Source organism: Hyphomonas sp. (genome assembly GCF_018402285.1).
Classification (GTDB): Bacteria; Pseudomonadota; Alphaproteobacteria; order Caulobacterales; family Hyphomonadaceae; genus Hyphomonas.
On the sequence record NZ_JAGYJH010000002.1, the window covers coordinates 228,341 to 283,546 of the forward strand.

The window sequence follows — 55,206 nt, forward strand, 5'->3', positions numbered from 1 at the left end:
TCAATTATGCCCCTTCTGCCATTGCGCGGCAGATGCGGCTCGGAGACAATCTGAGTATCGGCGTCCTGCTCGCGGACCCGAGCAGTGGCTATCAGTCCCAGCTCAATCATTCATTGCTGAAGGCGTGCTCCAAGGCCCATCGATACCTTGCCGTCGAGCTGTTTGACGAGGCCAATCCTGATTGGCGAGGGCAGGTCGCGCAGTTCCTGGATCGAACGAAGGTCGCCAACATGGTCCTCGTGCCGCCAATCTGCGACTCTCACGATATTCACGGGCTTCTGCGTGAGCGCCAGGTGCGCTTCGTGCTGGTTTCGCCCTCCGGTCCCGTAGCCGGCGCGAGCGCTGTCGCCATGGATGACAGGCAGGCGGCACGGGAGGTCACCGAGCACCTGATTTCTCTCGGGCACCAGAAGATCGCGCACATCGGAGGACGCGACGCGCATGTGGTGACCGTCTTGCGCCAGCTTGGCTACCAGGAGGCCATTCAGGCGGCCGGCCTTTCGTCTGAGGGGCTGGTCGTTAAGGGCAACTTCTCTTTCAGGGAGGCGCTCGATTGCGCCGAAGACCTGTTGCAACGGCCTGACCGCCCCACGGCGATATTTGCGGCCAACGATCACATGGCGGTCGCTGTCATGATGACGGCTCACAAGCTCGGCCTGTCTGTGCCCGAAGAGCTGTCGGTCGCGGGCTTTGACGATACACCCATGGGCCGGTCAATCTGGCCCCCGCTGACGACCGTCGCGCAGCCTTTCGACCAAATCAGCGACATGGCGGTTGCGCTGCTGTCGAGCAAGCCCGCCAACGCCTCGGCGGCCTCAGAAGCCCATATCCTCCCGCACGAATTGATCGCTCGCGGCTCCAGCGGGCCGGCTCCGAACTGACACCGAAGGCAGCCGACAGGCCGCTGCTGTTGTCGCATCAAGTCAGACATCGTTGACATCGATGGACAATCATGGATTATCCGTCTCTCGCCAGTCCGCCAAGAGACCGGCCAGAGGAAACGGGAGGAATACATGTTTCGCAAACAAGGCCTGAAAACGATTCTTTTGGGCGCATCGATCAGCGTGCTGGCAGCGCATGCGGGCGCCGCTTTCGCCCAGGAAGCCCCTCGGGCGGCCGAGGAAGATGATGTCAGCCGTCAGGATGTTGTTGTCATCACCGTAGACCGGCGCGAACAGTCGCTGCAGGACTATGCGGGCACCGCCGCGACGATCAGCGGCGAAGACCTCAAACTTCTCGGCCTGCAGGACTTCAATGACCTTGATGGGAAAATTCCAGGCCTTTCGGTCTCAAACAATCAGGGCAATATCGAAGTCTACATCCGCGGCGTTGGCTCATCCAACAATACAGAACTCGGTGACCCGGCCGCGGCGACGCACCTGAACGGCGTTTATGTTCCGCGCCCCTCCGGCTTCGGCGCCGCCTTCTTCGACATCCAGCGTGTCGAGGTCAATGTCGGACCGCAAGGCACGCTTCGCGGACGTAACGCAACTGCCGGCTCGGTCGACATCATACCCTGGAAGCCAGGCATCGGCGCCACGGACGGCATGATCGAAGGCTCGATCGGAAACTATGATGAGTGGCGGCTCGAAGGCGTTGCAAACATCGCTGTCACAGACAATTCCGCGCTTCGGATCGCCGGTTTCGTGATGGAACATGACAGCTATCTGGAAAACGTGACCCCTCGCAGTTCTGAGCTCGGACTTTCGGTTCCGACGTCAGAAGCTGAAGGCGTAGGTGTCGCAGAAGCAGCCGACGATCTGGGCTTCCGCATTGCCTATCTGATCGAGCCACGAGATGACCTGACCGTCACGCTCACCTATGATGAAGTGCAACAGAAAGGGTCAGGCTATACCGGTGTCAACTTTGCCAACCCGCTCGGCAATGGCGTGCGCGCGGAAGACATCGACAATCCCCGCAAAGTCGTCGGCCGAGCCTTCACGCCCCGCGAAGACACAGAGCATCGGGGCTTCAAGGGTCACGTCGAGTATGACGGTGACGGGATCAATGCAGAATACATCGGTTCGATGCGCGATCTGGTCTACGATTACGAGTTCGTCACGCCTGCAGGGCCCTTCTATGATGGCGTGTTCGATACGCTGGGCCCGCTCGATATCGATAATTTCTCGCGTGTGCGGTTTATCACCGATTCTGAGTCGACTGTACATGAAGCCCGTCTGTTCTCGGATGATGACGCACGGTTGATGTGGTCGGCGGGTGCGTTCTACTTCACCGAAGCCCAGCGCACGTTCCTGGGTACGACTGGCGACCGAAATCCCTTCTTCACTGGCGTCGAGTTCAACCAGACAACAGATACCGAGAGTCTCTCCTTTTACGGAGACGCCACTTTCAACGTCACCGACAAGTTTCGCGTAACAGCGGGTGTTCGACATACCGACGACTCCAAAGAGCGGTTCGGTGTCAATGCCCGGTACCAGTTCATTATCGGGGGCGGAAACTTCTCCTGCTGTTTCGGCACCGGACATGGCACGGAAGGCTTCCAGTTCGCAGGGCTGGACCGCACTATATTCAATCCGGATGCAGATGGAAACGGTGCGCTCAGTGACGCTGAAGTCCTGGCATTCTTCTTTAATGGAGTCCGCAGCTTTGGGGCCCGCGACGGACTGGATGACATCTACGGCAATGGTGTTGTCCTTGGTGATGCGCCGCCGGAGAACCATCCGGTCTGCCAGGGCTTTGCTTTCACCGGCGAGTGCTTCAACACATTCGTACCTCCGCTTGACGGGCGTATCTCATTTGCAGTGCTTGGCGGCAATGCGATCGCCCTCCAGAACGGCTCTCTGGACAACGACTTCGTCGACTGGCGTTTGCGTACGGAGTATGATCTGACCGAGAACAATCTCGTCTATGGTCTGATCGCGACCGGCAACAAGTCGGGTGGCTTCAACGACAACATTCCGGGAACTGAGGGGCTCGGTCTCGCCAGCCCGGCGGGCAGCGCTCCGGCTGCCTTCGATACGGATACGCTTGCACCGACTTATGATCCTGAAACCCTGACCCTGTTCGAGATCGGCTCGAAGAACAGCTTCGAGCTTGGCGGTATGCCGGCGATCCTCAATGCGTCGGCCTTCTATTACGACTATAAAGACCTTCAACTCTTCACGCTGCTGTCGACGGCGCAGGTTCTTCAGTTCGAAGGTGTTGAGCTTACGCCTGATCAGCTCGCCCAGCTCGGCGGCCAGGTCGTCGGCTTCAACTTCAATGCCTCCGATGCGGAAATCTTCGGCGCGCAATTTGAGGGCGAGCTCGACCTGCCCAACCAGTGGACCCTCAAGGGAACCCTCCTCCTGATGCCGACGGCCAAGGTCGTCAACTCAGTCCAGGTGCAGGATGCACGCTTCCAGGCAGACGTGGATCCCGTGAACTCGGTCAATCGCTCTATTGAAGGAAACCGCCTTCCGCGCACCCCTGAGGTTCAGCTGAATGGCTCTGTATCCAAGGTGATTGATACCGATTTTGGCAGTTTCGATGGAGTGGTTTCCTTCGGTTACCGCTCCTCGCAGCACCTGACGATCTTCAATGGCATCGACTATGCCAATCCGACAAATCCTGCCCTCAGGCTGGATGACGAAGTCGACGGCTATTGGACCTTTGATGCGGGCGCGGGGTACAGTCCGGAGAAAGGCAACTGGCGGTTTGAAGTCTATGCAGCAAACCTGACGGATGTTACCGAGCCGCAAGGTCTGATCATCACCCAGTTTGACAATACGCGTTTTTCAACCGTCCGCGCACGTTCGGCGCGCGCGTTCGGGTTCACTTCTAGTCACCCGGGTCTGCGGGAGGCAGCCTGGGCGCGCCTCCCGCAGACGCCGAATACAGCGCGACCTGTCCCTTAGCGGGCCGACCATATCGTTAGCTGATATAGCGAGGAGACTATTGCATGAACCGGTTCGTCTTTGTCAGTCGCATTGCCTGGCTTGTTTTCTTCATCGCCTTGATTGCTCCAGCTCAGGCTCAGGCTTCGCCCGCCGAAGAATGGGCGCTGGTATGGTCTGATGAATTTGACGGCGATGCCATAGACACGGAGAAATGGGGTTTCGATCTGGACTGCTGGGGTGGCGGCAATGAGGAACGTCAGTGCTATACGGCGCGTCCGGAGAACGCCTTTGTCGAGAACGGGCTGCTCAATATTGTGGCCCGGCGTGAGAACGCCGTTGGTCCGGCGCTGCCGTTACACCTCGATGACGCTTTGCCCGAGAGCGAGCGTGGAAAGCTGTCCGCCAAACCCTTCACTTCGGCGCGGCTGACCACAAAGAACAAAGCGGATTGGACCTATGGCAGGTTCGAGATTCGCGCGCGTGCGCCTCAGGGGCAGGGTGCCTGGGCCGCCGCCTGGATGCTGCCGACCGAGGAACGCTATGGCGCCTGGGCCGCGTCGGGCGAAATTGACATCCTTGAACTCGTCAACCAGGGCGCCGAATGCAAAGACTGCAAAGGCGGAAAAGAAAACCGCGTGTACGGTACCATTCACTATGGCGGCGAGTGGCCACGCAACAAGTACAAGGGCAAGAACGCTCCGCTGCCCGCGACGGATGACGGGTTCAACGTCTACGCCGTCGAATGGCAGGAAGGCGAGATCCGCTGGTACGTGGACGGACAGCTCTACTCAACCCTGACTGAGAAGGACTGGGGGACAAAGGCAATGTTTTCGAAACTTCCCAGGAGCGCGCCTTTTGACCAGCCATTCTATCTTATCCTGAACCTTGCGATCGGCGGCAACCTCGCCGAAGATACAAATGAGGGCGGTGTATCGCTCGAAGGTTTCCCCAAAGCCTTCCAGATTGACTGGGTGCGCGTCTATCAGAGGTCTGCGGACGGGGCAGGGCATTAGACAATGCAAGCCGTTTCGCCCACGCGCAGCCAGGACCGGGTGCCTTTCAGCCATATGCTGATCTATGGGACCGGCGCGTTCGTGAACAATCTTCTCGCGGGTGCGTTCGGGGCAATGTTGATCATCCTCAACCTCGGTCTCGGCATGGACCCGGCGCTCGTCGGGCTTGTCGCTTCTATCCCCCGCTTCTTCGACGCCCTGACTGATCCGGTCATGGGATACATATCGGATAACACGCGCAGCCGGTGGGGTCGGCGCAGGCCATATATTTTCGTGGGCGCAATCGCTGTCGGCCTCGTCTTCATGGCAATCTGGCAATTGCCTGACGGGCGGAGCGAGATGTTCTATTTCTGGTTCTTCCTGATTGGATCGCTCATCTTCTATACGGCCTATACTGTCTTTGCTGCGCCCTGGGTGGCGCTTGGGTATGAGATCACGCCGGACTATCATGAGCGGACGCGGCTCATGGGGACGCAGAACTTCATTGGCCAGCTCGCCTATTTCATCCCGCCATGGCTGCTGCCGCTGATGCAGGATACGCGCCACTTCGACAACATGGTCGACGGCGCAGGCGGCCTTGCGATCGCGCTTGGCGTGCTGATGATTGCCGGCGGCATTCTGCCCGCGATCTTCCTGCGCGAACGGGTGCGCATCATCGCGATGGCAGAAATGCCGATGTCATCCCGCCAACATGGCTGGTCGCTGATGCAGACCGCAACGCACCGAGTGCGAGACTTCCTGCAGGGCTTTGCCAAAGCCCTGAGCTTCAAGCCTTTCCTCAAGCTTTGCCTTGCGACATTCCTCGTCTTCAACGGCTTTATCCTGATCGCGTCTTTCTCGACCTATGTGATCATCTACTATGTGTGGGCCGGTGACACCGTCAAAGGCGCAGAGTATGCTGCCTATGCCGGCACGGTCGGAACGCTTTCAACTTTCGTTGTCATCGCGTTCGTGACCTGGCTCGCCACCCGGATTGGCAAACGACTGACCTTTGCCATCTCAACCGGCATCTCGATGTTGGGCTACGCTCTCAAATGGTTTTGCTACCAGCCAGACAATCCCTGGCTTGTGGTGCTGCCAGCCCCGCTCCTCGCGTTCGGACTTGGCGGCCTGTTCACGCTTATGCCGTCCATGATGGCCGACATTGTCGACCTTGATGAGCTGGAAACCCATAAGCGGCGTGAAGGCATGTATGGTTCGATCTACTGGTGGGTGGTCAAGCTGGGTATGACTGCTGCCCTGGCCGGCGGCGGCTTCTTGCTCAACGCGACCGGCTTCAAGGTCGAACTCGGTGGCGCCCAGTCAGAGTCGACAATAACTTTGCTGCGGCTGTGCGATGCCTTAATCCCGGTCATTGCGTCTGCAATTGCGATATGGGCCGTCGCAACACTGGGCATTGACCAGCAAGCCGCTGAGAATACGCGCAAGGCCCTCGACGCCCGGAGAGGCGCGCCTGATCCTCTCCCTGCCTGAAACCAACGTGCAAGTAAAAAGAACCATGAACTCACCTATCCTGACCCACTCTGCGACCCACACCGGCCGTGAAGTTCCCGAAGATACCGTCGACAGTCTCCTGTCGAAGATGACGCTTGAAGAAAAAATCGGGCAGCTTCAGCAGGTCGATGCCAGCGCAGACCCGTTCCCGGACGACCTGATCGACGGCGTCCGCACAGGCCGGATCGGGTCGGTGATCAATCTTGCACAGACCGATGCCTGCAACCGTATTCAGCGGGTGGCGGTTGAGGAATCCCGGCTCGGAATACCGCTGCTCATGGGGCGAGACGTCATTCACGGTTTTCGAACCATTTTTCCGATCCCGCTTGGACAGGCCGCGGCCTGGAATCCAGACCTTGTGCGAGAGGCGGCCAGGATCGCGGCTGTTGAGGCGCGTTCACAGGGCGTGCACTGGACCTTCGCGCCGATGATCGACATTTCTCGTGATCCGCGTTGGGGCAGGATCGCGGAGAGCTTTGGCGAGGATCCTTATCTTACCGGCCTGCTCGGCAGCGCAATGGTTGAAGGGTTCCAGACCGACGATCTGTCCGGTCACGGAGCGATCCTCGCTTGCGCCAAGCACTTTGTCGGTTACGGAGCGTCAGAGAGCGGTCGCGACTACAGCGCAACGAACATTCCGGCCAACGAGTTGCGCAACATCTATCTTGAACCTTTCCGCCGGGTCGTCGAGGCCGGCGCAGCAACGCTCATGACTTCGTTCAGCGACATTGACGGTGTCCCGGCAACGGCAAACGGCGCGCTTCTGAACGGCGTCCTTCGAAGTGACTGGGCGTTTGATGGCCTCGTCGTCAGCGACTGGAATGCCATCAACGAGCTGATCGTGCACGGACTGTGCGAAGATGGCCGAAGCGCTGCAGCAGAAGCCGCCCTTGCCGGCGTAGACATGGAGATGGCAGGCGATGCCTATGCCCGCCATCTCGCAGGGCTCATCGAGGATGGTGTCTTGTCCATCAGCCTGATCGATTCGATGGTCGCACGCGTACTTCGCCTCAAACAGCAACTGGGCCTGTTTGAGCGGCCCTATACGGACGCAGCTGGGTTTGACCCGCTCGTCTCAGACAGGGCGCTGAAAGTCGCCTACGAGTCCGCCGTCGAAAGCCTCGTGCTATTGAAGAATGCCGGCGCTGTCCTGCCGCTTCGTGAAGCCCAGCTCGGTTCTATTGCCGTGATCGGTCCGCTTGCGGACGCGCCGCACGAGCAGATGGGTACCTGGGTATTTGACGGCCAGAAGAGCGATTCAGTCACGCCGCTTCAGGCGCTGCGCCAGCAGTGCAGCGGCAAGATACAGGTAAATTACGCGCCAGGGCTCGAGACGTCTCGCTCGCGAACGCACGATTTGTTCGGGGCGGCCGAGACAGCCGTGCTCAAGAGTGATGTTGCACTGGTCTTCCTCGGTGAAGAGTCTATCCTGTCCGGAGAAGCCCATAGCCGCGCCGACATAAGGCTTCCCGGAGCCCAATCGGAATTGTTGGCTCGCATCAAGGCGCTTGGTAAACCCGTCGTGACAGTGGTGCTGGCCGGGCGTCCTCTGGTTATTTCGGAAAACCTTCCGAATACGGACGCGCTTCTTTACGCATGGCATCCTGGAACCATGGGCGGGCCCGCCATAACCGCCGTGTTGTTTGGCAAGGAGGCACCGCGAGGCAAGCTGCCCGTTACCTTTCCTAAATCCGTCGGACAGATCCCCATCTACTATAATCACAAGAATACCGGCCGCCCGCCGAACGCTTCTGAAATGATCCTCATCGACGACATCGAAGTCGGCGCACTTCAGACGTCACTTGGAATGTCGGCATTCTATCTCGACGACGGCTTTGAGCCTCTTTTCCCGTTTGGCTTCGGATTGTCCTATGGCCATTGCGAACTCGAAGACCTTGAGTTGAGCCAACCGGAAATTGGCCAGGGCGAACAGCTCAAGATCCGCGTGTCAGCAAGAAATACCGGCGGCAGAACGGGGTTTGAGACTGTGCAACTTTACATCAGGGATATCACTGGAAGTCTCACGCGCCCGGTCAAGGAACTTAAGGCGTTCAAGCGCCTCAGCCTAGAGCCCGGCCGCTGCGAAGTGGTTGAGTTTGAACTCGGCGCGGCCGATCTGTCCTTTTATCGGCGGGATGGTTCGTTCGGGCCCGAACCGGGCAGGTTCTGTCTCTGGGTGTCGACCAGCTCGGAGGGGCTCCAAGCCGAGTTTTCACTCGGCGCGTGACCGGTTCGGGCTGGTGTGCAAGGTGGCAAAGCAGTTCTGGTGGCTGCAAACGGTCTGCTGAAAACGACTTCTGGCCTTCCGCTCAGCCTTGGCTCACGAGATTTGTTCGCCTGGCAGTTTCTCTGCAGCGGCCCGGCTCGCATTGCCGCCTTTCCTGACCCAGGAAAAATGTTCCCGGTCTCCGGAAAGGAGTGAAGCATCAGCCAATCTGATGTCTCCAGCCAGGTAAAGAAATCCGCCCGGGATCTGTGCTTTGTCACGCCGCCGCTGAGCCTCAATGCCAGAAACCCAATCAGCCCAGAGGCCGCCTTGTCCGAGGCCGCTTGTTTGAGGGCCACACTGGGATTATGCGCGCTGGAATTTTGGCTGCCGAGGACAAAACCAGCATAGGCAGCTTTTTCCAGGGAGTGTTTGCTATTTGATTGCCAGAACCAGGCCAACCTCGGTGCCGGCTATCAGGACATCAAAAAATCATTATTTTTCACAGAGAAAGTGGTGCCACCTGACAGATTTGAACTGTCGACCTCGTCATTACCAATGACGCGCTCTACCCCTGAGCTAAGGCGGCATTGCCGGTTGGGTTCGGGGGCTTTAGCGTAAGCCTGCCCATATGAAAAGACCCATTTGCCGTTCAGTATGACAGACAATCCCAAGAAACCCGAACAGGAAGAGCGCCAGGCCCGCCGGGCTGAAGCGCTGCGGGCGAATCTGCGCCGCCGCAAGGCTGCCGCCCGCAAGGAACCCGCCGCGCCGCCTGGGAAAGAGCCCGGCTGATCCCCCCATGCCAGAGGCGCCCGCCCTCCGCCTCGGCATGCATCTGGCCAAAGCCGGAGGCGAGATTGCACTGCGTCAGATTCCGGAGCGCTGGCCGGGCGTGGAGATCGACGGCGACCCCGCCGCGCGCAAATGGAGCCAGCGCCCCGGCGTGCGCGGCCTCGCCCGGCTGCCCCTGCAGTTAAAATCCTGAAACCACACACATTCTGGCCCTTACAAAGCCGCGAAGCACGCTATACCTCACGGCCATGGATCGTCTTCATATCATTGGCGGCAGCCCTCTCAGCGGCCGCATTCCCGTCTCCGGCGCGAAAAACTCGGCGCTGAAACTCATGGTCGCCTGCCTCCTCACGGACCAGCCGATCGAATTCACCAACATGCCGAACCTGGCTGACACGCGCTTCCTTGCGCAGCTTTTGGAAACCCTGGGGGTGGAGGTCTACTGGCCCAGGGGCTCGTCCACCTGTCACCTCAATGCGGCAGAGCTGAAATCCACCATCGCGCCCTATGAACAGGTGCGGAAAATGCGGGCGAGTTTCAATGTGCTCGGACCGCTGGTGGCGCGCTCGGGCCACGCTACGGTGTCTCTTCCCGGCGGCTGCGCGATTGGCGCCCGCCCTGTGGATCTTCACCTCCAGGCGCTGGAAGCCATGGGCGCAGACCTGCGCGTGGAGCAGGGCTATGTGAAGGCCGCCGCCATCCATGGCCTGAAAGGCGCGCATATCAACTTCTCGACGGTTTCTGTCGGCGCGACCGAGCACACAATGCTCGCCGCGACACTGGCCAAGGGCGAAACGATCCTCGAAAACGCCGCGCGCGAGCCGGAGATCGAAGACCTCGCCCACTGCCTCAACCAGATGGGCGCCCAGATCACCGGCGCCGGCACATCCGTCATCCGCATCAGGGGCGTCGAAGCCCTCAAAGGCACGACCTATCCCGTGATGCCAGACCGTATCGAGGCTGGCACCTTCGCCATGGCGGCAGCGGCGGCGGGCGGGGACGTGACGCTCGACGGCGCCCCTGTGGCAGCGCTCGGCGCAATGATCGCCAAGCTGCGCGAAGCCGGCGTGGCCGTGGATGCAGACGAAGCCGCTTCCACAATCCGGATCCGCCGCAATGGCACGCCGCTCAAGGCGGTCAGCCTGTCGACCCAGCCTCACCCGGGTTTCCCGACAGACCTGCAAGCCCAGTTCATGGCGCTGATGACGCTGGCGAGCGGCACAAGCATCATCCGCGAAACGATCTTCGAGAACCGCTTCATGCACGCCCCGGAGCTCGCCCGCCTCGGCGCAGACATAACCGTGCGCGGCCAGGAAGCGGTGGTGAAGGGCGTTGCCCAGCTCACCGGCGCGCCTGTGATGGCGACAGACCTGCGCGCCTCTGTCTCGCTCGTCATCGCCGGCCTCGCCGCGCAGGGCGAAACGGTCGTCAACCGCATCTACCACCTCGACCGGGGCTTCGAGCGCCTGGAAGAGAAGCTCGGCACCTGCGGCGCAAAGATCGAGCGGCGGTCTGGCGAAGAGGAATAACGCAAAGCCCTTTCCACCCAAACGCGGGGCGAGGGGGGGCTTTGACTGCCCGCATCTTTCCGTTGAGGTTACGCGCCGAATACGGCTAGGAACGCACTTGAACGCCAACGTTCCGCCGGGAAACCCCATGACTGATCCAAAACCGCTCCGCCTCTTCACCGAAGAAGCCGAAGACCTGAAGATCATCGCCGCTGCCGTGCAGGATTCGGTGGTGAAGGCGGGGAACCTCAAATACGAGCAGAAGCAGCGCCGCTTCAGCCTCGAGATCAACCGCTACCGCTGGGAAACCGCTCCCACCCGCAAGGGTCAGCCGGGCGAGCGCGTTCGCGCCATTCTCGGCTTTGACGGCGTGCTGGGCGCGAAGACGCGCGGCATCACCAAGGCCGATCCCGAACTCATCCTCTCCCTGCTGAGCGTCGAGTTCACGCCCGATGAGGAGCCGCCCGGCGGCAAGATCACGCTGATGTTTGCCGGTGACGGCGAGATCGTGCTGACCGTCGAGGCGGTGGACGCCACGCTGCTCGACAGCGACTATATCTGGCCGACCCGGAACGTGCCCAGCCACGAGCGGCGCCGGCGCTAAGGGGTCTTTGTCCCGAAAAGAAATCGGGGCGTTTCCGCCCCGCTTACCAGATCAGACGTTCAGGCGGATGCCGACGCCGGGATACCGGCCCGCATTGCCCCGGGCGCCATCTGCGCCGCGATGGGGGATGGCCCGCTCATCACACACCCGGGTCCACCTTGGTGCAGACCTCCGCGGCGTCGCTGATGTCGCAGGAGGCTGACAGGTCCATCTTCAGCAGTCTTTCCGTACGCAGATAGGTTGCGCCACGCCAAGGCGGTCGCAGCGCGTCGTCGTGCCCGGCCCGTCCTCATCGCGCTCATAAACCCCCGGCACGGCGCGCAGCGCCGCGTTCACATTGCTTCACTCGAATTTTTTCCAGTTCCCGCTCGGTCAGCGTGCAGGCCGAGCCATAGGTCGACGGGGGATCTTCGATAGTGCCGATCACGGTGACGATATCGAGCACCGCGGACGGCGCGCTCGGCCTCGATCTCTTCGGGCGTTTCGGCCAGCGCGGGCACAACCAGCACCATCAGCGCGGCGCGTGTCGGCAGTCCAGCGCGAAGAAGGGGCTTGCCCGGAGCGGGCGGCTCACCGTTGATTGTCATGTCTCTGTTTGCTTTGAAATCAGAAGGCCATTGCTGGCCTTCCCCTGTTGCCAAGGCCCCTGCTCGCGAACGGGTGTGCAAATTCATCGCAGGAAGGATGCAGCGAACTGATTTTCAATCGCAGCGATGACGACGGCTGCCCGGCGCTTGCCAGGGTTGTGCCGGCAAATGCTCGCGCCTATTTCCCCGTCACGTGTCGCAGCTCCGCTGCCGATCGCCGTCTTGCCAGCACAGCCTGCACGGTCCATGTAGCGGGGCTGGAAAAAGCCCCTGGAAAGAGCCCGCATGGCCCGTCATTTCGATGCATCTGAGCCCGGTTTCGAGGCGGCCCTGCGCCGGTTCCTCGATGAAGACCGCGGGCAGGGCGAGGATGTCGCGGGTATCGTGTCGGCCATCATTGCCGATGTGCGCGCCCGCGGCGGGGCCTCCGTGGCCGACCACACCGCCAAATTCGACCGGCTGCAGCTTGATCCCTCAACGCTCCAGTCTGACAATGTCGATCTCGATCTAATCGCCGCCCGGTGCCCGCAGGACCTGCGCGACGCCATCGACTTCGCGCATGACCGCATCGCCGCCTATCACGCCGCCCAGCGCCCGGCCGATCACCGCTTCACCGACAGCGCCGGGGTCGAACTCGGCTGGCGCTGGACCGCGCTGGAATCGGTCGGCGTCTATGTTCCCGGCGGCCGGGCGAGCTACCCGTCCTCCGTGCTCATGAACATCGTGCCTGCGCGCATCGCGGGGGTGGAGCGCATCGTGATGGTGGCCCCTGCGCCCGATGGTGAGCTCGCGCCTGCCGTCGCCTACGCTGCGCGCAAGGCCGGCGCGACCGAGTTTTACCCCATCGGCGGGGCGCAGGCGGTCGCTGCGCTCGCCTTTGGCGCCGGGCCCATCGCCCCTGTGGATAAAATCGTCGGCCCGGGTAACGCCTTCGTCGCTGAAGCCAAGCGCCAGGTGTTCGGCAAGGTCGGCATCGACACCATCGCCGGCCCGTCCGAAATCCTCGTCATCGCAGACACCACTGCCAATCCGGACTGGGTCGCCGCCGACCTACTCAGCCAGGCCGAGCATGACCCCTCGAGCCAGTCGATCCTCATCACGCTGGACGCCGCGCTCGGCGCCGCTGTTGAGAAGGCTGTGGATAACCAGTTGAATACGCTCGCCACGGGCGCGCGCGCCCGCGAGTCCTGGACTGCCCACGGCGCCATCATCACCGCGCCCGATCTGGCCGCCGCGGCCCGTGGCGCCAACATCATCGCCGCCGAACATGTCGAGCTCTGCATTGCTGACCCCGATGGCATGCTGCCGCTCATCCGCCATGCGGGCGCCGTCTTCCTCGGCCACCACACGCCTGAGGCGCTGGGCGATTATGTGACGGGTTCAAACCATGTCCTGCCGACCAGCCGCGCCGCGCGCTTTTCCTCCGGCCTCGGACTGTATGATTTCCTGAAACGGATGAGCATCCAGCGCGCCGGCCCCAAAGGCCTCGCTGCGCTGGCGCCGGCTGCCCTGCGCCTGGCCGAGGCCGAACGCCTCCCTGCGCATGGCAGGTCCGTCTCCATACGAACAAATCAGGGCGGCTGATCCCATGGGCGTCAACCGGCTCGTCGCCGTGCACATCGACGAGGAAACGCTCGGTGCCTCCGGCCCGGACGCCGAACATGAGCGCCGCGTCGCCATCTTCGACCTGATCGAGGAAAACACCTTCGGTGTCATTGGCGAAGATCGCGGCCCCTATGTGCTCGGCCTCAGCCAGCATGAGCGCCGTCTCGTCTTCGCCATCAAGACCGAGCCGGGCGAGGACGTGCACACCTTCATTCTCTCGCTGTCCCCGTTTCGCGGCGTGATCCGGGACTATTTCACCATTTGCGACAGCTATTACGAAGCCATCCGCATGAGCACGCCCCACCAGATCGAAGCCATCGACATGGCCCGCCGCGGCATCCACAATGAGGGCTCTGAGCTTCTCAAAGAGCGCCTGGAAGGCAAGATCGATATCGACTTCCACACCGCCCGGCGCCTCTTCACCCTCATCTGTGCCCTCCACGCCGGCCAGGGCCGCGCCCCGGGAGCCTGACGGTTCCCGAAAACCCCTTGTCTGTTGGGTCAGTGGGCAGAGGGTCAGCCAAGCGCGCTGCGGAACCTCCGGCTGCCCGTCAGGACGGTGCCGTCCGAGAGGGTCAGCTCGAAATCTCCTGACGGGGTAGGGCGCGTTTCGCGGATGTGGCTCCGGTTCACGATGCGGGAGCGGTGGATGCGGGCGAAGTCCGGATTTGGCGCCGGAGCTGTTCCCGATTGTCCGGAAATGGCCGGATCTGTCACCGGTTTGGCCACGCCTGACAGGCGTCTGGCCCAGTCTGACAGCGTCGCGCGCACCAGATGGCGGCCATGGGCGGAGTGCAGGGTCACATAGTTTCCGGCCGATTCCAGGTAGAGTATCTCCGCTGCTTTGAGGAAGATCGTGCGCCCGCCATCGCGCACTTCAATGCGCGGCTCGCTGCCCGCAGGAGGCGGTAGAGGCGCTGCTTCCCGCGCCGCCCACCAGGCATAGAGGCTGTAGACCCCGGTAAAAATTGCATAAGTTATAAGGTCTTTTCGCCACTCGTAGATGAGCGTCATCCACACGCCGCCGGAGAAGAAGTCATACGGCCAGCCAAGCAGCGCATAGAGGAGTTCCCTCGCGGGAACCATCGCGCCGACATGGACCAGCAAGAACGGCACCGTCAGACCGGCATGGATCGCCAGCGCCACGGGAAGTCCCGCGCCCCAGAGCCGCCAGCGCCCCGCCGCCCAGCCCACCAGCGGCGCCATCAGCAACAGGACTGCCGCGCTCGTGATCTCCCAGATGAAGGGTTCGACCGGATGCGCGTCCAGCCCGGACCGGTTCATCTCGATCAGGTCAGAAGTGGCGTTCACCAGAATAACGGGCACGGTCACCAGCGCAATGCTGCCCCATGGGCCGAGGCGATACCTCGGTCTGCCGGTTGTCCCGGAAATCCCGCTGCTTGTCCCACCGGGGCGCCTTCCATGGCATTTGCGTAGCGCCGGGAAGGGGGCGGCGCAAGAAGGCGGGCGTTCTCACGCCCAAGGAGCTCCCGGCATGACCCAGCGCCGATATGACCTCGACTGGCTGCGCATCGCGGCCTTCGCCATCCTGATCCTCTATCACTGCGGCATGTTCTATGTGACCTGGGGCTGGCACGTGAAATCGAGCCATGCGGGGCCCCTGATCGAACCGCTGACGCAGCTTGCCAATCCCTGGCGGCTGACACTGCTCTTCCTGATCTCAGGGGCTGCTTCCCGGTTCATGGCCGACAAGATGGCCAGCGGGGCCTTCCTGAAAGCCCGCATGGGCCGCCTCTGGCCGCCGCTCCTGCTGGCAGTCTTCGTCATTGTCCCGCCGCAGAGCTATTACGAAATCCTCGAATTCCTGCAGACCCATGACATTCCGCAGAGCCCCTGGCTCGACAACTTCTACATCAAATACGTCACCGCCTCAGGCAGCTGGTGCGATGAGGAAGGCTTTCTCACAACGCCGACCTACAACCATATGTGGTTTGTTCTCTATCTCATCCTCTACACGCTGGCCCTTGTCCTGCTGCTGCCGCTGCTGCGCCGCATTCCGGCAGGGGCGGTCACCTGGATGATCGCCGGGCCGGGCATCTTCCTGGCGCCCTGGGCGTTCCTCTTTGCCACCCGCGTGTTCCTCTTCCCCCTTTTCGGAGAGAGCCATGACTTCCGAGAGGACTGGTATCTCCACACGCTTTATCTGGGCGTATTCCTCCTCGGCTTCGGCATTGCCAAGCACCAGCCCTTCTTTGACGCTGCCGTAAGCCTGCGCTGGCCGATGCTGGGCCTGGCGCTGGCCGCCTGGGCGAGCCTTCAGGCCTACTATCACATCTATACGCAGAGCGAGGCGCCCCCGCCCGAAGCCCTGCGCGCCGCCTTCCGGGGTGTCCGCGAGGCGCAGGCCTGGGCGGCGATCCTCAGCGTCATCGGCTTCGTCCATCATCACTTCCGCGAGCGCGATACGCCCCTTCGCCAGATGCTCTCCAGGGCAATCTTCCCCTTCTACCTGATCCACCAGACCATCACCGTCACCGCCGGCCACCATCTGGACAGGCTCGGTCTCCCGGTGATCGGGGAAGCCCCCCTCCTGATCGGGGCCACGGCCCTCGGCTGCTGGCTGTTTTACGACCTTGGCCGGCGCATTCCGCCGCTGCGCATCTGGATCGGCCTGCCCAGCGGCAAAGGGGGCAGAGGCGCGCCCTGAAGCCGCCATGCCCTCTTCGCTTGCCGGAATCTGCTGAAACCTGTATGGCGCCCGGCTAGTGACACGTGGAAAAGCGGCTTTCCTGCCGCCGCCTCAAATCTGGATAGAGAATGTCAAAAGAAGAACTGATTGAATTTGAAGGCACGGTCGTCGAACTGCTGCCCAACGCGACGTTCCGGGTGAAACTCGAGAACGACCACGAGATCATCGCCCACACCGCCGGCAAGATGCGCAAGAACCGCATCCGCGTCCTCACCGGCGACAAGGTCATGGTCGAGATGACCCCTTACGACCTCACCAAGGGCCGTATCACCTACCGCTTCAAGTAATCGCCATGCCGGGCCGCGCGCCGCTCATTCTCGCCAGCGCGAGCCCCCGGCGTCTCGAGCTTCTGGCCCAGATCGGCATCGTGCCGGATCGGGTCGCTCCCACCGACATCGACGAGACACGCCGCAAGGCCGAATCGCCCCGCGAGCTGGCCTTGCGCCTGGCGTGCGAGAAGGCGGCGGCCTGTGACGGCGACGGGGCCTATGTCCTGGCTGCTGACACGGTCGTCGCCCTTGGCCAGCGCAACCTCGAAAAAGCCGCCGACGCGGCCGAGGCGGCCGCCTTCCTGCGCCTGCTATCGGGCCGGGCGCATCAGTGCATCACCGGCGTTGCCGTGCGCGCCCCCGATGGCCGCATCGCCAGCCGCGCGGTGCTCGCCCGGGTCAAGATGAAACGCCTCACCGAGGCAGAAATCGCCGCCTATGTCGCCAGTGGTGACTGGAAGGGCAAGGCGGGCGGCTATGGCATACAGGGCGCGGCGGGCAGCTTCGTCACCGCCATCAATGGCAGCTATACCGCCATCGTCGGCCTGCCGCTCTACGAGACGAAATCCCTGCTGGAAGGGCTGGGATTTCGGCGTTGAACGAGCGCCCGCCAGCCACACGTGCAGATGCAAAACTGCTGGGGGTGTCAGTATTTCACAAAACACGCGGGCGGGAGCGGGTTGTCCTGACTGTTTACACTCATGATCTGTTCTCGTGCAGCACCGTCTGCCCCGACGACAAGTTCGTTGACAACCGCTGAGCAGCTGCTTGTAGAGTCAAACCGGCCGATAATCTCGTAATTGCGCCCCGCCTCGAAGTCCTGCTTGAGAGCGACATTGCAGCGCGTGAATGCCCCGATCGGTCCTGCGAGCAGTACGCTGAACTGCAAGGCAATGTTCTGGTCGGCGCCCGCGTCGACCATCAGCTCCCTGACCTCGAGACTGTCATACTCGCCAAGCGGCATTCCAAGCTTTCCGGCCTTCCTGTGATTGCGGCGGTCGGGGCTATGTTCCGCAGGGCTGGGGTCGAGCGTATAAACGCTGCCGATGACTGCCGGGGAAACACAGTCTTGTGCAGTGTGGAGGAATGCGGTCATTCCATCGCCAGCGGGTGAAGCCGGAACGGTTCCTTTGCTCAATGCGATCCGCAGGCGCGCTGTGGCTTCGCCGCTCGCGACGTATTGGGGCACAGAAGAGGTTGAGGCGCATCCGGTGAGAACCGCTAGCAGCATCAGGGTGCTGGCGCGATGCGCCGAGGTTCGTGACAACATGAAGGGTCTTTCCTGTTCAGATCTTCTTTTCGTTAACTGGGGGGCGGGGCGGTAAGCAAGCGCTGTTTTGACGGTCGGAAATGGGAGCAGAATCGGTGTGGCTGCCGACGTCGCTGATGCGCCTTGCCCCATTTTGGCCCCAAGCCTGTCTGCAGATTAATGCGGCCGCTGCGGAACCTTTTCCGCCAGACGGGATTTCTTTTGCAATTGAGCAATCCTGCTCTTGTTGATGGAGCCCCTCATGAAAAAGCTTCTCGCCAGCTGCGCTGTTGTTGCCTTGATGGCCGCGCCAGCCATCGCCCAGTCCACGATTGACCCGGCCACGCCGGACATGGTTCCGGTCGACCCGCAGGTCCAGCAGATGCCGGAAGAAACCGACATGCTTCAGCCGCAGACGGATGTTCTGCCCGAAGCGCTTCCGCCAGAGCCCGACATGGCCGAGGAAGTCCCTCCGCCAGTGCCCGACGCAGAGCCTGCGCTTGACGCCGAATTGACCGAGGAAGACGAGAGTTCGCTCGCTGAAACGGAATCTGAGCCCAAAATGACCGTTGAAATCGCGCCCGGAGAGCCCGCTCTGGAAGCTGCCGTCAACCAGACAGACTTGCCCGAAGCCTATTCGACCGACGACCTCAACGCCATGATGCTGGCTCAGGTCAACACAGCCGGCGCCGAGATTGCCGCGCTCGACAGCCAGGCAGATATCTGGGTTTCGGCAGACGGCTCGCCGGTTGATCCGTCCTATGCCCCGGAAGGCCAGGGCGACATGGAAACGACCACGGAAGACGAAAGCTATGTCACGCCGGAGACGGACTATATTACCACGACCGAGCCGGAAGCAGATGACTATGTGACGCCCGAGCCGGGCACCCCCGAGGCTGACAGCTGGACACAAGAACAGCCCGTCATGCCGGAAGAGGAAGCCCCCGTGGACAACACGCTGACCAATGACAATCCGGCCAATACCGACTACTGATTGCCGGGTACGGATTAAACCTGAAATAAAAAGGTCGGCTCCTCTGAGCCGGCCTTTTCGATTGGGCGTTTCCTCCTTGCACCGGGCGTTTTCGCCTCAGGCGCGTTCCGTCATCGAGATGGCGGCAATCGAGAGCGATGCTCCGATGATGATAGCCAGCCACATCGGATTGCTTGTGGCCGCTTCGTTGATCTCCGTCCGGGCAAGCGCCAGGGCCGAGGTGACCGTGTGATCGACCCCGACAAAAGCCGAGAGCAGTTCGGGCAGTTGCAGGAGGGCAATGACCGCGCCCAGGAAGCCGAACGCGCCTACCGTGAGCTGCCGGATGAGGGCCTGCCGGCGGACACGTTTCATTACGCCTGCAGTAAAGGGCGCCGCCTCGAGCTTTGCGTCTTCAGCGGCAAACAGCCGGGCGAGATCGCCATAGTTTTCTTCGTCGCGCATCATCATCACTCCATCATGCCACATCGGCGCTGGCAAGGCACGTCCTGAGATGGGCGACCCCGCGCAGGACATGGGATTTTACGGTTCCGAGCGGCCAGCCGGTTGCCTCGGCCGCTTCGCGATGGGAAAGCCCGGCGGCAACACAGAGGACCACGCAGACCCTCTGGGCTTCGGTCAGGCTGTCGAGCACCCGGGCGAGGTCCATCCGGTCTTCGGTCTGCGACGCTGAGCGGTCGAAAGGCCGGTCGAACGGAATGACCTCGGCGGTCTCGTCGAACGCGATCTCCATCTTCTGGCGGCGGCGCCATTGCAGGAACTCCCGCCAGCAGATGGTGCAGATCCAGGCGCTGAACGTGCCACCGGCATAGGCGCCGATTTTCTGCCAGGCCGCCAGAAAGGTCATCTGGGCGATGTCGTCGCCCTGAGCCTGCGAGCCGGTCAGGCGGCGGGCCATGCCGCGCACCCGGGCCTGGTGGCGGCGGACCAGTTCAGCGAAAGCTGCTTCGCTGCCTTTGGCTGCCGCATGGGCGAGATCGGGGTCAGTTCGCATGTCCCGTCCTCCGGACGCCACCAGCCTGAGATTATTCAGCGGCCGATTTGTCACGGCCGAACGCCCAAAGACCAATGTACGCGATCCCGAGGAAGATGGGGAAGGTGGCCACGCCCAGCATCGGGGTGAGGGCTTCGGACTCTTCTGCGCCGATGAGGCCAGCGAGCACCGCGAAGGCCGCGCCGAAGGCCAGGAACAGAACGCCCCGGCGAAGGTCGGCGCGCACCGGGTCGCTCAGCAGGGACATCTTGTCCATCATTTCCGGCGAGAGGGCCTGCCCCTTTTCGATGGCCAGCCGCAGGGTCTCATGCACCGTGTTGCGCTTGCGGGCGTTGAAGTAGCTCACGATCCACACGATCAGTGCGGGCGAGAGAAAGAGTACTGTCGGGACGACGATGCTTTCCATATCCATTCCTGTTGCTCCGTAGAAGCTTTGTTGTCTGGCGCCAGGCCTGATTGCCGGCGTCTTGCCCGTAAGATGCGGCCAGGTTCATGTTTGGATGCGGGATATGTGAAAAAAACTTCAGCCTGACCGGAATGCCCCCATCTCTTGCCCCGGGGCCCGGCACGCCCTAATCGCGGAAACGAGATGGTCAAGATTACACCCAAACGCCTGCGCAAGCCCCATCTGGCGGCAGATCTCGGCACGCCCGGCGGCCGCGCCCGCGCGCGGCGGGAGCTTTATCTGGGCGATCACGGCTTCCTGCGCGTCTGGTTTTCAAACCTCCACCAGATTTCCCCGGAAATGTGGCGGGCAAACCAGCCCTCCCCGAAACAGGTGATCGCTCATGCGAAGGAACGGGGCATCAGGACGGTCCTCAACCTGCGCGGACCCACCACCAAAGGCTTTTACCTGCTGGAGAAAGAAGCCTGCGAAGAAGCGGGCATCGATCTTGTCGATTTCCAGATGTTCTCGCGCGAGCCGCCGACGGTCGAGACGGTCTTTGCCGCGCGCGACCTGTTCGAGCGCATCCGCTACCCGGCCCTGATGCATTGCAAGTCCGGCGCCGACCGGGCCGGGATCATGGCCGTGCTCTACAAGCTGCTGCGCGAGAAGGTGCCCTTCGAAGAAGCCTTCGAGCAGCTCTCGGGCCGCTACCTGCATATCCGCCATGGCAAGACGGGCGTGCTCGACGCCTTCTTCGAGGCCTACGCCGCCTTCAATGCCGGGCGCCCCCGCGACCAGTGGAAACCCTTCCTGGACTGGGCAGCGGAAGATTACGACCGGGTCGCCGTTAAGACAGAGTTTCTACAGAAACTGGGCAAGGGCCCGCAACTCGACCAGATCATTGGCCGGGAATAGCGCTTTTCAGCGCCGGGGATTCATGCGAGCACATCGGCTCAAGGGCCTCAGGAGTGTTCGGTCATGAAAGCGGGGATTGTTGCCGCCATTGCAGCGCTGGCGCTGACCGGCTGCGGGCTGGCCGCGCCAAGTGACCATCAGGTGCTGGTCGATGCCTGCGTCGCCGGTGGTGAAGCAGAGGCCACGTGCGGCTGCATCACCGACGCGATGGAGAAGAACCTCTCGCCCGAACTGTTCAAGAAGACAGCCCAGGCCATTGGCCGTGAAAACAAGGAAATGATGGCTTTTGTCGGTGAGTTGACCGTGCAGGAGCAATTGTCATTTTCCGCGGTGCTGGGTGACATGTTTGCCTGTTCCCTGAGCGGGGAGACGGCAGAATAAGGCATTGCTGCGTGTCCGGCTTGCTTCGTCTGACGGAGCATCGGAATGTGGCAAGCGCTGGTTAAGGTGACGCGACGGCGCGATCAGCCAAGAATGGGACTGAAACAGGAAGGGGATGCCCATGAAGTTCATCATTATCAACAGCTTCCGTACGATGGTCTATGTGGCCTACATCTCGATCATCGTCGGCGGGATTGCGCTCGGTATCTACCAGAAGGGCGAGTTCACGAACGAATTGCTGGGCCTGACGGGCGGTCTCGCCCAGCTGGCAGACTTTGGCGTCTTCGCCTTTGGCGGCTGGGTTGCCGCAAGCCTGATCTGCGGCCTGATCGTGACGCTGCTGGACATCCGCGACGACATCAACGACCGCCTGCCGGACGCGCGCCGCGATATGTAAGGTTTCCTCTGGTCACAACCGGCCAGACTCAGATCATATGCCGTCAGGTGTCGCCACCTGGCGGCATTTTCTTGTGCAGATACACCACAACCGGGAGGAATACGGGCCCATGACCCCCATCACCGCCGCCGCCGTCTATGCCGGCGTCAACATTCTCATCCTCTTCTTCCTGTCCTTCCGGGTCGTTGGCCGCCGCCGCTCGGCGCAGGTCTCCCTCGGGACCGGCGGGGACACTGAACTGGAAACCCGCGTCCGCGCCCATGGCAATGCAGCCGAATACATCCCGGCAACGATGCTCGGCCTGTTCATCGCCGCCAGCCTCGGTGCCCCGATCTGGGCCGTGCATGCCATCGGCGGCGGGTTCACCCTCGGCCGGGTGCTTCACGCGATCGGCCTCTCAGGTAACATCATGGCGCCCCGGGCGCTCGGCATGGTGCTCACCTGGCTCGGCATGCTGGCGGCCGGCGTGGCCGTAATCTGGCTCGGCGTGGCCTGATTTGAGCGCAAGTGTCGCCCTTTTGGCCGGGCTTTTCCGCGTATTGGCGCGGTTTGCCCGGCCATGTGGCGCATCGGGCCTGTTGCGTGCAGGCCTTCTGGGGTCCATTTAGCCTGGATGGCTGATTCAGAAATTTCCCCCGAAAACACCCTCTCAGACCTGCTCGACCAGTGCCGCAAGGCCGGGGCAGATGCCGCCGACGCACGCCTCGGAATTGCCGATGGCGTCAGCGTTTCGGTGCGGGAGGGCAAGCTTGAAAGCATCGAGCGCGAGGAAAGCGCCAGCGTCGCCCTGCGCTGCTTCTTCGGCAAGCGCCAGGCCAGCGTTTCGGGCGCCGACCTTTCCCGCAATGGCCTCAAAACCCTCGCCGAACGTTGCGCCGCCATGGCCAGGGCCGTCCCCGAAGACCGGTTCTGCGGCCTCGCTGATCCGGCCGAACTGATTGGCGGAAATGCCGATCTGGACCTGTCGGGCGAGGCCGAAATTCCTGCTGAACGCCTTGAATCTGAAGCAATTGCTGCTGAAGCGGCCGCCCTTTCAGTGGCCGGCGTGAAGACTGTAGCGGGCTGTGGTTCCTCCTGGAACCGGTCAACCCGCTGGGTCGCCGCCAGCAATGGCTTCCGCGCCTGGAAGACCGGGACGTCAACCGGCCTTGGCCTCTCCGCTGTCGCCGAAAAGAATGGCCAGATGGAACGCGACTATGACAGCTGGTCGGTCCGCTTCATCAAGGACCGCCCCTCTGCAGAGGAAGTCGGCCGTACCGCCGGCGAACGCACCATCGCCCGCCTAGGTGCCCGAAAGATCGCCACCCAGAAAGCGGCCGTCATCTTCGATCGCCGGGTCTCCGACAGCCTCATCGGTGCCCTGCTGGGGGCCATTTCCGGCCCCTCCATCGCCCGCGGTGTCAGCTTCCTGAAGGACCGGATGGGCGAGCAGGTCTTCGCCGGGGGCATCTACATCACCGACGACCCCGTCCGCCCGCTGGGCATGGGCAGCCGGGTGCATGACGGCGAGGGCCTTCCCGTCGCCCAAACCCACCTCATCGAGGATGGCAAGCTGACCAGCTGGCTGCTGAACCTGCCCTCCGCTCGCCAGCTCGGCCTCACATCCAACGGCTTTGCCTCGCTCGGCTTTGGCGACCCGCCGGGCGTATCCACGTCCAACGTCTATCTGCGCGCCGGCAAGGACAGCCCCGGCCAACTGGCCAGACAGATCGGCAAGGGCCTGCTGGTGACCGACATGTTCGGCCCGTCGATCAACCCGAACAACGGGGATTATTCGGTCGGCGTTGCCGGGTTCTGGATCGAGCATGGCGAGATCGCCTGGCCGGTGTCCGAAGTGACCGTGGCAGGAGACCTTCCGTCGATGTTTGCGCGAATGGTGCCGGCCAATGACCTTGAACTGCGCTCCACGCGCGACGCCCCGTCGATCCTCATTGAGGACATGAACCTTGCAGGCAGCTGAGCGGACCCTCGCGCAGGATCTGGATATCATGCTGGCGCTGGCCAGGGAGGCGGGTGACCTTGCCCTCTCCTACACGCTGAAAGGCGGCGCCGAGAGCTGGAACAAGAGCGGCGGCAAGGGCCCCGTAACCGAAGCCGACCTCGCCGTGAACCGGCTCTGCCTGAACCACCTTCAGGCAGCCCGGCCTGAGTATGGCTGGCTATCGGAAGAAACGCTGGACGACCCGGCAGCGCGGGCGAAATCCCGCGTCTGGGTGGTCGATCCGATCGATGGCACCCGCGCCTATATCAACGGCGACCCCCACTGGTGTATTGCCCTTGCCATTGTCGAAGAGGGCGAAGCGGTTGCCGGGGTGCTGTATGCGCCCGCGCTTGGCCGGATGTATTCAGCCCGCCGCGGCGCGGGCGCCATCCTCAATGGCACGGCGATCCGCGTTTCCCGCCGGGATGTCGAAGACGGGCTGCGCCTCATCACCAATGAGGGGCTGGTGACCCATCCCTCCTGGAGGGAGCCCTGGCCGGAAGTGGAGATGTGCAGGCCCAAGCCCAACGCGACCCTGCTTCGCATGGCGCAGGTCGCGACCGGGGAGTGGGACGCCGCCCTTGTCCTGGCCGAAAAGGCTGACTGGGATCTCGCCGCCGGGACCGTGCTCGTTCAGGAAGCGGGCGGGCAGGCGACGACACATCTTGGCGAACCCTTTGTGTTCAATCAGTCTGTCCCGGCCCAGCGCAGTGTCCTCGCCTCTGGAAACGCCCTGCATCCTTTGTTAGTGCGCCGCGTGGGAGTGGTGAAGATTCCCGACCCGCAGGCGCGAGCCACCCAACCCATGCCTGTCCAGACGGAGCCAAAACGGATGAGCCCTACCGCAAAACCCGGCAAACAGCTGCTGCATATCGTGTTCGGCGGCGAGCTGAAAGACGTGACCGGTGTTGAGTTTGAAGACCTGACCCAGATCGATTTCGTCGGCGCATTTCCCAATTACCAGGAAGCCTATGACGCCTGGAAATCAGCCGCTCAGCGCACGGTAGACCAGGCCGAGATGCGTTACTTCATCCTGCACGCCCACAAGCTGCTCGACCCCGCCACCGGTGACCACCATCACATCTGAGCCCTCTCCCGCGCCTCCGGCAAAGGCCCAGCGCAACCTGCTGCGGCTTGCCAAGGCGCATTTCTGGCCACAGAAAGCCTGGTTCATTGGCGGGACGCTGATGGCCATCCTCTCCGCCATGTTCAGCATCGGCTATGTCGCCGTGCTCGATTATGTGGGCAACGGACTGCAGCGTGACATCGAGCAGAAGGCAGCGGGCAGCGCTGCTCCGATTGACTGGATCTGGGCAGGCATCGGGGCCATCGTGGTGCTCACCATCGGCCGCGCCCTGTCGATGTATGCCATGACGCTGCTCAACAACACCGGTGTTCAGCGCGGCCTCATCGGCGTGCAGACCGTGCAGTATGATGCCCTTACGGACGGGGACTTTGCGCGCCTGTCGGGCGACGCATCCGGCGGATTTGTGTCGCGTTTCATCAATGATGTCGTGGCGGTCCGCGAAGCGATGCTGCGCTTTGCCAATAATTTTCCAAAGAGTACGGCAACCGTTATCGGCGTCCTCGCCTGGCTGTTCTGGAAAGACTGGCAGCTGGCGCTGATCATTGCTGTGGTTTACCCGCTGGCGCTCGGGCCGGTTCTGTCACTGGGAAATTCCGTCCGCAAACGGTCCAAACGCGCCCAGCAGCAGACAGGGGAAGTCACTGCCCTCCTGACGGAAGGTTTCCAGTCGGCCCGGGTCGTCAAGGCTTATGGCCTGGAAGACTGGCAGAAGGCACGCGCCGCCAAAGGCTTTACCGAACGCTCGCAGCTGTTCCTGAAAGTGCTGACCAAACGCGCGGGCGTTGACCCGGTGCTGGAAGTCTTTGGCGGCCTTGCGCTCGCCGCGCTGCTCGGCTTTGTCACGTGGCGGATTGCGCAGGGAGAAAGCACGCTGGGCGATTTCCTCGGTTTCATTGCAGCCGTCGGCATTGCCGCCCCGGAAGTGCGCGCGCTCGGCGCCATCGGCGCGGTGGCCCAGGAGGGCGCTGCTGCTGCCGACCGTGTGTTCGAGATCGTCGATCAGGCGCCGAAAGTGGCAGACCGGCCGGGCGCGGCGCGGCTGGAAACTGTCCGGGGCGAGATCGAATTCCGGGACGTTCACTTTGCCTATCCGGATGGTACGCAGGCGCTCAAGGGGCTGAGCTTTGCGGCCAAACCGGGCGAGACTGTCGCCATCGTCGGGGCCTCGGGGGCAGGCAAGTCGACCGTCTTCAATCTGCTCATGCGCCTTTATGATCCCTCAACCGGCCTTGTTGCGGTTGATCAGCGGGACGTTCGGGAAGTTTCCGGCGCCAGCCTGCGCAACCAGATGGGGCTTGTCGCGCAGGATGCAGCATTGTTTGACGATACGATCGCCAACAACATTGCGCTTGGCCGGATCGGCGCGCCGCGGGACGCGATCGAAGCGGCGGCGCGCGCGGCCAATGCCCATGATTTCATCAGCATGCTGCCGGGCGGCTATGATGCCCCGGCAGGCGAAATGGGCCGCAACCTCTCCGGCGGCCAGCGCCAGCGGGTTGCGCTGGCGCGCGCCGTGCTCCGGCGCGCGCCGATCCTGCTGCTGGATGAAGCCACTTCGGCCCTTGATGCGGAAAGCGAAGCCAAGGTGCAGGGCGCCCTTGCAGAATTCGGCAAAGGGCGCACCGTACTGATTATTGCCCACCGCCTCTCCACGGTGCGCGCGGCAGACCGGATCGTCGTGATGGAAGATGGCCGGGCCGTCGAAGAAGGATCACATGAGGGGCTGATGGCGTCAGGCGGCGCGTATCGGCGGCTCGTGGAGCTTCAGCTCAGCTAGTCTCCGGTGAAATCGGGATCGCGCTTTTCAAAAAACGCTTTTACGCCTTCGCGGAAATCGTCCGTCTGCTGCATGAGCGCGAAGGCTTCCAGATCCCTGTGGGCCGTCGCCCTGGCAAGGGCAAGGGCGGCGACATTCACGTCCTGCTTGACCATCTTCAGCGCCGTGGGCGGCAGACGCGCGGCCGATGCGGCAATCTCCTGCGCCCTGGCAAGGCTTCCGCCGGGCGCCGTGACGTGATCATAAAGCCCCCAGGCAAGCGCGGTGGCAGCGTCGATCTTTTCACAAAGACCCGCAAGGCGCTTGGTGCGTGCCGGACCGACAAGGGCAACGAAGCGGGGGATGGACCCCCAGCTCATATTCATGCCACGCTCGACTTCCGGCACGTAAAACGTCGCTTCGGTGGACGCTACACGCAGATCACAGAAAGCCGACAGGGCTGCGCCGCCGCCGACGCACCAGCCTTCGATGGCGCATAGTGTCAGGGCGTCCACCTGTTCCCACGCGTCGCACATTTCCGGGCCTGCCCGCAGGCGGATGCGGCGTTCGGCAAGGCCAAGCCGGCGGACGTCTGCGCCTTCGGGGTCTTTCAAATCGGCGCCGAGTGTGAAGTTGTCAGGCCTGCCTGTGAGAATGACGGTCGAGATTGACGCATCCCCGTGAAACAGCCTGGCAGCCTGCGTCAGTTCACGCATCAGTTTCTGGCTGAGCGCGTTGGCTTTCGAGCCTGTGTCAAAGGACACAGTGGCAGTGCGCCCGTCTATCCGGATGCTGACGATATCCATGGCGCGTGTCAGTTCTGCGGGCCGGCAGGGCGTTCCTGCGGCAGCTGGCTGGCGGCGTGGCGGATGAACTTTTCCAGTTTTTCGGCGCTTTCAGCGCCCTGCACGGCAACACGCCGGTTGGCGATATAGGTCGGCACGCCCGAAATTCCCATCTCGCGGAAGACACTGGCTTCCTGGCGGGTTGCCTCGACATCGGCGCCGGATTTCAGGAGATCGGCGACAATCTCCGGGTCCAGATCAATCGAGCGGGCAATATCGACCAGGACGTCATGGCTGCCGATGTCGCGGGCTTCGTTGAAATAGGACCGGAAGAGCGCCTCCTTGGCGGCCGCGCCCTTGCCCTGTCCCTGCGCCCAGCGGACGAGGCGGTGCGCATCGAAACTGTTCGGGCGGCGGGTGACGGCATCAAAGCGAAAGGGGATGTCTTCGGCCTTGCCATAGTCGATCAGCGCCTGGCGCATACTGGCCATCCGCTCCTTGCCTTCGGGCGAGGAAACGCGGCTGCCCATGTATTCCTTGTAGTCGACCCCTGCGGCCGGAATGGTTGGGTCGAGCTCATAGGGACGGAAAAGCAGCTGGACCTTGATATCCGGCGTGCGGGCGATGGCGGCCTCGATGCGGCGCAGGCCAAGCCAGCACCAGGGACAAACGAGGTCCGATACCATTTCGATTGCGACGGTCATGGGGAGCCTCCTTCTGCCAACGCGGCTGCGGGAGGAAGTATAGGCCTCTGACCGGCGCGCGTCACCGGTCGGGACGTGTTTCCGTAGGGTCGCGGCGCTCTGCTTCTTGGGCCTCAAGGGCGCGCTGCAGGTCGCTGGCTGCTCCGCCAGCCTCTCAGTCAGGCAGCGGCGCGCATCAGAAATTACCAGCTCGGCGCCGGAAAGACCCCGATCACCCCCCGCAGCCATACGTTGCCTACCTTGCCAGCCCAGCTGCGCTTGCCGGGGTTGCTTGCTACTTCCCTCACCGTAATTCCGGGTGAAAACGTTGCTGCCACCTCCGCAAGCTTATCGTCTCGCGACCAGCGCCGGCGAGGTGCACCAGGTATCAGATCCATGTATCACAGAGTGAATGCAACCCGTCTCGGTCCATGTCTCAGGACCCGTCGATATCCCCCGATCATCAACATCGCCGGTGATGCGCGCAAGCCGGCTCTTTCCGGATGCTTACGGCTTATTCCGTATGACCCTGAAGGCAAAAGCATCTGCGCCAACGACATTCGTCGTGAAATGACGGGCCCGGGAACGCCCGTGTCATAAAGGTTCTGGGAACGCCGGCCGCCCACGCATCAAATTTAGGCAACGCTGCTCAGAAGGCAGAAAAAGTTTATTCGTTACGCGCTCGATACGAATTTTAGCTTTACTGCTCTGAATAAATTGGGTTATTGTATCGATCTAGGGGACGTAACATGTATCTGGCTCGCCAAATCCGCGAATTCGCTTTTGATTTGTCCAAGCGGCAGAAAAAATCCGAGATCGGAACTCGAAGCAGTCCGGCAATGTTGTGTGAAGTGGCAGGCCGGTATTCTCTGCGATTAGGGGGCACGCAGCATGCGTAGCTCCATAAGCAGAACCGGGCCCGACTTTGCCGTTATCGGGGCGATGCGCGCAGGCACGACGCAACTCTACGAGATGCTGAGAGGTGTCGAAGGGGTTTCCGTTCCGAAAATGAAGGAGACCGACTTCTTCTGCACGCGTAAATCCGTATCAAGAGGATATGGGTGGTATGCGCGTCAGTTCAGTCGGGGGGACGCGCTGTGGGGCGACATCTCTCCTAACTACGCAAAGACGGATATTCATCCGCAAGCGGCACAGCTGCTTTACGAAGCCAATCCCGAAATGCGGATATTCTTCATTGCGCGTGACCCGGTTGAACGGGCCATTTCGCATTATAGGATGGTGCATTTCATAGAAGATGATCTTCCGCCGCCTGATGATCTTCTCGCCACAAGGTCCGGCAAGCATATCCTGCACGCCAGCAGTTACTACACGTGTCTTCTGCCCTTTTGGGAACGTTTTGGGGATCGTGTCACGATCCTTGATTTTGACATGTTGACTGAGCAGTCGATGGAAGTTGTCGCCTTTATCTGCAAGACGCTCGGCCTGCCGCCGGCAGAGCTTCCGGTCGCTCAGGGCGCGGCTAACTCCTTCAGCGAAGTTTCCCGCATGCCGGGCTGGTGGGGCCGGCTGCGGCGAACCGAGATAGGCACGGTTCTGCGTGGCCATGCCCCTCGCCCGCTTCTGAACTTTATCAAGGCGAAAGCATCCCTGAATGCACCGCGCGCGGCGCCGCCACCATTCTCTGAAAAGGTCCGTAGGCAGATGACAGACATGCTTGCTCCGGACATCATGGAGTTCCGCAAGAAAACGGGCCTGCATTTCGACAACTGGTCTGTGTAGCGCGATTAAGGCGCGCGGCGCTCCATTCAGGTGTCCGGGACACCGGCTTCGGCTGGCGGCGGTGCGTCTTCGGCAAACAGGCGGCCAGATGTGCCCGCCGGGAACAACGCCGCAATCAGGAAGCCAATGGCAACGATGGCGCCGGCAGGTACGTTTGCCTTGAACATCGCGAGCGCCTTGCTCTCGCCGCGGGTTTTCAGCGTCATCGCCTGCCAGGCGCCGTGAGCCAGGAACAGGAGCGCCGTCAGCGCACCGAGGCGGCCTGCGCCCTGCGCGTAAGCGGCGAGGGCGATGAGCGCGGCTGCGCCGGTGTGAAAGCCGAACGAGATCAGAACGGCACGTTCGCCGAAAAGGCGCGCGGTGGAGCGCACGCCGATCAGCGCGTCGTCTTCCCGGTCCTGAAGGGCGTAGATCGTGTCATAGGCGATCGTCCAGAGAACGAGGCCGAAATAGAGGATGTAGACCGGGCCGGTGATGACATCTGCGGTCGCCGCGCCAACCAGAACGCCCCAGTTGAAGGTGAGGCCCAGCCAGGCCTGCGGCCACCAGGTCACGCGCTTGGTATAGGGGTAGATCGCCACCAGCGGCAGGGCGAGGAGCGCTGCGAGCTTTGCGTCCCAGGGCAGGCCAAGCCAGATGAGGAAGCCAATGGCGAGCTGGGCCAGCAGGAAAATGTAGGCCTGCTTGACCGAGACGGCGCCGGACGGGATCGGCCTTGCGGCGGTACGGGCGACCTTGGCGTCAAAATCCTTGTCGGTGATGTCGTTCCAGGTGCAGCCGGCCCCGCGCATGACGATGGCGCCGATAAGGAAAAGGAGAACCCAGAGGAGGTCGATTGCCTGAAGACCCGCAGGGATGCGGGCAAAGCCGAGGCCCATCACGCAGGGCAGGAACAGGAGCCAGACGCCGACGGGCCGGTCCAGCCGCGCCAGCATCGCATAGGGGCGCCAGGCCGCAGGCAGTCGCGCGAGCCAGCCGGGCAGGGCGGAATCGGGCGGAACAGCTAAATTCCCGTGATTTTCAGGTGGTTGGGGCATGCTCATCATCACCGGATATAGAGCATCTGGCGCGCACTCGCACGGGTTGTGATTTCAAAACCACAGGCAAGTTGCGCAAAGGCCACACCTTAACAGGCGCGCAGGCTCAGCTTATAGCGCGGGGATGGCTACGATCCCCCGCCTCTATATTGATGCGCCGCTGGCGGCATCTGGTCTGGTTGCACTGGATGACGAGCAATCGAACTATCTGCTGCGGGTGCTGCGGCTGGAGGATGGCGCCCCGGTGCGCGTGTTCAACGGGCGTGACGGGGAGTGGTCAGCTTCGGTCAAAAAGGCCTCTGCGAGGCGCGCGGAAGTGACACTGACGGGACAAACGCGTCCACAGACAGGACAAATCCGGCCACCTCTGACACTCCTGTTTGCCCCGGTGAAGAAGGACCAGACCGATCTCATCATCGAGAAGGCGACCGAGCTCGGCGCTGCCCGGATGGTGCCCGTGCTGACCGAGCGGACCCAGACGCGGACGGTCCGCACTGACCGGTTCCGCAAGATTGCGCTGGAGGCGGCCGAGCAGACAGAGCGGCTGGACCTGCCGGAGATCGCCGACGCGGCGGGCCTCGATGCGGCGCTGGACGCCCTGCCGGAAGGTATGGCGGTGATCTTCTGCGATGAGGCGGGCGAGGAGGCCGAGGCGCCCTGGGGCGGAGAGGCGGGCCGGGCGCGGCCGATGCTGGAGGTGCTGGCCGGGCTCAAGGGGCGCCCTGCTGCGATCCTGACCGGGCCGGAGGGCGGGTTTGCCCCGGCCGAGCGCGCATACCTGCGAGGGCGGGCGGAGACCTGGCCGGTGAGCCTTGGGCCGCGCATCCTGCGGGCGGAAACAGCGGCGATTTCGGCGATGACGCTGTGGCAGGCGGTGTGCGGGGATTGGAAATAATGACGCCTCCGTTCAAGATTTTGCATTCCCCCGTTGGCGTTGCCCCATTTCAGCCTTATGTCCCGCTCCGGACAAACTGTTTCAGGAGCGCGCCGCGATGACCACGCCAACGAGCGACATCGACGAAGCCTCGCCGCGAATTGCGGGCAAGCGCGAACTTGTCGAATATATGGAAGGGGGCTCCAAGCCCCGCAGCGACTGGGCCATCGGCACCGAACACGAGAAATTCGGCTTCATCTGGGATGGCCTCAAGCCGCTCCCTTATGAGGGGCCAGCCTCGATCCTGGCAATGCTGGAAGGCATGCGCGACCGGTTCGGCTGGGACCCGATCCTGGAGGGCGGATATCTGATCGGCCTTAAGAAGGACGGCGCCAGCGTCAGCCTTGAGCCCGGCGGGCAGTTCGAGCTTTCCGGCGCGCCGCTGAAATCCATCCACGAGACCTGTGTGGAAGTGGGCCGCCACCTGACCGAGGTGCGCGAGATTGCCCAGCCGCTCGGCATCGGCTTCATCGGACTGGGCGCGAGCCCTATCTGGAGCATGGCGGACACGCCCGTGATGCCCAAGGGCCGCTACAAGATCATGACCGCCTATATGGACAAGGTGGGGCGCCTTGGCCGGCAGATGATGTTCCGTACCTCCACCGTGCAGGCAAACCTCGATTTCGGCTCGGAAGCCGACATGGTTCAGAAGTTCCGCGTGTCGCTGGCGCTGCAGCCGCTCGGCACGGCGCTGTTTGCCAACTCGCCCTTCCTTGAGGGGCGCCCCAACGGGTTCCTCTCCTATCGCTCACATATCTGGACCGACCTCGACCCCGACCGGACGGGCATGCTGCCCTTCGTGTTCGAGGACGGGTTCGGCTTTGAGCGCTATGTGGATTATGCGCTGGATGTGCCGATGTATTTCGTGCGCCGGGGCGGGAAATATCTCGATGCCTCGGGCCTCAGCTTCCGGGATTTCATGGAGGGCAAGCTGGCGATCCTGCCGGGCGAGCGCCCCGCGATGGACGATTTTGTCGATCATCTCTCCACCATCTTCCCGGAAGTGCGCCTGAAGCGCTTCCTGGAGATGCGCGGCTCCGATTCCGGGCCGTGGGACCGGCTGTGTGCGTTCTCCGCCTTCTGGACGGGGATTTTCTATTCCCAGTCCTCGCTGGATGCGGCGTGGGACCTCGTCAAAGGCTGGAGCGCGCAGGAGCGCGAAGCGATGCGCCAGTCTGTGCGTACGCTGGGCCTGCGCACGCCGATCCCGGGCGGGCGGACGATGCAGGACCTTGCCAGGGAGGTGCTGTCGATCAGCCGGGCGGGCCTCAAGGGCCGAGTGATCTCGGCAGCCGGCGATGATGAGACAGGCTTCCTCAGCGGCCTCGACGAGATTGCCGCCTCGGGCATCACCCCGGCCGAGCGCCTGCTGCAACGCTATCACGGCCCCTGGAACCGCGACGTGCGCAAGGTGTTTGCCGAAGAGGCGTATTGAGGCTGGCGCGGCAAAGAGCGGCCCGCTAGCCTCCGGGCATGTGCGGACGGTTTTTCAGGGAAGGGGTGAGCTGGGCAGAGTATCATGCCTGGCTCAACATCATTGAAATTCATGGCGTGGAGCCACCCGAGGCGAACTGGAACATTGCGCCGACGACGATCCAGCCGGTCATCCGCCTCAATCACGACAGGTCTGCCCGCGAGATGGCGCCCATGCGGTGGGGGCTTATCCCAAGCTGGTGGAGCAAGCCCATCAGGGAGTGGCAGGCGGCCAGCATCAATGCGCGGGCCGAGGAGGTTGCGCAGAAGCCGACCTTCCGGGGCGCTTACCGCCACAAACGGTGCCTTGTGCCGGTGTCGGGCTATTACGAATGGTCGGTGCAGGGGAAGACCAAGACCCCATTTGCCTTCCGTCTGCATAACCGGCGGCTGTTCTGCCTGGCGGGCCTCTGGGACGCGGCGCTGATTGATGGCTCGGAGATCCAGAGCTTCACGATCCTGACCACGAAACCAAACGACTTTACCGCGGGCATTCATGACCGGATGCCGGTGATCCTGCGGCCGGAGGATTATGACCGGTGGCTGGACCCGGCTTCGGGCGACCCGTCGGACCTGTTCGAGCCGTTTCCGAATGAGGACATGGATGCCTGGCCGATCGGCCCGGCAGTCGGCAAGGTGAGCAATAACTATCCCGGATTGCTGGACGACGTGTGAGGCATTGCCTCCCTCAAAAGCCTGAACGGCAGAAACGGCCTTGAGCCCCACCCCGCGGCATGGTCAAAAGTCACAAGGACAGGGCGCGCCTGCCGGGCGCGTGGGCAGATCAGGGGTTCGAAATCATGATGAGCGTATTTTTTCCGCTGCTGCTCGTGGCAGCGCCGATCGCCCTTGCCCTCTGGCAGATGCGGGGCCAGCCAAAAGGGCTTTTTGTCCTGTTCTTTGCCGAGATGTGGGAGCGCTTCTCCTATTACGGGATGCGGGCGCTTCTGATCTTTTACCTGACCTGGCATTTCCTCTTCGACAGCGATTTTTCACTGACCCTCTACGGCGCCTATGTTGCGCTGGTGTATCTTGGCCCGCTGCTCGGCGGCTGGGTCGCAGACAAGTATATCGGCTTCCGCAAGGCGGTGACATTTGGCGCTGTGCTGCTGGTTGCCGGTCATGGCCTGATGGGGTTCCACGGACCCCCGGCCACTGAGACCCTGGTCACGGGCGACACGACTTATGAAATCAACCGTCCCGATTACAGCGAGGCGCGCGAGCGCAGTATCGTGATTGACGGGGAGGCGTATCAACTCCTCTCCTTCGTCCAGCCCGAGCGAGGCTCCTCCGCGCGCACCGTTACTTTTGAACGCGGTGGTGAAACCGTCTCCCTCTCGGGCACCCTCGAGCGAGAAGGCCAGGCGCTTTACGAATTCATCCTGTTTGCGGCGCTTGCTCTGATCGTGGCCGGGGTCGGCTTCCTGAAACCGAACATCTCGACCTGTGTCGGCGCGCTCTATGACAAGGGAGATCCCCGTCGGGACAGCGGGTTCACACTCTACTACATGGGTATCAATCTCGGTGCCTTCCTCGCGGGCATCTGGTGCGCCATTGCAGCGGCAAATTACGGCTGGACGGCTGGCTTCGGACTGGCCGCCCTCGGCATGCTCGCAGGGCTTGTTGTATTCGTCCTCGGTCAGGGATGGCTGGAAGGCCGGGCCGACCCGCCGGAGGGCATGGACCTGAAAACCCCTGTGTTCGCAGGTCTCAACCGCGAATGGCTCGTTTACATGGGCGGGTTGGGGTTTGTGGTGCTCTGCTTCGTGCTGTTGCAGTTTGCGGCCTTCACATCTGCCGCGATGTACCCGGTCTTCGCCGTCGCGACAGCCGGCATCCTGTTCTACATGTTCACCCGTCTCGATTCAGAAGCTCGCAGTCCGATGATCGGCTTACTGATCTTGTCAATTTCCTCTGTCCTGTTCTGGACACTGTTCGATCAGGGGCCGACTTCGCTTAACCTCTTTGCGGCATCCCACGTGACCAACAGCATCGGCGATTGGGAGTTTCCCGCCCCGGCGCTGCAGTCGGCCAATCCTTTCTTCATCATCTATTTCGCGCCGGTCATCGCGCTGCTCTGGACCTTTCTGGGCAGCCGACGCTGGGAACCCAATTCTTATGTCAAGTTCGGCCTAGCCATGCTGCAGATCGGAGCTGGCTTCTTTGTTCTCAATCTCGGTATCCAGTCTGCAACACCGGATGCAGACGGCATGCTGCGGATTTCGGTTGTCTTCATCCTCCTCATGTATCTTCTGCACACGACCGGTGAGGTTTTCCTCTCCCCGGTCGGCCTGTCGGCAGTGACAAAGATGTCGGCCCGGCAGATCGTCGGGTTCATGATGGGGTACTGGTTCCTTGCCGTGACGCTCGCCAATGTCATCGCAGCAGAAATCGCCAAGCGGACACAGGTCCCCGAAGGGGCGCCGGCAGAAGAAAGTCTGGCTGCCTACAACATCGTCTACCTTCAACTGGGCGGGTCGGCGGTCGTTTTAGGGATCATGCTTCTCTTGCTCAGCCCGCTCCTGGCCAAGCTGACCAATCATGTCGAAGGAGCCGGCGCGGCTGGTCCGGTGTCCGGAAAACCGGCGGCCGCCACAGGTCAGACAGAGCAGGCGCCCTGAAGTATCTGTCTGCATCGCCTTCCTATGGTCTCTTAATCTGAGGACGCCTCTTGGCTGGTGGAGCCTTGGGCGCCGGCCTTGCGGTTGTCCGGGGCGGGCAGGCGTTTGTCAGCAGACTTGTCTTCGGGCGGCGCCATGATCTCCGGCGGGTCGGACTGGTCCATGTAGATCGTCTGGCTCGGGAAGGCGAAGGCCGCGCCGTTGCGCTCGATGATGTCCATGACAGAGTAGGCAAACGCTTCCTTGATCTCGAGCCATTCTCCCCAGTTGGTTGTCTTGGTGAAGGTATAGATGAGGAAGTCGATGGAGCTTGCATTGAAGGCATCGACGCGCACGAACAGGGCGACTTCGGGGGGCTTGGCGATGCGCTCGTCGTTCATCAGCCAGTCTTCGATTTCCTGGCGGATGGATTTGAGCTGCTCCACCGTCGTGGAGTATTCCACGCCCACGGCCCATTTGATCCGGCGGTGGGTCATGCGGGAGAAGTTGGTGACAGCAGCGTCAGCGAGCTTTGAATTGGGAACAAAGACCGGCCCCTTGTCGAAGCGCCGGATAAGCGTGGAGCGGAAATTGATCCGCTCCACGGTGCCTTCGACCACGCCGTCCACGCGGATCCATTCGCCCGGTACGAAGCGTTTCTCGCCGATAATGAGCAGGCCGGAGATCAGGTTGCGGAAAAGATCCTGAGCGCCAAGGCCGATGGCGATTCCGAAAACGCCGAGGCCTGCCAGCAGCGGCGCCACGGCAATGCCCCATTGCTGGGCAACAGCGCCCAGGCCGAGCGCAACCAGCAGGAACTGAAGCGCCTTGATCATCCAGTCAACGGCCGGGGCCGACAGGGCGCGTCTGACACCGGTAAGCATGTATTCCAGTATCCGTGCCGCGCGGGACAAGGACCAGAAGATCGTCAGTGTAACGACCGACTGGATGATCCGGCCTGCATACAGCTCGACCATCGGATCAACATCCAGCACCTGGATCGAAGCGTATATGCCCGCGACAACGGGAATGATCTTCAGCGGTGTGGCGACGGCATTTACCAGCGCGTTATCAATTTGCGTGCTGGAGCCGGCTGCCCATCGCGTAGCCCAGACAACCAGCGTGCGGGCAAAGAGGCCCCGTAACAGGATGGCAAAACTCATGATCAGGAAAACGAGGATGATCTGGCCGAATGTCAGACCATACGCGCCTTCGTTCCAGATGCTGGCGAGATAGCTGGTCGCATCGCTCACCCATCCGGGCGCATTGCTCTGCCACCAGTTTTCAAGTTCGTTCACTACCGGCGCCGCCGCCATCATCCATCCCTTGTTGCCAATACAGTAAGCCTGGGTGGCACCTAGGCTTTGGGGGCGGTGATGTTAACCGCTACGGCTGTATTTTTTCAGGTTTTTTCGCGTATCACGCGCGCCGCCATGCGCCGGGGGCGAGCCCGTCCAGACCCCAGTCACCAATCTGCAGGCGGATCAGCCTCAGCGTGGGGTGGCCCACCGCAGCAGTCATGCGGCGCACCTGGCGGTTGCGGCCTTCGGAGATCGTCAGCGAGATCCAGCTGTCGGGAACAGATTTTCGAAACCGGATCGGCGGATCCCGCGGCCAGAGGTTTTGGGGCGTTTCCACAGCGCTGACGCGGGCAGCGCGCGTGCGGCCATCCTTGAGATCTACACCCCGGCACAGCGCTGCAAGCGCATCTTCCGACGGGATGCCTTCGACCTGTGCAAGATAGGTTTTGGGCGTGTTGTTCTTCGGGTCTGCGATGCGGGCCTGCTCCCGGCCGTCATCTGTCAGGATCAGCAGCCCCTCGCTGTCAAAGTCCAGCCGCCCTGCGGGATAGACGCCCGGCAGGTCGATGAACTCCTTCAGGGTGCGCTTGCCGCTGCCCTCATCGGTGAACTGGCTGAGCACGCCATAGGGCTTGTTGAACAGGATCAGGGTCATGGCGCCGCTATAGGCGCGACCGGGCCGGATCAGTCAACAATGCTGCGCCAGAGCCGCATGGCCTCGCAGCTTTCGGGCTCCTGCAGCACGGTGCGGGCTGCGGCAGTGAACTGGTCGGATTCCGAAGCAGCCCAGACCCCTGCTGCGGCGTCATAAGTCGTGAAACCGACCTCCGCGAGGCCCCTTGAAATACGGGTGCATATTGTGCGCGCAGTGTCCCTGTCCCCGGTCTGGTTGAGCAGGGTGATCCGGTCGCTCATGTCGAGCCGCGAGAAGACATAGTCATATACCCGCAGGTCCGTTCCGATCGGGAAAGCGAGGATGTCGGCAGAGCTGACGCCTTCAAAGTCCGGCGTACTGTTGCCATAGGTCCGGGCCGTCAGCACTGACGGGATGGGCTCATCCAGATAGATTGCCCATTTGCCGACCCCGGCCTTCCTGCGCGTATCCTTGATGTTGTTCGCCGGTGGCATCGAGGCGTTGATGATGAGTATCGGGTCAGCCGTCCAGGAGCGGATGGCGAAGGCGCCGGTAGACTGTTCGGTGATCGACTGGCCAAACAGCGCCGTCGACTGGCTGTTGAGAAAGCCGGACGCCTGCTGCATGGCCGGCGCATTGAAATAGGTAACCAGCGCCGAAGCAGGCGCGATCAGGTTGGCGGCCGTCTGCAGGGCGCTCATGACGTTGGCGCCGGCAGAACTCTGGCGCTCGTCGGAGAGCTGCATCCGGAAGCGGCCCTCTATGGTCGTGTTCGGACTGACCTTGAAATAGGGCGTCGCGTAGACCGCGATGCTTTCATTCGTCGTCCAGGCTTCGCCCTTGGCGTTATCGGACTGGAAAGTGGCGGAGAACAGCGCCTTGGTGGTCTTGATGTCGGGGTTTGAAATGTCGAATTCCGCAATCAGCGTCCGCGTCACGCTGCGCGAGCCTGATACCGTGCGCTGGAACCAGTTACGGCTTTCGCGGTCGTAATTGCGTGTGTCATCCTTGGATTTGCGCCCGCCTGCGGCCACACCCTCGATGTCGTAACTGTCGGGATCGAGGGTGACGATCTGGATGCGGGTGTAGCGGTCCTGCAATTGCGGGCCGTATCCGGCGATCAGCACGTCCTGCTCGATGGCCACATCGATATAGGGCAGGAAATCCTGCGCCGGGCTGATCGAGCGGTTGCGCAGGGCTTCGCGGACATCCGCCTGGCTTCCGGGGGATCCGGCACCCGTGGACGGAAGCGATTCAATGTATTCGTACCAGTCGGGCAATTCGCCGGAACTGCGGTCGGGCATGGGCGGAGGCGGCGGAGGCGGCGGGGGAGGCGGCGGCGCGGGCACCGGGTATGGCGCCGCCGGGGGCGCGGCATCCGGCGTGCTGGAGCAGGCCCCCAGCACCAGGAGCGATGCAAAGGCGATACGGCTGGTCAGATAAAGGCGTTCACGCATAGTCTTGTCCCCCAGACTGTTGTGCTCAGGCCACCACGGTTAACAGGTTGGCTGTTGATTGGCGAGCCTGGTGCCCGTGCGGTGAAAACGGGATAGGTATTGTTACCTGTGTTGCGCGCAGAGTTTACATACCGCGCCTTTACGGCCTTCATATTGCAGTGCAATAAGCCCTTGCTCCGCAGTGGAGCGACCCCATATACTCACCGTGAGCAAAAGAGCTCGCGGTGTTCTGGAGGCCAGGTCCTTGATCCTCAGCATGCTCAAAGCAAAGCTTCACGGCGCAACGGTCACCCAGTGTGACCTGCATTACGAAGGCTCTGTTTCCATCGACCAGGACCTGCTCGATGCCTCCGGCATCCTGCCACACGAGAAGGTGGATATCTGGAACGTGACCAATGGCGCGCGTATCCAGACCTATGCGCTTGAAGCCCCGCGCGGCTCTCGCACAATCGGCGTCAATGGCGCCGCGGCCCGTCACTTCGCTGTCGGCGACACGGTGATCATCGCAGCCTTCTGCGGCGTGGAAGCCGAAAAAGCCCGCCAGCATGCGCCCACGGTCGTGCTGCTCGGCGACGGCAACGAGATCAAGCGCGCTTCCTGATTGCGTTGCCATACCGGCCGGCTTTGTTCGTCAGATTTCAAACGCGTCCAGGATAGGGCAGGTGTTCGATTTGCCCGCGGCGCATTCTGTCGCAAGCCTTTGCAGGCTTTGCCGGGCCCGCTGAAGCTCGGCAATCTGTTCGTCGAGCTTGGCCATCCGCGTCTGCGCCATCTCCCGTGCGCGCTGATGATCATGGCCTGAATCGAGGGCGATCAGTTCCCGGATCTCTTCCAGCGTAAATCCGGCCTGCTGGGCCTTGCGGATGAAGCGGAGACGGCGAACATCTTCAGTGTCATACCGGCGGATACCGCCGTCCCGCGAAGGCGTGCCAAGCAGGTTCCTGCGCTGGTAAAAACGGACGGTCTCCACACCGACCCCGCCGGCCTGGGCAAGTTTTCCGATGGTCAGCATCTTTTCCCCTTGATTCCGTACTATGGTACAGAACCTATATGCAGGCCGACCTGCTCCGCGACAATTGAAAAAGGAGACGCAGAAATGTCGGAACTTTCTGAAAAATCAGGTGCCGCCAAAACGGCGCGCCTCTACCGGATGATCATGCCGGGGCATACCTGTCCTTATGGATTGAAGGCAAAAGACTTGCTGAAACGCTCGGGCTACGAAGCTGAGGATCATCCCCTCACCACCCGGGACGAGGTGGATGCCTTCAAGGCAAAACATGACGTTGCCACCACCCCGCAGATATTCATCGGCGGGGAGCGCATCGGCGGTCATGATGATCTCCGCCGGTTTCTCGGCAAGCGCGTGGCTGACCCAAAGGCGCCAAGTTACCGGCCGGTCTTCGCCCTGTTCAGCATGACCTTTCTGATGGCCCTCGCGGCAAGCTTTGCCGTCTACGGAACACCTCTGACCATTCGGGCCGCCGAATGGTTCATCGCCTTCAGCATGGCGGTGCTCGCCCTGCTCAAGCTGCAGAATGTCGAGAGCTTTGCCACGATGTTCCTGAACTACGACCTGCTGGCCAAGCGCTGGGTGCGGTATTCCTACATCTATCCCTTTGCCGAAGGGCTCGCCGGTATCCTGATGATTGCCGGCGCTCTCATATGGCTATCTGTGCCCGTCGCGCTGTTTATCGGGACGGTGGGTGCGGTCTCCGTCGTCAAGGCCGTCTATATCGACCGGCGGGACATCAAATGCGCCTGCGTCGGCGGGTCGAGCAATGTGCCGCTGGGCTTTGTCTCGCTGACCGAGAACCTGATGATGATCGCCATGGCGATATGGATGGCGCTTGGCGCGTTCGGACTGCTGCCTGGCTGGGCGCATCAGATGTAGGTCGCCAGGCACCGGGGCAATTTCTATGAAATAGCGCCGGCGTGAGCCTGTTGTGATGAGGGGGTTTTCTTCCCCATCACTTCGGCAATGATCTCGACCGAGCGGCGGCGCTTCTCGGGATCATACATGTCCGAGACGATCATCAATTCGTCAGCCTGCGTACGTGTCAGCAGGGCATCAATGCCCTTTCGGACGGTATCGCGGGCGCCGATGATGCTGAAGTTCAGCATGGCAGAAGCCTGGGCGCGCTCCTGCGGGGTCCAGTAGGTGTCGATGTCGTCAATCGGCGGCTGGGTCAGCTTGCGCTGGCCCCGCACGAGGTTGGCAAACGACATCTGCTGGGATGTGGCGAGATAGCGGGCTTCCTCGTCCGTTTCGGCCGCGATGATGTTCACACCGATCAGCGCATAGGGCCTGGCCATCTTCTCGTTCGGCCTGAAGCGCGAGCGATAGATGCTCAGCGCCTGGTCGAGTGACTGCGGGGCAAAGTGGGAGGCAAAGCCGTAAGGCAGGCCAAGCTCGGCCGCGAGCTGGGCGCCGAAGAGGCTGGAGCCAAGGATCCAGAGCGGGATGTTGGAATTTGATCCGGGTACGGCTTCAATCCGCTGGCCGGGCTGGACGGGCCCAAGGAACATCTGCAGCTCGATCACGTCCTGGGGGAAGCGTTCGGCCTCTTCCGGATGAACACGCAGGGCGCGCAAGGTAAGCTGGTCTGTGCCCGGCGCGCGGCCGAGGCCGAGATCAATGCGGCCGGGATAGAGCGCGTCGAGCGTGCCGAACTGTTCGGCGATGATATAGGGCGCATGATTGGGCAGCATGATGCCGCCGGCGCCGACACGGATGGTCCTGGTTCCAGCTGCGATATGGCTGATGACGAGGGACGTCGCCGCCGTGGTGACGGTGGGCATATTGTGGTGCTCGGCTACCCAGAAGCGCTTGTAGCCGAGGTTTTCGGCATGCTGGGCGAGGCGCCGGGCGTCGTTGAGGGCGTCGGCGCGGGTGAAGCCTTCGCGGACACGGCCAAGTTCCAGGATCGAGAGTTCAGCCAAGAAGAGGCTCCTTCATCGTTGCCCGGTCTAGATAGGCATTCCGGGCCGGATACCAATGGGGCTTCAGAACCCGGCCGGCTTCGGCAATCCCGCAGACGACAGGCAAATCGCCTTGAACCGCTCTCCCATCTGTTGCGGGTCAATCAGGCGCTGGGCGGCATTGTAGATCGCCTCGGCCTGGTCGGGATTGGCCTGGATCAGCTGGTTGAGACGGGCCTGCGCGCCAAGGCCGAGCAGGAACATGCCCTGCGGCGTGGGCCCGGCGACATTGAGGCCGACACTGGCAGCCAGACGCGCGAAGCGGCCAAAGTCCACGTCGACGGTCAGATCGCTCGCGCCCGGGCTTTCCAGCGGCGAAACCTGCCGGCCTTCGCGATAGGCGCGCAGCGTGTCCCCCGGCGCGCGGTCCACCGGGCCATAATCGATAAACAGGGCGCAGAAGGGGTCTGCGCGGGAAACAAGGTCTGCGGTGATCAGGTCGAGCCCGGACTGGACTTCGACGACATCGCCGGTCAGCGCGGTGCCCATCGGCGGGCGCGGCTCATCGGCGGCAAGGCCCATGATGAGCTTGCGCTCGGAAGACAGCCCGATGACGCATTCGCGCCATTGCGCGCCATCGCGGCGGAACTGGCGAGCGGGCAGGCAGTCCAGGTACTCGTTCGCCACCAGGATCATCGGCCCGGCGGGCACCTGCGAAAGCTGGGCGGCGAAGGACGGCGCATAGCGTTTCAGCCGCTCGGTCTGCAACAGGCGCAAGGCCGGGCTCGGCTCGATCAGGGTGAGCTGCAGCGCGCTGAGGAAAGCCTCCCCACCGGCGATGGCAGCGATCTTGAGCGCGTCATGCATCAGCAGGGCGCGGCCAGGGCCGATCTCGACCAGATTGAACGGGGCAGGTTCGCCCATCGCGCGCCATTCATGGACGATCCAGAGACCGACAAGTTCGCCGAATATCTGGCTGGTTTCCGGCGCGGTCGTGAAATCCCGGCCAAGGCCGGGGCGGGCCGCGTAGTATCCCTCCCTGGGGTCATGCAGGGCAATCTGCATGTAAACCGAAAGGGGGATGGGCCCATCCGTTTGGATGAGACGGATCAGCCTTTCTTCCAGCGTCATGCTTGGGGCGCGCCCACCGGCGGCTTGCGCAAAGCGTTCCAGACGAGCCAGGCCCCGCCGAGCCACATCGGCACCGACAGGATCATGCCCATGGTCAACCATTCGGGCAGGCCGCTGACGAAGGCGTCAGGTTCGCGGAAATTCTCGGCAATCGAGCGGCCGATGCCATAGAACAGGAGAAACAGTCCCGCCACGAGGCCGGGACGCTTCAGGGCGCCGAACTTCCAGATCAGGATTGACAGCACCAGGAGCGGCAGCCAGCCCTCCAGCACAGACTCGTAAAGCTGGCTGGGATGGCGGGCGAGTTCGTCGCCGCGATAAACCCAGTCGCCGGTCTCCCAGTTATAGGCGGGCGGCGTGGAGCCGGGCACGAAGCCTTCAGGGAAAACCATACCGACAGAGGCGTCGGTCGGGCGGCCGTAGAGTTCGGCGTTCGTGAAATTGGCGATGCGGACAAGGCCGATGCCGATGGGCGCCGTGACGCCGGCAATATCCCCCACTGAGAACAGGTTGACGCCGCGTTTGGCCGCAAACCACCACAGCACGACCGCCACACCGAGAATGCCGCCATGGAAGGCCATGCCCCCGTCCCAGATTCGCAGGATCGCGAGCGGGTCGGCTGCCAGCACGTCCATCTGGTAGGGCACCATATAGAACAGCACATAGCCAAAACGCCCGCCCAGGATGATACCGATGATGATCCAGAACATCAGGTCATCGAGGCCGTCCTTGGTCAGTGGCGCAGTCCCGCCGAAGAGGTCGGGCCGCTTGAGCAGCTGCATGCCATACCACCAGGCCAGTCCGATCCCGGCGATGTAACCGAGCGCGTACCAGCGCAGATGGAAGGTGCCAAGGCCGATGAAGCTTAAATCGAGCGAGAAGAGCGCCGGGCTCCATTCGGGGAACTTCAGGGCGGCTTCCCCCATGAAAATCGTCAGTGCGGCGAGCAGTTCGGTCATGCGGCGTCTTTTCCCTGTCTGGCCGGCATCCTATCTGTTAGGTCACCAGCTTACCCGGGCGAAGGAGTAGCCGCATGGCCAGCACAAATCCACTGCTTGATGACATCGCAGGCCTGATGACCGGCGCCCTCGGCGCCGCCCGAGCGGCGGGCGAAGAAGCCAAGACCGCGGCGCAGGCCCGTGTGCGGGCCCTGATCGCTGATATGGACCTTGCCGGGCGCGATGAAGTCGAAGCCCTGAAGGCGATTGCCACGGCGGCGCTCGACCGGGTCGATGCCCTTGAGGCGCGGATTGAGGCCCTTGAGGCCGGAAAATCCACCGAAAGCTGAGCGTTAACTGCTTATGAACTTTGACATAGCCGGTGCCTCCGGCGTTGAGTGGTGTTGGATTTGGGGAGCGAATCCGGCACCGTATGCCAATCTCAACGCGGAGGCCCGCCCATGAGCCTTGAACTTAGCCGCAGCGACCTGCTGGCAATTGACCCTCTCGATGTCGTGGAAGACGTGCTCGAAGCCGCTGGCTGGCCAGCCGAACGTGACGAAGAAGGCACCCTCCAGGTGGTCGCAGAGACACGCTGGGGCGATATGGGCGCGCTGTTTGCCCACCGGCCCGAACCCGCCGCCGTACATTTCTCCATGACGCTCGACGTGAAACCGCAGGACGGTAAACGCGCCGCGATCAATGAGCTGGTGATCCTCGCCAATGAGCGCCTCTGGATCGGGCATTTCGATTTCTGGGCGGATGATGGCGTGATCGTGTTCCGCTACACTTTCCCGATGGAAGGCCGTGAGGAGCTCTCGGAAGGCGAAGTGCGCGCTGTTCTGGCCGCCTCCATCAGCGCGGCTGACCGGTTCATTCCGGCATTCAATTTCCTCGTCTGGGCTGGCAAGTCTCCGCGCGAGGCAATCGATGCGGTAATGTTTGAAACCCACGGCGAAGCCTGAGCTGAGCCAGATGAAGCCTGCCGCGTCCCTGACCCTTGTTGGCGCAGGCCGCATGGGCTCGGCGCTGCTCGACGGTTGGCTGAAAGGCCCGGCCCGCGACATTTCCGTGATCGAGCCTTCGCCCCAGGCCGGGATCAAGGCCCTGGCAGACGCAGGCCGCATCCACCTCAATCCCGCCCCGTCCGAAAGCGCCATCATCGTGCTGGCGGTAAAGCCCCAGCAATTTGCGGCCGTGTCGGAACAGGCCAGGGCGTTTGTCGGTCCAAAATCTGTCGCCATCTCGATCATGGCGGGCGTGCGCCTCGCGCAGCTTGCCCGGCGCCTCGGTACAGACCGGGTCATCCGCGCCATGCCCAATACGCCCGGAGCCATCGGGCAGGGCGTCACGGCATTCACAGCGCCCCCGGGCGCGAAGCCCGCCGATCTTTCTGCCGCACGCGAGCTCCTCGCTCCACTGGGCGATGTGCACGGCCCGGTGGACGAAGGCCTGATGCCGGCCGTTACGGCGCTGTCGGGTTCCGGCCCGGCCTATATTTTCCTGCTGGCCGAAGTCATGGCCGAAGCCGGCATCGCGCAGGGCCTTCCCAGGGATCTCGCGCTCAGCCTCGCGCGGCGCACGGTAGAGGGCGCCGCTGCCCTCATGGCGCAGAGCGGCGATAGCCCCGAAGCGCTCCGCAAAGCAGTGACCTCACCCCGCGGAACCACGCAGGCGGCTCTTGACATCCTCATGGACACAGGTGGGATGCCCGCCTTGTTCAGGAACGCCCTCAGCGCCGCCGCCGCTCGCGACCGGCAGCTGTCCCAGGAGGCGGACTGACCTCAGCCGGAGGGAGTTCAGGTGGCCACCACCGACACAGTCATTGAGAAGGGATTGCTCGCAGCCCTCGACCTCGCGGCTGAAAAACCGTGGTCCGAGATCACGCTGGCAGAGATCGCCGGCCGCGCAGGGCTGACCCTCCAGGATTTTCACCGGGTTGGCGCCCGCGAGGATATCGTCGAAGCGCTCGACGGCTATTTCGATCGCGCCATGTCGGCCGAGGGCGTTCCAGAGGAATCCTCGGCGCGTGAGCGCCTGTTTGACGTGATCATGAAACGGTTTGAGGCGATGGAGCCTTACCGCGCCGGTATCCGTGAGCTGATGAAATTCCGCGAGACATCGCTGACCCATGTCGTGCGCCTGCCGGCTCATCGCCACGCAACAGCCGCCTGGGCGCTCGCCAGCGCCGGCATAGATGATGATACCGGCGCCCCCGCGAGCCTGAAGCGGATCGCGATTGCCTTCGTGATTGCCGAAACAGAACGCGCCTGGCGCAGGGAAAAGAGCGCTGATTTTGCCCTCACCATGGCCTCGCTCGACAAGGGCCTGCGCCGCGCCGAGGACCGCCTCGGCCAGCTGCGCCGCTTCACCGGGCGCAAACCCAGCACAACCGACACAACAGATAATCCTGACAAGGGGGAAGCATGAGCCGTCCGGGCCTAGATACAAATCCGCTGGAGCTTGGGCCGGACTGGTTCAACACATTGTTCGCGGAGATCGGCATTGATGCCGAGGTGAAATCCCTGACGTCCAAGTCGATCGGTACAGGCCAGATCGGCGAAAATGTGCGTTTCGTCTTCGAATATGCCAAAGCAGGCCCGGGAGCGCCAAAGACGCTTGTCGGGAAATTCCCGTCCAGCAACGAAACCAGCCTGATGGCTGCCAAGATGCTGAACCATTACAAGCGCGAAGTGCATTTCTACCGCACCTTTCCGAAGGTGGCCGGCCGTATCACGCCAAACGCGCTGTATACGGATTATGACGAGGCGACCAACCGCTTCGCCCTCATCATGGAAGACATGGCGCCGTCCGAACAGGGCGACCAGCTGAAAGGCTGTAACCTGGTGGAAGCCAGGCTCGCCCTGTCTGCTGCGGCCGTGCTGCATGCCGCGCACTGGGAAGATCCTTCGCTCGACGATTATGACTGGCTGCAGGGCTCCGCCAAGGCGCCTCCGCCGGGGCTCGGGCCCGAACAGGTCGCCGGTCTCTGGGGCGCGTTCAAGGAACGCTACGCTGCCCATCTCACGCCGGATCAGATCGAAGTGGGCGATGCCTACGCGGCCAGTCTGCCCAAATGGGGCGACAGCTATGCCGGCCCGTTTGCATTGACCCACTCGGACTTCCGCCTCGACAACATGCTGTTTGGCCCTCCCGGCGCGAACAAGCCGCTCGCCGTGGTCGACTGGCAGACAGTTGGCAAGGGCGCCCCCGCCAATGACATTGCCTATTTCATCGGCGCAGGTCTCACCCGCGAAGACCGCCCCAGGCATGAGCAGGCGCTGCTGCGCTACTATCACGACTGCCTGAAGGCTGAAGGCATCACCAGCTACAGCTTTGAAGACCTCTACCAGCATTACCGCTGGTTCTCCTTCTATGGCATCTCGGTGGCCTTCGCCGCCGCGATGATCGTCAAGCAGACCGAGCGGGGCGACGAAATGTTCCTCACCATGCTGCGGCGCCACTGCGCCCAGGTGCGCGACAACAATTCGCTCGAACTGCTGAAAACCCTCGCCTGAAACCTGGGCCTGACGGCAAAGCGTTCATTTCGAGGTTCCCCTTGTTAAGACCGCCCTCCAGAAGGGCGGTCTTTCTGTCTGTCCTGTCATCATCAAGGCGGTAAAAAGGCTGCAAAAGCCCCTTCGTCCCGCGCTGGAACAGCTTTGCAAACACTGTCCTAACGCAGCCTGCCAAACTGTCTTTTGAGGTTAGGGCCGGGCTTAAACTCACCTGTGTAAGGTCGATCCTACAGACCCCGGAGAAGCCGGGTGTCGTGCCATTGCCAGGAACAGGTTACGCACATGGAAACGCAGAACGCTCGCCCCATCAGCGTCAAGGGGCCGGACGGCCAGAAGATGACTCTGGCTGATCTGCCTTCGCCGAACATTTCCCGCTGGGTGACCCGCCGCAAGGCAGAGGTCGTGGCTGCCGTTACGGGCGGTCTGCTCACACGGGAAGCTGCCTGCGAACGCTACAACCTCACGGCTGAGGAATATGAGGCGTGGGAACGCCTGTATGCCCGCCACGGGGCCAAGGGTCTCCGGACCACCCGCCTTCAGCAGTACCGGCGTTAATCAGGTATTAGCCACGTTAACCCGGCCTTAGTGCCGGGAATCTAGCCTCTCCGGATGTGTCGCGGCCCTCAAGTCAGCGGCCGTTCGGAGGGGTTGATGGCGTTCAGTCAGGCGACAGTTGGCGGGCAGACGGGCAAGGCCATCCGGCTTGCCGCGCTTGCAGCCCTGTTTCTGGCGCTTTCCCTGTGCGTCTGGCGCGCTTCCAGCCTGCTCACGAGCGCCGGACCCGAGCCCAAAAGCCCCGCAGAAGCCTCCCTGGCGCGCCTGATCGACCCCGTTGCCGGACCCGGAAATTCCCGAATATCCATCGCTTTCAACGCCGAAGGCGGACGCACCGTCTTCGTGCTTCTGGATATGCCTGCTGCGCCAGTCGCCGGCGATTTGCAGCGCATCCTGCCCGCAGCGGCCGGTCTAGATCCTGCGCGCGGCGACACGCTGCTCATCGAGCAGGCCGCCTTTGCCCGTGGCCTTCCCGGGCGCCCGGACACCGCCGCCTGGCTTGAACTTTGCGCCCTTGGGCTGATTTCCCTCATTTCTGCCGGCATCGCGCTGGCCACCCTGCGTTTGCCGGCCGCGCCCCCGCTGGCGGCCCATCGGCCTGAAACAGACCGGGCCATTCCCGAAGCACGCGGGGAAACCCTGCGGGCCTTGCGGCCGGTGGCCCCGCCGACGGCGACAGAGGCCGGCGACGTGGCCCAGCTTGATCCTGCCCGGGGCGCAGAAGTCCTGCGCAGCTGGATGCGCGGCCGTGAGGAGGTCTCGTGACGCTCCCTGCCACGCTTTCCCGCCCCCCTGACAGCGGAACGCTGCGCGCAGCCCGGCTGATGCGTGCGCTCGGCCCGGACGCTGCCGGCATCTGGGCCGAGCTCTCGCCGGCTGAAACCCGAGAACTGACGGCCGCCATGGATTTCCTGGCCGATGATCCCGTCGCCGAGGCAGACGCCGCGCGCCTCTTTGCTGAAGCTGCCCGGCGGTTTGGTCAGGCCGGCCAGTTTCCCGCGAGCAGCCAGCACCGGCACAAGGATATCTGGTCCGCGCTCTCGGCCCTGCCGGTGGAAACCCTCGCCGCGCTGGTGTGCCCGGAGCGGGCCTCGAACGTTGCCCTCATTCTCTCGCGCCTCTCCAGCGAGACCTCCGCGCGGGTTCTGCGGGCGCTGCCGCCGTCACTGGCGGTCGAGGCCATGCAGCGCCTCCTGCATCTGGGCACGCCCAGCGCGTCAGCGCTGCAAAGTCTTGAAGACTATCTCACCCGCCGCCTGCCTGCGCTGGCCTGTGAAGGCGCCCGTGGCGGGCATGAGCGCGTCGCGCGCATCTTCGACCAGATGGATACCCGCGCCGAGACAGTCTTCCTGGCCGCGCTGGAAAGCGCCGAGCCGGGCGCCGGCAAGAAAGTGCGTGCCCTGATGTTTACCTTCGATGACCTTGCGGGCCTGGACGCAGGCGGCATGCAGACGCTGCTTTCCAGTGCTGACCGCGGCGTCCTTGTCCTCGCCCTCAAAGGCGCGCGCGATATGACCGCCGCGGCCTTCTTCGCCAACATGACCCAGCGCGCAGGCGATCTGCTGCGCGAGGAAATCGCCGCCCTCGGCCCCCTGCGCCGCAGCGAAGTCGAGACCGCCCGCCAGGAGATCGTGAGCCTTGCACGCCAGCTGATCCAGCGCGGCGAGATACGGGGCAGCGCCGCAAAGGGCGCCATCGAGGACGAGTTGATCGAGTGATGCCGCAAACCGCCCGCACCCTCTCGGCATTTGATTTCCGGCCGGATTTTTCCGCCCCGCCTGCTGAAGCCGGCGAAGTGCGCCTGTCGGCTGAAGAGGTTGTGGCGCTGATCGCCAGGGTGCGCGCCGACACCCTGGCCGAAGTCTCCCGCCAGGAGGCGCAGGAAACGCTCGACCGGCTCGACCGCGTCACCGCAACGATGCGGGACGTGCTCTGCGATCTCCTGAAGCTGATGCAGCTGGTGGAGGCAGCCACGGATGCAGACGAGACGCGCAGCCACCTGCGCGCCACGGTGACCGGCCTTGCCCAGCGGCTGCTCGACGGGCAGGGCGACCTCTTTGGCCTCACAAGAGACCTCAGCGAAAAGCTGGACAATGCCCCCTCCGCCGGGCGAAGGATGGGGCAATGACCGAGCCGAAGAATCCCGCGCTTGAGAAGATGCTCCTGGATGTGCCCGTCCGTGTGGACGTCGTGCTGGGCGAAGCCCGCATTCCGATGGAGGAGCTGCTGGCGCTTTCGCCGGGCGAAATCGTCGCGCTGGAACGCCAGACCAATGAGCCTGTGGATATCTATGTCTCCGGCCGCCTCGTCGCGCGTGGCAAGCTGGTCGTGTCTGACGGGCAGTTGGGCGTCACCCTCTCGGAAATCATCGATTCCCGTCCGGAAGCGGCCTGAAATTAGTTACATCTGGAACTAATTTCGTTTCGGGCGTATAGTTGCGGCCATGGACACAGCCTTTGCAAAGAATCGCTATCACGGCGCCCCGCGCGCGGCCGATTTTACCATCGACCAGGCGTGGGAAACCTATTCGGCAGCCGAGCATGACCGCTGGGACCGCCTCTTCCGGCGCCAGAAAGAGATCACCAGGGGCCGCGCCTCACAGGCTGTTCTCGACGCCATGCACCAGCTTGAGCTCTCGCCGTCGGGCATTCCCCATATGGGCGCGCTGTCAGACAAGCTGGAACAGATCACCGGCTGGCGCGTCGTTCCGGTCGCAGAGCTTGTGCCAGATGAAGTCTTCTTCGATCACCTTGCCAACCGCCGCTTTCCGGCGGGCGCCTTCATCCGTCCGGAAGAAGAGTTCGACTATCTTCAGGAGCCGGACATTTTCCACGACATCTTCGGCCATGTGCCGATGCTGGCCAACCCGGTGTTCGCCGACTTCATGGAAGCCTATGGCAAGGGCGGCCAGCGCGCGATGCGCCTCGGCCAGCTGCACAATCTGGCACGGCTTTACTGGTACACGGTCGAGTTCGGCCTGATCCAGGAAGATGACGGTCTGCGCATCTATGGCGCGGGCATCCTCTCCAGCCCTCAGGAAACCGTGTTCGCACTGGAAGACGCCAGCCCCAACCGCGTCGGGTTTGATCTCAAACGCCTTATGCGGACGAAATACATCATCGATGATTTCCAGCAGACCTATTTCGTCATCCCGAGTTTCGAGGCGCTCCTGGAAACCTGCTACAGAGATTTCGGTGACGTTTACACCGAGGTAAAGGGCCTGCCCGACTTTGAAGCCAATGAACTGGCCCCCGGAGACGATGTCATCACGCGCGGCACGCTGGATTACTTCCGGGCAGGCGGGCGCAAGGCCGCCAAAGCCTAGTCCCCACCACCCTTCCGGGCGGTCTGTTTGGGATCATGCTTGGGCGCCGGCGCCAGACGCATCACTTCTGTCTGGAACCGCTCATCATCTCCCGCCAGCAGGAAGGGCAGGGCCTTGCAGATGGCGTCCGTCATGGGATCAAACCATTCCAGGTCCACCTTGTGGAAATCCGACAGCACATGCGGCATCACCATCGCCTTGTCGCCGGGATGGCCCACGCCGATCCGGATACGGCGGAAATTCTCGCCGATATGCGCCATCATCGAGCGCGCGCCATTGTTCCCCGAATGCCCGCCGCCGCGCTTTACCCGCAGGCGGCCCGGCGCCAGGTCGATCTCGTCATGGAACACGGTCACGTCTTCAGGCTGCAGCTTGTAGAAGGTCAACGCCTTCGAGATAGCCCGGCCGGTCTCGTTGTAGAAAGTCTGCGGCTTGATCAGCAACACACGCTGGCGGCCATTGGCGGTATCGACGCTGCCCTCTGAAATCTCGGCCTCGAACTTGGCGCGCCACGGCCCGAAGCCGAAGGCGTCATGGATACGGTCAACCACCATGAAACCGGCATTGTGCCGGTTCTTCGCGTATTTGGCGCCGGGATTTCCCTGGCCTGAGAGGATCAGCATGACGGTTTGCTCCTGACAGGGGCCGCCGAATCAAAGAGGCCGCCAGCTTGTGACTGGCGGCCCCCGAATTGTCCAGAAAGGATCAATCCTTCTTGGGCGCGGCCACCTTGGTGGCAGGCACTTCTGCAGCACCCGCTGCGTCCTCAGCCGCATCTTCTGCCTGGGCCTTGCCGCCGCGGCCAGCGATGGTCGCGATGGTGAAGTCGCGGTCGGTGATGGTCGGCTCAGCGCCTTCCGGCAGCTTGATGCTGGAGATTTTCACATTGTCGCCGACTTCCAGCTTGGAGATGTCAGCTTCGAGCGCTTCGGGGATCTTGCCAGCCGGAACGTTGAGTTCGACCGAGTGGCGGACCACGTTGAGCGTGCCGCCCTTCTTGAGGCCCGGCGAAACTTCCATGCCGGTGAAGTGAACGGGCACTTCGACCCTGATGATCTGGTCGAGTTTCACGCGGCGCAGGTCAACATGCATCGGCTGGTCAGAGACCGGGTGCATCTGGATGCCCTGTGGGATGACCAGCTGGCGCTCGCCCTTGTGGATGAGCGTCGCGGTGGAGTTCAGGAACTGTCCCGTCTCGATCGCCTTGATAACTTCGTTTTTCTTCAGGCTGATGGCCACCGGGTCGATGTCGCCGCCATAGAGAACGCCGGGCACGAAGCCCTGCTTGCGGGCTTCACGGGCGCCGCCGGTGCCGGTGCGTGCGCGCACTTCGACATTGAATACGATCTGAGTTTTGGACATTTTGTTTCCTTTCGCCCTGGACCGTGCCTTCCGTAAGGTAAGGTCGGAACCTGACACGCACGGCCTTGCGCCGCCGTTTCTGAAGGGCGGCCTATACGCGGGAAGCGCCGGATTGGCAAGTTATGCCCGCAGAGGCGCCTGAACGGCGCAAAATCAGGGCGTTCAGGCGCCCCGGAAACATTCCGCCACCTCGCCCATCCAGTTCTGAACGGCCTCCTTCTGCGCGTCGGGCGATTTGCCGTTGCGCACCAGGACCAGGTCCAGCTCCGGCACCAGAACGGTGTATTGCCCCTCATAGCCATTCGCCGAGAAGCTGCCCGGCCCCGCCATGCCAAGCCACCAATGCGCGCCATAGCCCAGCCGCTCGGTCGCAGGCACAGGCGTCGGCGTTCGCGCATAGTCCACCCAGCCTTCCGGCAGGATGCGCCGCCCGTCCCAGACGCCGTCGCGCAGGTAGAGAAGGCCGAAGCGGGCAAAATCCCGAGCGGTACAGTAGCAGAAGGACGAGCCGATGAAGGTGCCCGCCTTGTCAAACTTCGGCTGGGCCGAGCGCATGCCCAGAGGGTCAAACAGCTCCCGGACCATGAATGCCCCGAACGCCTCGCCCGACGCGCCAAGGCCAAGCGCCGCGGCCCTGGCGACGAGGTTGCTCGTCCCGCTCGAATATCTCCAGAAGCTGCCGGGCGGATGGATCAGCGGAGACTTTGCGGCATAGGCGGCGACATCTTCCTTGCCGGAGCCAAACAGCATCTCGATCACATCGGAGACGCCGGCATCAACATAGTCCTCGGCAAATTTCAGCCCGCTCGACATGCGCAGGAGCTGGTCCAGCGTGATCGCGCGACGCGGATCATCCAGGCTCTGCCATTCGGGCACGTCCGCCGGGGCGTAGATGTCGATCTTTCCCTCGCGCAGGAGGATGCCGATAAGGGCCTGGGTGATGCTTTTGGCCTGCGACCAGGAGTGATGTGTGCTTTCGCTGTCAAAGCCGGTCCAGTAGCGTTCCGCAACGATCCGCCCGCCCTGCACGGCGAGGAAGGCGTGGGTCTCTCCCATGATTTCCGGCGCAGGATCGCTGAAGGCGCTGTTGAGAAGGGGCGTGAGCCTAGCGGCGACCTCTGACGTGAGCGGCCCCTCCGGCCAGTCTTGCGTGGGCCAGGGCACACCAGATGGCTGGGGCGGGAGGGGGGGAAGGCTTTGTCTCGGCTTATCCGTTGCGGGCATGGCCCCTTCTAGCGCACGGGCAGGCCGTTGTCGAAGGTGTTCCAGACATCGGCGCGCCAGTCGGGCTGGGGCCGTTCGGTGACGACTTCGAAGACAAACCGGTCGCGCGCCACATTGCCAGCCTCGGCAGCTTCGATGGTGGCGGTGTAGACGCCGGGGGCGAGGTCTGCGGGAAGCAAATAGCGCCAGAGACGCGGCGAGCGGTCAGCAACAGAACCCGATGGCTGCGGCGGCAGCGGGCCTGCGGTGGCACGGCGCCCGCTGACAAGGCCCTGGGCAGCTTCATTGCCGGACCGGCTCTGCAGGGCGACGCGGGAGACCGACAATTGCCGGCTGACAGCATAGGGATCGGCAAAGGTCGCGCCGATCAGCGGGGCATCGCCGCGCATCGTCTGGGTGCGCTCCATCGGCATCGCCGGGCCGCCATTCAGCGACAGGGTGACCTGTGTGGCGGTCGAGCCGAGCCATAGGTTTGTGGTCAGCAGGGTGCCGCCGGAGAGGTCTTCGGGTGTGACGAGTTTGATGTCGGCCAGGTCATTGATCGAGACAGGTGGCACGGGATCGCGCGTCGCCGCAGGCTCGGCGCGCCAGGCCATGATCGCCTCATACCATGCGCGGAAGCCCGGCGTATTGAGCGAGACGGCCATCTCCCGTTCGCGGCTGGTGCCGAGGGGCACAAAATCAAGCGAGATATCCTCTGCGCCAAAGCCGAACTGGAGGTAGCCGCGCGGCTCACCGGTGCGCGAAAGCGACATCGGCACGCCGTCCATGTCAAAGTCGCCGTTCCACCAGCCGCCGGAAGCGGCGCCGGCTATGAT

The 55,206-nt window shown here is 62.7% G+C and carries 60 protein-coding genes and 1 tRNA gene (2 of these 61 only partly in view); 40 read left to right on the forward strand and 21 right to left on the reverse strand.

Annotated elements, in window-relative coordinates; genetic code table 11:
* The 5 genes from KG722_RS01910 to KG722_RS01930 all read left to right on the forward strand — a co-directional run.
* On the forward strand, positions 1–881 hold the 3' portion of the coding sequence (locus tag KG722_RS01910; RefSeq protein WP_213268956.1) for a LacI family DNA-binding transcriptional regulator. 127 nt of this gene lie to the left of the window's left edge; the window shows 881 of its 1,008 coding nt (coding positions 128–1,008); the start codon falls outside the window, past its left edge; the stop codon is at positions 879–881.
* Positions 882–1,013: 132 nt separating this feature from the next.
* The gene (locus tag KG722_RS01915) at positions 1,014–3,857 is read left to right on the forward strand and encodes a TonB-dependent receptor (RefSeq protein WP_213268957.1); all 2,844 of its coding nucleotides are present in this window, start codon (positions 1,014–1,016) and stop codon (positions 3,855–3,857) included.
* A gap of 44 nt (positions 3,858–3,901) precedes the next feature.
* Positions 3,902–4,852 carry a glycoside hydrolase family 16 protein gene (locus KG722_RS01920; RefSeq protein ID WP_213268958.1) on the forward strand — a complete coding sequence of 317 codons (951 nt, stop codon included), beginning with the start codon at positions 3,902–3,904 and terminating at the stop codon, positions 4,850–4,852.
* A 3-nt stretch (positions 4,853–4,855) separates the two neighbouring features.
* Positions 4,856–6,325: an MFS transporter gene (locus KG722_RS01925; protein WP_213268959.1), complete on the forward strand. Its 1,470-nt coding sequence runs from the start codon at positions 4,856–4,858 to the stop codon at positions 6,323–6,325.
* A gap of 25 nt (positions 6,326–6,350) precedes the next feature.
* A complete protein-coding gene (locus tag KG722_RS01930; protein WP_213268961.1) occupies positions 6,351–8,573 on the forward strand; it encodes a glycoside hydrolase family 3 N-terminal domain-containing protein in 2,223 nt (740 codons plus the stop codon).
* 493 nt (positions 8,574–9,066) lie between these two features.
* Here the strand turns inward: KG722_RS01930 and KG722_RS01935 are convergent.
* Positions 9,067–9,141: transfer RNA gene (locus KG722_RS01935), tRNA-Thr, on the reverse strand.
* A gap of 68 nt (positions 9,142–9,209) precedes the next feature.
* Here KG722_RS01935 and KG722_RS01940 point away from each other — a divergent pair.
* The 4 genes from KG722_RS01940 (at position 9,210) to KG722_RS01955 (ending at position 11,459) form a co-directional block, all read left to right on the forward strand.
* Positions 9,210–9,347: a hypothetical protein gene (locus KG722_RS01940; RefSeq protein ID WP_213269124.1), complete on the forward strand. Its 138-nt coding sequence runs from the start codon at positions 9,210–9,212 to the stop codon at positions 9,345–9,347.
* Positions 9,348–9,354: 7 nt separating this feature from the next.
* Positions 9,355–9,540 carry a hypothetical protein gene (locus KG722_RS01945; RefSeq protein WP_213268963.1) on the forward strand — a complete coding sequence of 62 codons (186 nt, stop codon included), beginning with the start codon at positions 9,355–9,357 and terminating at the stop codon, positions 9,538–9,540.
* Between the two features lie 55 nt (positions 9,541–9,595).
* Positions 9,596–10,876: a UDP-N-acetylglucosamine 1-carboxyvinyltransferase gene (gene murA, locus KG722_RS01950; RefSeq protein ID WP_213268965.1), complete on the forward strand. Its 1,281-nt coding sequence runs from the start codon at positions 9,596–9,598 to the stop codon at positions 10,874–10,876.
* 127 nt (positions 10,877–11,003) lie between these two features.
* Complete coding sequence (locus tag KG722_RS01955) at positions 11,004–11,459, forward strand: DUF2948 family protein (protein WP_300998165.1); 456 nt, start codon at positions 11,004–11,006, stop codon at positions 11,457–11,459.
* A 332-nt stretch (positions 11,460–11,791) separates the two neighbouring features.
* Here the strand turns inward: KG722_RS01955 and KG722_RS01960 are convergent, their stop codons facing one another.
* Complete coding sequence (locus tag KG722_RS01960; RefSeq protein ID WP_213268969.1) at positions 11,792–12,046, reverse strand: hypothetical protein; 255 nt, start codon at positions 12,044–12,046, stop codon at positions 11,792–11,794.
* A gap of 285 nt (positions 12,047–12,331) precedes the next feature.
* Here KG722_RS01960 and hisD point away from each other — a divergent pair, with 285 nt between their 5' ends.
* Both hisD and KG722_RS01970 read left to right on the forward strand, forming a co-directional pair.
* Entirely contained in the window at positions 12,332–13,630 is a 1,299-nt protein-coding gene (gene hisD / locus KG722_RS01965) for a histidinol dehydrogenase (protein WP_213268971.1), read from the forward strand.
* Positions 13,631–13,634: 4 nt separating this feature from the next.
* A complete protein-coding gene (locus KG722_RS01970) occupies positions 13,635–14,123 on the forward strand; it encodes a UPF0262 family protein (protein WP_213268973.1) in 489 nt (162 codons plus the stop codon).
* 44 nt (positions 14,124–14,167) lie between these two features.
* Here the strand turns inward: KG722_RS01970 and KG722_RS15330 are convergent, their stop codons facing one another.
* Positions 14,168–14,983 carry a LytTR family transcriptional regulator DNA-binding domain-containing protein gene (locus KG722_RS15330; RefSeq protein WP_213268975.1) on the reverse strand — a complete coding sequence of 272 codons (816 nt, stop codon included), beginning with the start codon at positions 14,981–14,983 and terminating at the stop codon, positions 14,168–14,170.
* Positions 14,984–15,146: 163 nt separating this feature from the next.
* Here KG722_RS15330 and KG722_RS01980 point away from each other — a divergent pair, with 163 nt between their 5' ends.
* The 3 genes from KG722_RS01980 (at position 15,147) to KG722_RS01990 (ending at position 17,229) form a co-directional block, all read left to right on the forward strand.
* Positions 15,147–16,319 (forward strand): acyltransferase, encoded by a 1,173-nt coding sequence (locus KG722_RS01980; RefSeq protein WP_213268977.1) that lies wholly within the window; start codon positions 15,147–15,149, stop codon positions 16,317–16,319.
* A gap of 110 nt (positions 16,320–16,429) precedes the next feature.
* A complete protein-coding gene (infA, locus tag KG722_RS01985; protein ID WP_011646371.1) occupies positions 16,430–16,648 on the forward strand; it encodes a translation initiation factor IF-1 in 219 nt (72 codons plus the stop codon).
* 5 nt (positions 16,649–16,653) lie between these two features.
* Positions 16,654–17,229 carry a Maf family nucleotide pyrophosphatase gene (locus KG722_RS01990; RefSeq protein ID WP_213268979.1) on the forward strand — a complete coding sequence of 192 codons (576 nt, stop codon included), beginning with the start codon at positions 16,654–16,656 and terminating at the stop codon, positions 17,227–17,229.
* 47 nt (positions 17,230–17,276) lie between these two features.
* Here KG722_RS01990 and KG722_RS01995 read toward each other — a convergent pair whose 3' ends face one another.
* Positions 17,277–17,726, reverse strand: a complete 450-nt coding sequence (locus KG722_RS01995) for a hypothetical protein (protein WP_213268981.1) — start codon at positions 17,724–17,726, stop codon at positions 17,277–17,279.
* 415 nt (positions 17,727–18,141) lie between these two features.
* Between KG722_RS01995 and KG722_RS02000 the strand changes: the two genes are divergently transcribed.
* Complete coding sequence (locus tag KG722_RS02000; protein WP_213268982.1) at positions 18,142–18,873, forward strand: hypothetical protein; 732 nt, start codon at positions 18,142–18,144, stop codon at positions 18,871–18,873.
* Between the two features lie 96 nt (positions 18,874–18,969).
* Here KG722_RS02000 and KG722_RS02005 read toward each other — a convergent pair whose 3' ends face one another.
* From KG722_RS02005 to KG722_RS02015, 3 genes are read right to left on the reverse strand one after another with little or no spacing between them, the layout of a single operon-like run.
* A complete protein-coding gene (locus KG722_RS02005; protein WP_213268984.1) occupies positions 18,970–19,323 on the reverse strand; it encodes a hypothetical protein in 354 nt (117 codons plus the stop codon).
* A gap of 7 nt (positions 19,324–19,330) precedes the next feature.
* Complete coding sequence (locus KG722_RS02010) at positions 19,331–19,867, reverse strand: RNA polymerase sigma factor (RefSeq protein ID WP_213268985.1); 537 nt, start codon at positions 19,865–19,867, stop codon at positions 19,331–19,333.
* A 31-nt stretch (positions 19,868–19,898) separates the two neighbouring features.
* Positions 19,899–20,279, reverse strand: a complete 381-nt coding sequence (locus tag KG722_RS02015; RefSeq protein ID WP_213268987.1) for a DUF6249 domain-containing protein — start codon at positions 20,277–20,279, stop codon at positions 19,899–19,901.
* A gap of 177 nt (positions 20,280–20,456) precedes the next feature.
* On the opposite strand from KG722_RS02015, the gene KG722_RS02020 reads away from it, so the two are divergent.
* From KG722_RS02020 to KG722_RS02050, 7 genes are all read left to right on the forward strand, one after another.
* Positions 20,457–21,170: a protein tyrosine phosphatase gene (locus KG722_RS02020; RefSeq protein WP_213268989.1), complete on the forward strand. Its 714-nt coding sequence runs from the start codon at positions 20,457–20,459 to the stop codon at positions 21,168–21,170.
* A gap of 63 nt (positions 21,171–21,233) precedes the next feature.
* The gene (locus KG722_RS02025; protein ID WP_213268991.1) at positions 21,234–21,551 is read left to right on the forward strand and encodes a hypothetical protein; all 318 of its coding nucleotides are present in this window, start codon (positions 21,234–21,236) and stop codon (positions 21,549–21,551) included.
* Between the two features lie 121 nt (positions 21,552–21,672).
* Complete coding sequence (locus tag KG722_RS02030) at positions 21,673–21,948, forward strand: hypothetical protein (protein WP_213268993.1); 276 nt, start codon at positions 21,673–21,675, stop codon at positions 21,946–21,948.
* 109 nt (positions 21,949–22,057) lie between these two features.
* Positions 22,058–22,444, forward strand: coding sequence for an MAPEG family protein (locus tag KG722_RS02035; protein ID WP_213268995.1), 387 nt, complete (start codon positions 22,058–22,060; stop codon positions 22,442–22,444).
* A 117-nt stretch (positions 22,445–22,561) separates the two neighbouring features.
* Positions 22,562–23,908, forward strand: coding sequence for a TldD/PmbA family protein (locus KG722_RS02040; protein WP_213268997.1), 1,347 nt, complete (start codon positions 22,562–22,564; stop codon positions 23,906–23,908).
* Positions 23,895–25,016, forward strand: a complete 1,122-nt coding sequence (locus KG722_RS02045) for an inositol monophosphatase family protein (protein WP_300998166.1) — start codon at positions 23,895–23,897, stop codon at positions 25,014–25,016. The genes KG722_RS02040 and KG722_RS02045 overlap by 14 nt, the downstream gene beginning before the upstream one ends.
* Positions 24,997–26,793, forward strand: coding sequence for an ATP-binding cassette domain-containing protein (locus tag KG722_RS02050; protein WP_213268999.1), 1,797 nt, complete (start codon positions 24,997–24,999; stop codon positions 26,791–26,793). Before KG722_RS02045 ends, KG722_RS02050 begins: the two co-directional genes overlap by 20 nt.
* On the opposite strand, the gene KG722_RS02055 is transcribed toward KG722_RS02050, so the two are convergent.
* Positions 26,790–27,578 (reverse strand): enoyl-CoA hydratase/isomerase family protein, encoded by a 789-nt coding sequence (locus KG722_RS02055; protein ID WP_213269001.1) that lies wholly within the window; start codon positions 27,576–27,578, stop codon positions 26,790–26,792. The two genes, KG722_RS02050 and KG722_RS02055, sit on opposite strands and share 4 nt — an antisense overlap.
* Before the next feature lie 8 nt (positions 27,579–27,586).
* On the reverse strand, positions 27,587–28,261 hold the full coding sequence (locus KG722_RS02060) for a DsbA family oxidoreductase (protein ID WP_213269003.1): 675 nt from the start codon (positions 28,259–28,261) through the stop codon (positions 27,587–27,589).
* A gap of 870 nt (positions 28,262–29,131) precedes the next feature.
* Between KG722_RS02060 and KG722_RS02065 the strand changes: the two genes are divergently transcribed.
* On the forward strand, positions 29,132–29,980 hold the full coding sequence (locus KG722_RS02065) for a sulfotransferase (RefSeq protein WP_213269004.1): 849 nt from the start codon (positions 29,132–29,134) through the stop codon (positions 29,978–29,980).
* A gap of 26 nt (positions 29,981–30,006) precedes the next feature.
* On the opposite strand, the gene ubiA is transcribed toward KG722_RS02065, so the two are convergent.
* Positions 30,007–31,017, reverse strand: a complete 1,011-nt coding sequence (gene ubiA / locus KG722_RS02070; protein WP_300998167.1) for a 4-hydroxybenzoate octaprenyltransferase — start codon at positions 31,015–31,017, stop codon at positions 30,007–30,009.
* 124 nt (positions 31,018–31,141) lie between these two features.
* Between ubiA and KG722_RS02075 the strand changes: the two genes are divergently transcribed.
* The 4 genes from KG722_RS02075 (at position 31,142) to KG722_RS02090 (ending at position 36,045) form a co-directional block, all read left to right on the forward strand.
* Positions 31,142–31,912, forward strand: coding sequence for a 16S rRNA (uracil(1498)-N(3))-methyltransferase (locus tag KG722_RS02075; protein WP_213269006.1), 771 nt, complete (start codon positions 31,142–31,144; stop codon positions 31,910–31,912).
* 97 nt (positions 31,913–32,009) lie between these two features.
* Entirely contained in the window at positions 32,010–33,386 is a 1,377-nt protein-coding gene (locus KG722_RS02080) for a glutamate--cysteine ligase (RefSeq protein ID WP_213269008.1), read from the forward strand.
* Positions 33,387–33,424: 38 nt separating this feature from the next.
* Positions 33,425–34,099 (forward strand): SOS response-associated peptidase, encoded by a 675-nt coding sequence (locus KG722_RS02085; protein WP_213269010.1) that lies wholly within the window; start codon positions 33,425–33,427, stop codon positions 34,097–34,099.
* A gap of 125 nt (positions 34,100–34,224) precedes the next feature.
* The gene (locus tag KG722_RS02090; protein WP_213269012.1) at positions 34,225–36,045 is read left to right on the forward strand and encodes a peptide MFS transporter; all 1,821 of its coding nucleotides are present in this window, start codon (positions 34,225–34,227) and stop codon (positions 36,043–36,045) included.
* 32 nt (positions 36,046–36,077) lie between these two features.
* Here KG722_RS02090 and KG722_RS02095 read toward each other — a convergent pair whose 3' ends face one another.
* The 3 genes from KG722_RS02095 to KG722_RS02105 form a co-directional block, all read right to left on the reverse strand.
* Positions 36,078–37,322 (reverse strand): mechanosensitive ion channel family protein, encoded by a 1,245-nt coding sequence (locus tag KG722_RS02095; protein WP_366909922.1) that lies wholly within the window; start codon positions 37,320–37,322, stop codon positions 36,078–36,080.
* 121 nt (positions 37,323–37,443) lie between these two features.
* The gene (locus KG722_RS02100; protein WP_213269014.1) at positions 37,444–37,980 is read right to left on the reverse strand and encodes an rRNA large subunit pseudouridine synthase E; all 537 of its coding nucleotides are present in this window, start codon (positions 37,978–37,980) and stop codon (positions 37,444–37,446) included.
* A 29-nt stretch (positions 37,981–38,009) separates the two neighbouring features.
* Complete coding sequence (locus KG722_RS02105; protein WP_213269016.1) at positions 38,010–39,416, reverse strand: hypothetical protein; 1,407 nt, start codon at positions 39,414–39,416, stop codon at positions 38,010–38,012.
* A gap of 244 nt (positions 39,417–39,660) precedes the next feature.
* Here KG722_RS02105 and panD point away from each other — a divergent pair, with 244 nt between their 5' ends.
* The gene (gene panD, locus KG722_RS02110; protein WP_213269018.1) at positions 39,661–40,017 is read left to right on the forward strand and encodes an aspartate 1-decarboxylase; all 357 of its coding nucleotides are present in this window, start codon (positions 39,661–39,663) and stop codon (positions 40,015–40,017) included.
* 30 nt (positions 40,018–40,047) lie between these two features.
* On the opposite strand, the gene KG722_RS02115 is transcribed toward panD, so the two are convergent.
* Positions 40,048–40,428 carry a MerR family DNA-binding protein gene (locus KG722_RS02115; RefSeq protein ID WP_213269020.1) on the reverse strand — a complete coding sequence of 127 codons (381 nt, stop codon included), beginning with the start codon at positions 40,426–40,428 and terminating at the stop codon, positions 40,048–40,050.
* 84 nt (positions 40,429–40,512) lie between these two features.
* Here KG722_RS02115 and KG722_RS02120 point away from each other — a divergent pair, with 84 nt between their 5' ends.
* A complete protein-coding gene (locus KG722_RS02120; RefSeq protein WP_213269021.1) occupies positions 40,513–41,307 on the forward strand; it encodes a MauE/DoxX family redox-associated membrane protein in 795 nt (264 codons plus the stop codon).
* A gap of 23 nt (positions 41,308–41,330) precedes the next feature.
* Here KG722_RS02120 and KG722_RS02125 read toward each other — a convergent pair whose 3' ends face one another.
* From KG722_RS02125 to lgt, 3 genes are all read right to left on the reverse strand, one after another.
* Positions 41,331–42,356, reverse strand: coding sequence for an LLM class flavin-dependent oxidoreductase (locus KG722_RS02125; RefSeq protein ID WP_213269022.1), 1,026 nt, complete (start codon positions 42,354–42,356; stop codon positions 41,331–41,333).
* 63 nt (positions 42,357–42,419) lie between these two features.
* Positions 42,420–43,466, reverse strand: a complete 1,047-nt coding sequence (locus KG722_RS02130) for an SAM-dependent methyltransferase (protein WP_213269023.1) — start codon at positions 43,464–43,466, stop codon at positions 42,420–42,422.
* Positions 43,463–44,425, reverse strand: a complete 963-nt coding sequence (gene lgt, locus KG722_RS02135; RefSeq protein WP_300998168.1) for a prolipoprotein diacylglyceryl transferase — start codon at positions 44,423–44,425, stop codon at positions 43,463–43,465. Before lgt ends, KG722_RS02130 begins: the two co-directional genes overlap by 4 nt.
* A gap of 74 nt (positions 44,426–44,499) precedes the next feature.
* Between lgt and KG722_RS02140 the strand changes: the two genes are divergently transcribed.
* From KG722_RS02140 to phhA, 11 genes are all read left to right on the forward strand, one after another.
* Positions 44,500–44,754, forward strand: a complete 255-nt coding sequence (locus tag KG722_RS02140; protein WP_213269024.1) for an accessory factor UbiK family protein — start codon at positions 44,500–44,502, stop codon at positions 44,752–44,754.
* 111 nt (positions 44,755–44,865) lie between these two features.
* Positions 44,866–45,369, forward strand: a complete 504-nt coding sequence (locus KG722_RS02145; protein WP_213269025.1) for a YbjN domain-containing protein — start codon at positions 44,866–44,868, stop codon at positions 45,367–45,369.
* Between the two features lie 10 nt (positions 45,370–45,379).
* Positions 45,380–46,186, forward strand: coding sequence for a pyrroline-5-carboxylate reductase (gene proC, locus KG722_RS02150; RefSeq protein ID WP_213269026.1), 807 nt, complete (start codon positions 45,380–45,382; stop codon positions 46,184–46,186).
* 21 nt (positions 46,187–46,207) lie between these two features.
* Positions 46,208–46,834, forward strand: a complete 627-nt coding sequence (locus KG722_RS02155; protein ID WP_213269027.1) for a hypothetical protein — start codon at positions 46,208–46,210, stop codon at positions 46,832–46,834.
* On the forward strand, positions 46,831–47,922 hold the full coding sequence (locus KG722_RS02160; protein WP_213269029.1) for a phosphotransferase: 1,092 nt from the start codon (positions 46,831–46,833) through the stop codon (positions 47,920–47,922). Before KG722_RS02155 ends, KG722_RS02160 begins: the two co-directional genes overlap by 4 nt.
* A gap of 282 nt (positions 47,923–48,204) precedes the next feature.
* Positions 48,205–48,477 carry a DUF1153 domain-containing protein gene (locus KG722_RS02165; RefSeq protein WP_213269031.1) on the forward strand — a complete coding sequence of 91 codons (273 nt, stop codon included), beginning with the start codon at positions 48,205–48,207 and terminating at the stop codon, positions 48,475–48,477.
* 96 nt (positions 48,478–48,573) lie between these two features.
* Complete coding sequence (locus KG722_RS02170; protein WP_213269033.1) at positions 48,574–49,242, forward strand: hypothetical protein; 669 nt, start codon at positions 48,574–48,576, stop codon at positions 49,240–49,242.
* Positions 49,239–50,195 carry a FliG C-terminal domain-containing protein gene (locus tag KG722_RS02175; protein WP_213269035.1) on the forward strand — a complete coding sequence of 319 codons (957 nt, stop codon included), beginning with the start codon at positions 49,239–49,241 and terminating at the stop codon, positions 50,193–50,195. The genes KG722_RS02170 and KG722_RS02175 overlap by 4 nt, the downstream gene beginning before the upstream one ends.
* Positions 50,192–50,605: a hypothetical protein gene (locus KG722_RS02180; protein WP_213269037.1), complete on the forward strand. Its 414-nt coding sequence runs from the start codon at positions 50,192–50,194 to the stop codon at positions 50,603–50,605. Before KG722_RS02175 ends, KG722_RS02180 begins: the two co-directional genes overlap by 4 nt.
* Positions 50,602–50,871, forward strand: a complete 270-nt coding sequence (gene fliN, locus KG722_RS02185; RefSeq protein WP_213269039.1) for a flagellar motor switch protein FliN — start codon at positions 50,602–50,604, stop codon at positions 50,869–50,871. The genes KG722_RS02180 and fliN overlap by 4 nt, the downstream gene beginning before the upstream one ends.
* A gap of 49 nt (positions 50,872–50,920) precedes the next feature.
* Entirely contained in the window at positions 50,921–51,802 is an 882-nt protein-coding gene (phhA, locus tag KG722_RS02190) for a phenylalanine 4-monooxygenase (RefSeq protein ID WP_213269041.1), read from the forward strand.
* Here phhA and pth read toward each other — a convergent pair.
* The 4 genes from pth to KG722_RS02210 all read right to left on the reverse strand — a co-directional run.
* Entirely contained in the window at positions 51,799–52,425 is a 627-nt protein-coding gene (gene pth / locus KG722_RS02195) for an aminoacyl-tRNA hydrolase (protein WP_213269043.1), read from the reverse strand. The genes phhA and pth overlap by 4 nt on opposite strands.
* A gap of 82 nt (positions 52,426–52,507) precedes the next feature.
* On the reverse strand, positions 52,508–53,164 hold the full coding sequence (locus KG722_RS02200) for a 50S ribosomal protein L25/general stress protein Ctc (RefSeq protein WP_213269045.1): 657 nt from the start codon (positions 53,162–53,164) through the stop codon (positions 52,508–52,510).
* Between the two features lie 162 nt (positions 53,165–53,326).
* Complete coding sequence (locus KG722_RS02205; protein WP_213269047.1) at positions 53,327–54,220, reverse strand: serine hydrolase; 894 nt, start codon at positions 54,218–54,220, stop codon at positions 53,327–53,329.
* 176 nt (positions 54,221–54,396) lie between these two features.
* Positions 54,397–55,206: the final stretch of a calcineurin-like phosphoesterase C-terminal domain-containing protein gene (locus KG722_RS02210; protein WP_213269049.1), read on the reverse strand. 1,248 nt of this gene lie beyond the right edge of the window; only the last 810 of its 2,058 coding nucleotides appear in the window; its start codon lies off the right edge, out of view; it ends in the stop codon at positions 54,397–54,399.

Bases quoted from the DNA above. Each gene is read 5' to 3' on its own strand.
- KG722_RS02130 (WP_213269023.1), bottom strand. From the start codon at position 43,466: ATGACGCTGGAAGAAAGGCTGATCCGTCTCATCCAAACGGATGGGCCC.
- KG722_RS02090 (WP_213269012.1), top strand. From the start codon at position 34,225: ATGATGAGCGTATTTTTTCCGCTGCTGCTCGTGGCAGCGCCGATCGCC.
- KG722_RS02105 (WP_213269016.1), bottom strand. From the start codon at position 39,416: ATGCGTGAACGCCTTTATCTGACCAGCCGTATCGCCTTTGCATCGCTC.
- KG722_RS01920 (WP_213268958.1), top strand. From the start codon at position 3,902: ATGAACCGGTTCGTCTTTGTCAGTCGCATTGCCTGGCTTGTTTTCTTC.
- lgt (WP_300998168.1), bottom strand. From the start codon at position 44,425: ATGACCGAACTGCTCGCCGCACTGACGATTTTCATGGGGGAAGCCGCC.
- proC (WP_213269026.1), top strand. From the start codon at position 45,380: ATGAAGCCTGCCGCGTCCCTGACCCTTGTTGGCGCAGGCCGCATGGGC.
- KG722_RS02030 (WP_213268993.1), top strand. From the start codon at position 21,673: ATGAAGTTCATCATTATCAACAGCTTCCGTACGATGGTCTATGTGGCC.
- hisD (WP_213268971.1), top strand. From the start codon at position 12,332: ATGGCCCGTCATTTCGATGCATCTGAGCCCGGTTTCGAGGCGGCCCTG.
- KG722_RS02165 (WP_213269031.1), top strand. From the start codon at position 48,205: ATGGAAACGCAGAACGCTCGCCCCATCAGCGTCAAGGGGCCGGACGGC.
- KG722_RS01930 (WP_213268961.1), top strand. From the start codon at position 6,351: ATGAACTCACCTATCCTGACCCACTCTGCGACCCACACCGGCCGTGAA.
- KG722_RS01915 (WP_213268957.1), top strand. From the start codon at position 1,014: ATGTTTCGCAAACAAGGCCTGAAAACGATTCTTTTGGGCGCATCGATC.
- KG722_RS02160 (WP_213269029.1), top strand. From the start codon at position 46,831: ATGAGCCGTCCGGGCCTAGATACAAATCCGCTGGAGCTTGGGCCGGAC.
- KG722_RS02120 (WP_213269021.1), top strand. From the start codon at position 40,513: ATGTCGGAACTTTCTGAAAAATCAGGTGCCGCCAAAACGGCGCGCCTC.
- KG722_RS02040 (WP_213268997.1), top strand. From the start codon at position 22,562: ATGGCTGATTCAGAAATTTCCCCCGAAAACACCCTCTCAGACCTGCTC.
- fliN (WP_213269039.1), top strand. From the start codon at position 50,602: ATGACCGAGCCGAAGAATCCCGCGCTTGAGAAGATGCTCCTGGATGTG.
- KG722_RS02170 (WP_213269033.1), top strand. From the start codon at position 48,574: ATGGCGTTCAGTCAGGCGACAGTTGGCGGGCAGACGGGCAAGGCCATC.
- KG722_RS02080 (WP_213269008.1), top strand. From the start codon at position 32,010: ATGACCACGCCAACGAGCGACATCGACGAAGCCTCGCCGCGAATTGCG.
- KG722_RS02065 (WP_213269004.1), top strand. From the start codon at position 29,132: ATGCGTAGCTCCATAAGCAGAACCGGGCCCGACTTTGCCGTTATCGGG.
- murA (WP_213268965.1), top strand. From the start codon at position 9,596: ATGGATCGTCTTCATATCATTGGCGGCAGCCCTCTCAGCGGCCGCATT.
- KG722_RS02005 (WP_213268984.1), bottom strand. From the start codon at position 19,323: ATGATGATGCGCGACGAAGAAAACTATGGCGATCTCGCCCGGCTGTTT.
- KG722_RS01980 (WP_213268977.1), top strand. From the start codon at position 15,147: ATGACCCAGCGCCGATATGACCTCGACTGGCTGCGCATCGCGGCCTTC.
- KG722_RS02060 (WP_213269003.1), bottom strand. From the start codon at position 28,261: ATGACCGTCGCAATCGAAATGGTATCGGACCTCGTTTGTCCCTGGTGC.
- KG722_RS02205 (WP_213269047.1), bottom strand. From the start codon at position 54,220: ATGGGAGAGACCCACGCCTTCCTCGCCGTGCAGGGCGGGCGGATCGTT.
- KG722_RS01970 (WP_213268973.1), top strand. From the start codon at position 13,635: ATGGGCGTCAACCGGCTCGTCGCCGTGCACATCGACGAGGAAACGCTC.
- pth (WP_213269043.1), bottom strand. From the start codon at position 52,425: ATGCTGATCCTCTCAGGCCAGGGAAATCCCGGCGCCAAATACGCGAAG.
- phhA (WP_213269041.1), top strand. From the start codon at position 50,921: ATGGACACAGCCTTTGCAAAGAATCGCTATCACGGCGCCCCGCGCGCG.
- ubiA (WP_300998167.1), bottom strand. From the start codon at position 31,017: ATGCCCCAACCACCTGAAAATCACGGGAATTTAGCTGTTCCGCCCGAT.
- KG722_RS01960 (WP_213268969.1), bottom strand. From the start codon at position 12,046: ATGACAATCAACGGTGAGCCGCCCGCTCCGGGCAAGCCCCTTCTTCGC.
- KG722_RS01995 (WP_213268981.1), bottom strand. From the start codon at position 17,726: ATGACCGCATTCCTCCACACTGCACAAGACTGTGTTTCCCCGGCAGTC.
- KG722_RS01945 (WP_213268963.1), top strand. From the start codon at position 9,355: ATGCCAGAGGCGCCCGCCCTCCGCCTCGGCATGCATCTGGCCAAAGCC.
- KG722_RS01990 (WP_213268979.1), top strand. From the start codon at position 16,654: ATGCCGGGCCGCGCGCCGCTCATTCTCGCCAGCGCGAGCCCCCGGCGT.
- KG722_RS02010 (WP_213268985.1), bottom strand. From the start codon at position 19,867: ATGCGAACTGACCCCGATCTCGCCCATGCGGCAGCCAAAGGCAGCGAA.
- KG722_RS02020 (WP_213268989.1), top strand. From the start codon at position 20,457: ATGGTCAAGATTACACCCAAACGCCTGCGCAAGCCCCATCTGGCGGCA.
- KG722_RS02000 (WP_213268982.1), top strand. From the start codon at position 18,142: ATGAAAAAGCTTCTCGCCAGCTGCGCTGTTGTTGCCTTGATGGCCGCG.
- infA (WP_011646371.1), top strand. From the start codon at position 16,430: ATGTCAAAAGAAGAACTGATTGAATTTGAAGGCACGGTCGTCGAACTG.
- KG722_RS01925 (WP_213268959.1), top strand. From the start codon at position 4,856: ATGCAAGCCGTTTCGCCCACGCGCAGCCAGGACCGGGTGCCTTTCAGC.
- KG722_RS02100 (WP_213269014.1), bottom strand. From the start codon at position 37,980: ATGACCCTGATCCTGTTCAACAAGCCCTATGGCGTGCTCAGCCAGTTC.
- KG722_RS02115 (WP_213269020.1), bottom strand. From the start codon at position 40,428: ATGCTGACCATCGGAAAACTTGCCCAGGCCGGCGGGGTCGGTGTGGAG.
- KG722_RS01955 (WP_300998165.1), top strand. From the start codon at position 11,004: ATGACTGATCCAAAACCGCTCCGCCTCTTCACCGAAGAAGCCGAAGAC.
- KG722_RS02075 (WP_213269006.1), top strand. From the start codon at position 31,142: ATGGCTACGATCCCCCGCCTCTATATTGATGCGCCGCTGGCGGCATCT.
- KG722_RS02025 (WP_213268991.1), top strand. From the start codon at position 21,234: ATGAAAGCGGGGATTGTTGCCGCCATTGCAGCGCTGGCGCTGACCGGC.
- KG722_RS02145 (WP_213269025.1), top strand. From the start codon at position 44,866: ATGAGCCTTGAACTTAGCCGCAGCGACCTGCTGGCAATTGACCCTCTC.
- KG722_RS02140 (WP_213269024.1), top strand. From the start codon at position 44,500: ATGGCCAGCACAAATCCACTGCTTGATGACATCGCAGGCCTGATGACC.
- KG722_RS02055 (WP_213269001.1), bottom strand. From the start codon at position 27,578: ATGGATATCGTCAGCATCCGGATAGACGGGCGCACTGCCACTGTGTCC.
- KG722_RS02035 (WP_213268995.1), top strand. From the start codon at position 22,058: ATGACCCCCATCACCGCCGCCGCCGTCTATGCCGGCGTCAACATTCTC.
- KG722_RS02200 (WP_213269045.1), bottom strand. From the start codon at position 53,164: ATGTCCAAAACTCAGATCGTATTCAATGTCGAAGTGCGCGCACGCACC.
- KG722_RS01940 (WP_213269124.1), top strand. From the start codon at position 9,210: ATGACAGACAATCCCAAGAAACCCGAACAGGAAGAGCGCCAGGCCCGC.
- KG722_RS02085 (WP_213269010.1), top strand. From the start codon at position 33,425: ATGTGCGGACGGTTTTTCAGGGAAGGGGTGAGCTGGGCAGAGTATCAT.
- KG722_RS02015 (WP_213268987.1), bottom strand. From the start codon at position 20,279: ATGGATATGGAAAGCATCGTCGTCCCGACAGTACTCTTTCTCTCGCCC.